The following is a 55,062-nucleotide window of genomic DNA, read 5'->3' as shown; positions in this document are numbered from 1 at the left end:
GGATGCCAAGACCGAGCTGCAGGAAGTCCTGCAGGGGCGCCGGATGAGCCTGCCCGTGTACCGGGTCGTGGGCACCCTGGGCGCCGCGCACAAGCAGACTTTCGACGTCGAATGCGAAGTGGCCGAGCTGGGCCTGGTGGAACGCGGGATCGGCGGATCGCGCCGGGCCGCCGAACAGGCCGCCGCAGCCGCTATGCTGTTGGCGCTGAAGTCCAAACTGAAATGAGCGAGAGCCCCCATCCCGGCCTTCCCCCCGAGGGCGAAGGCGAAACGGCCGTCGGCGCGCAGCGCTGCGGCCTGGTCGCGATCGTGGGCAAGCCCAACGTCGGGAAGTCCACGCTGCTGAACGCGCTGGTCGGCCAGAAGATCAGCATCACGTCGCGCAAGGCCCAGACCACGCGCCACCGCATCACCGGCGTGCGCACGGAAGGGAACGCGCAGTTCGTCTTCGTCGACACGCCGGGCTTCCAGACGCGCCACAGCTCCGCCCTGAACCGCTCCCTGAACAAGGCCGTGACCGGCGTCGTCGGCGACGTGGACGTGGTGCTGTTCGTGGTGGAGGCCGGCAACTTCACGCTGGGCGACGCCAAGGTGCTGGCGCTGCTGAAGCCCGGCATCCCGGCCATCCTGGTCGCCAACAAGCTGGACCTCGTGCACCGCCGCGGCGAGCTGGCGCCGTGGCTGCGGGACATGCAGCAGCGGCATCCCTTCGCCGAGTTCATGCCGATCTCGGCCAAGCAGCCCAAGGACATCGCCCGCCTGCTGGAAGTCTGCGGCAAGTACCTGCCGGAGCAGCCCTGGTGGTACGGCGAGGACGAGCTCACCGACCGCAGCGAGCGCTTCATGGCCGGCGAGATGATCCGCGAGAAGCTGTTCCGGCTGACCGGCGAGGAGCTGCCCTACACCTCCACGGTGGTGGTGGAGAAGTTCGAGGAAGAGCCCAGCCCGAAATTCAAGCGGATGGTGCGCATCGCCGCCACCGTCGTCGTCGAGCGCGACAGCCACAAGGCGATGGTGATCGGCGAGGGCGGCGAGAAGCTCAAGCGCATCGGCACCGAGGCGCGCCAGGAGCTGGAACAGCTGTTCGACGCCAAGGTGTTCCTGCAGCTGTTCGTGAAGGTCCGCTCCGGCTGGGCGGACGACGAGGCCCGCGTCCGCTCCTTCGGCTACGAATGAAGCGCATCGCCGACGAACCGGCGTTCGTCCTGCACCGCTACGACTGGAGCGAGTCCAGCCTGATCCTGGAGCTGCTCACGCGCCACTACGGCCGCATCGCCGTGGTCGCCAAGGGCGCGAAGAAGCCCAGCTCGAACTTCCGTCCCGTGCTGCTGCCGCTGCAGCCGCTGCACGTGGCCTTCGGCGGCGACGCCGAGATCCGCACGCTGAAGGCGGCCGAGTGGGTCGGCGGGCAGGTCATGCCGACCGGCGACGCGCTGCTGTCCGGCTACTACCTCAACGAGCTGCTGCTGCGCCTGCTGGCCCGCGACGACCCGCATCCGGCCCTGTTCGACGTCTATGCGGCGGCGGTGCGCGTGCTGGCGGCGAACGAGCCGGCGATGCTGCAGCCGGCCCTGCGCGCCTTCGAGCTGCTGCTGCTGCGCGAGATCGGCCTGCTGCCGACGCTGGACCTGCAGACGGCCACGCTGGCGCCGCTGGACCCAAGACAGGCCTACGCCCTGCGGCCCGAAGGCGGCCTCCTGGAAGCGCAGGAGGGCGACGGCCGCGGCAGCCTCCCCGGCGCGCAGTGGCAGGCGCTGCAGGCGGCGCTGGACGACCCGGCGCCCTTCAACGCGACGCTGCAGCAGGCCGCGGCCATGGGCGAGCTCAAGCCGCAGCTGCGCGCGCTGCTGCACTACCATTGCGGCGTCGCCACGCTGCGCACGCGCCAATTGATGATCGACCTGCAGGGCCTATGAGCACAGCGCTTTCCGTCAACCTCAACAAGGTCGCGCTGGTGCGCAACACCCGCCACCTGGGCATCCCCAGCGTCACCCGCGCCGCCACCCTGTGCCTGCAGGCGGGGGCGCACGGCGTCACGGTGCATCCCCGCCCGGACGCCCGCCACATCCGCGCCGAGGACGTGCGCGAACTGCACGCGCTGCTGGCCGCCTGGCCGCAGGCGGAGTTCAACATCGAGGGCAACCCCTTCCACAACCTGATGGACTTCGTGCGCGAGCTGCGGCCGCAGCAGTGCACCTTCGTGCCCGACAGCGAAGGCCAGTTCACCAGCGACCACGGCTGGGACCTGCGCGCCGACGCCGAACGTGTCCGCCCGCTGGTCGCCGAGGCCCGCGCCCTGGGCGTGCGCGTGAGCCTCTTCATGGATGCCGACCCGGAGGCCATGCCCCTGGCCCAGGCCGTGGGCGCCGACCGCGTCGAGCTCTACACCGAACCCTATGCGGCGGCCTGGGGCACGCCGCGCCAGGCGGAGGAGCTCCGGCGCTTCGCCGCCGCCGCGCGGGCCGCGCAGGACTGCGGCCTGGGCGTGAACGCCGGCCACGACCTCAACCGCGACAACCTGCCGGACTTCCTGCGCGCCGTCCCCGGCGTGCTGGAGGTGTCGATCGGCCACGCCCTGGTCGCGGACGCGCTGGAGCTGGGCTACGCAGCCACGGTGCGCGCCTACCTGGACGCCATCGCGCGCGGCGCCCGCCCGTGATCTACGGCATCGGCACCGACATCTGCGACGTGCGCCGCATCCGCGCCTCGTTCGAACGCCATGGCGAGCGCTTCGTGCGCAAGATCCTCGGAGACGCCGAGTTCGCGACCTGGCAGGCGCGCAGCGCCCGCTGGCCCGAACGCGGCGTTCGCTTCCTCGCCACGCGCTTCTCGGCCAAGGAAGCCTTCAGCAAGGCGGTCGGGCTGGGCATGCGCATGCCCATGACCTGGCGCGCCTGCGAGGTGGGCAAGCTGGCTTCCGGCAAGCCGGTGATCGTGCTGCACGGCGAGCTGAAGGCCTGGTGCGAGGCGCGCGGGCTGAAGGCGCAGGTGAGCGTCACCGACGAGAGCGACTACGCGGCGAGTTTCGTCGTCATCGAACAGGAAGAGAAGAACCATGAGTGAGCATGCCCCGGTGGTCATCGACGTCGCCGGCCTGGCGCTGGACGACGCGGACCGGCGCCGCCTGGCGCACCCGCTGGTCGGCGGGATGATCCTCTTCGCCCGCAACTGGGACAGCCGCGAGCAGCTCGCGGCCCTGTGCGCAGAGGTCAAGGCGGTCCGGCCCGACCTGCTGATCTCGGTGGACCACGAGGGCGGACGCGTGCAGCGCTTCCGCAGCGACGGCTTCACCCACCTGCCGCCCATGCGCCGCTTCGGCGAGCTGTGGTTCGACGACGGCCGGGCGGGCGAGGGCACGGGCGCGATGCGCGCCATGGAAGCGGCGACGGCCGCCGGCTACGTGCTGGGCGCGGAGCTGCGGGCCTGCGGCGTCGACTTCAGCTTCACGCCGGTGCTGGACCTGGACTTCGGCGCCAGCTCCGTGATCGGCGACCGCTCCTTCGCGCGCGACCCGCGGGTGGCGACGCTGCTGGCGAAGAGCCTGATGCACGGCCTGCTGCAGGCGGGCGTGGCCAACTGCGGCAAGCACTTCCCGGGGCACGGCTACGTGAAGGCGGATTCGCACCTGGAGATCCCGGTGGACGACCGCCCGCTGAAGGCGATCCTGGGCGACGACGCGCTGCCCTACGAGTGGCTGGGCACGACGCTCACCAGCGTGATGCCGGCGCACGTGATCTACAGCAAGGTGGACCGCCGCCCGGCGGGCTTCTCGCCGCGCTGGCTGAACGAGATCCTGCGCGAGCAGCTGCAGTTCCAGGGCGCGATCTTCAGCGACGACCTGAGCATGGCCGGCGCCCGCAAGATCGAAGGCCGGGAGGTCAGCTACACCGAAGCCGCGCTGGTGGCGCTGAACGCCGGCTGCGACATGGTCCTGCTGTGCAACGAATCGGTGAACAGCCCGGGCGGCACGGCGATCGACGAGATGCTGGACGGCCTGTCGGAAGCGCAGTCCCGCGGCGAATGGCACGCGAGCGAAGCGAGCGAGCAGCGCAGGCTGGCGCTGCTGCCCTGCGGACCGTCCATCACCTGGGACGCGCTGATGACGGAGCCGCGCTACATGCGGGCGTTGTCGCTGTTGCCGTAGGAAGCCGGATTACCGGACGCAAAGGTCGCAAAGGTTGCGCAGAAGTCGCAAAAAAATCCTTTAAAGGTTTTCTTTTGCGACCTTTGCGTGCTTTTGCGACTTTTGCGTCCGGCTGTCCGTATTCCTATCCCTCCCGCCGCAGCGCCGGGAACAGGATCACGTCGCGGATGCTCGGGCTGTCCGTCAGCAGCATCATCAGCCGGTCGATGCCGATGCCGCAGCCGCCCGCGGGCGGCATGCCGTATTCGAGGGCGCGGACGAAGTCGTGGTCGAAGAACATCGCTTCGTCGTCGCCCGCGTCCTTCGCGCTCACCTGCGCCTGGAAGCGCGCGGCCTGGTCCTCGGCGTCGTTCAGTTCGGAGAAGCCGTTGGCCATCTCGCGGCCCGTGATGTACAGCTCGAAGCGCTCCGTCACCTCCGGCCGCTGGTCGTTGGCGCGGGCCAGCGGCGAGATCTCGGTCGGGTGCTCCATGATGAAGGTCGGCTGCCACAGCTTCTCCTCCACCTTCTCCTCGAAGTAGAGCACCTGCAGCGAGGCGAGCGAGCGGCCCGACAGGCGATCCTTCTCCTCGGTGAGGCCCAGCTTGCGCAGCTGGCCGATGAGCCAGTCGCGGTTGCCCACGTTCTCGCCGGCCTCGCTGTGGCGCACGATCGCTTCGGGAATGGTCAGCCGCTCGAAGGGCTTCGCGAGGTCCACGGCCTGGCCGCCGTAGGACAGCTGCAGCGTGCCCACCGCCTTCTGCGCCGCGTCGCGCAGCAGCGCCTCGGTGAAGTCCATCAGGTCCTGGTAGTTCCAGTAGGCCGCGTAGAACTCCATCATCGTGAACTCGGGGTTGTGCCTCACCGAGATCCCTTCGTTGCGGAAGTTGCGGTTGATCTCGAACACGCGCTCGAAGCCGCCCACCAGCAGGCGCTTGAGGTACAGCTCCGGCGCGATGCGCAGGTACATCGCCTGGTCCAGCGCGTTGTGGTGCGTGACGAAGGGCTTGGCGTTGGCGCCGCCGGGGATCGGGTGGAGCATGGGCGTCTCCACTTCCAGGAAGCCGTGCTGCACCATGAAGTCGCGGATGCCCGACATCGCCTTGCTCCGGGCGACGAAGCGCTTGCGCGCCTCCTCGTCGGTCATCAGGTCCACGTAGCGCTGGCGGTACTTCACCTCCTGGTCGGCGACGCCGTGGAACTTGTCCGGCATCGGCCGCAGGCTCTTGGTGAGCATGCGGATGCTGGTCGCGTGCAGCGAGAGCTCGCCGGTCCGCGTCTTGAACACCTTGCCCTCGGCGCCGACGATGTCGCCCAGGTCCCAGTGCTTGAAGGCGGCGTAGGCCTCCTCGCCCACGGCGTCGCGCGTCACGTAGACCTGGATGCGGCCGCTCGCGTCCTGCAGCGTGGCGAAGCTGGCCTTGCCCATGACGCGCTTGAGCATCATCCGGCCGGCCACGCGCGCCATCGGCGCCTCGGCTTCCAGCTGTTCGGCCGTCTTGCCGCCGTGCGCATCGTGCAGCTGCTGCGCCTGCGCGCCCGGCTTGAAGTCGTTCGGGAAGGCCGGCCCCCCGCCGTTGCGCTGCGCCTCGCGCAAGGCCTTGAGCTTGTCGCGGCGCTCCGCGATCAGCTGGTTCTCGTCGGTGGGCTGGGGGCTGGGGGTGGAGGACATGGACCGGGCGCGGCTGCGCGGGAGGGCGAAACCCTCCATTGTAGGTTTCGCCGGCGAGCCCGGCCGTACGCCCCCGATAATCCCGCCATGTTCCTCCGGACCGGCGTCCTCTCGCTTTCGCTGCTCCTCGCCAGCCGGTTCCTGGGACTGCTGCGCGAGTCGGCGCTGGCCGCCGCCTTCGGCACCAGCGGCATGGGCGACGTGGCCGTGCTGATGCTGACCTTGCCCGACTGGCTCACGGGCGTGCTGGCCAGCGGCGCGCTCGCCTATGTGCTCCTGCCCGCGTGGGCGAACGAGGAGGCGGCCCGCATCGCCGCGAGCCAGCGCAGCGTCGCCCGACGCCTGCTGGCGGGCGGTGTCGTGATGGCGCTGCTCCTCGCGGTGGCGCACGTGCCCGTCCTGGGCTGGCTGGCGGGCGGACTGCCGCCGGCGCTGCAGGAGCCGGCCGCGACCGGCCTCCTGTGGGCCGCGGCCGCCGTGCCGCCGGCCCTGCTGGCCGCCCTGTGGGTCACGAGGCTGCAGCACGAACGCGATTTCACGGGCCTCTATGCCGCCAACCTGGTCGTCAACGCGGTGCTGATCGCGGCGCTGGTCGTCGCGGCATGGACCGGCGGCGCACCGCATGCCGACGTCGCGGTGCTGGGCACGGGCTTGGTGCTCGCGATGGCGGCGCGGCTCGCCTGGCTGCGCAGGCGGCAGCGGCCGGTGCGGCGCGTTGCTGCCGCGGCCGATACCGTAGCCCTGCCGGGCGCTTCGGTGTGGCTCTGGGCCGCCGCCGCCGCGGGCCTGCCGCTCGCATTGCCCTTCGCCGCGCGATCGCTCGCCTCGCAGGACGCGCCGGGCGCGCTGGCGGCCTTCAACTACGCCTGGAAGCTGGTGGAGTTGCCACTGGTCCTGGCGATCCAGCTCGTGGGCACGCTGGCGCTGGGGCCGATCGCGCGGGCCGTGCGCAGCGGTTCCGCGCCGGAGACGGCGGCGATGTTGCGGCGCGGCTTCGCGCTCGCCTGGACGCTCGCCTGCGCCAGCGCGGCCGGCCTGCTGCTGGCCGCCCCCGCCGTCGCGCAACTGCTGTTCGGCTGGGGCCGCATGCAGGCGGAGGGGCTCGCCGCGATCGCGCAGTGGGGCGGGATCGGCGCCTGGAGCCTGCTGCCGCAAGCGCTCGCCACCATCGCGACGGCGGCGCTGGCCGCGCAGGGGCGGCTGCGCGTCGCGGTGTTCGGCTACGCCGCGGCGCTGGTGATCCTGCTGCTGTCCCGGGCCAGCGACGGCGGCACGCTGATGGCCTGGCTGGACGGACTCTGGACGGCCATCGCCCTGCTGCTGCTGCATGCCCTGCGCCCGGCCGGCCAGGGCTGGCTGCCGTGGCGGGCGCTCGGCGTCGCCGGGGGCGCCGTGCTGGTCCTGCAGGCGCTCACCTGGACCTTCGGCCTGCCGCAGAGCCTGGCCTTGCAGTGGCTTGCCGCTGTGGCAGGCGCGGCCGCCGTCCTGGGCGCCACATGGTGGGCCAGCGGCGACCTGCGCTCCGCACTGGCGCGATAATCATTGCGGGCATGCTCGAGCTGATCCAGATCACCAACGATCCGGCGTTCGCCCAGCGCTGCGATGCGTTGGGCGGCTTCCGCCTGTTCGTCGATCTCGAGCGCCTCGGCAAGGCCGAGCGCCAGGCGGGCCGCGACACCTTCATCAGCGCCCACCGCCTCGAGGACGTCGCCCGCATCCGCGCGGTGCTGCGCAATTCGCGCCTGATGGTGCGCGTCAATCCGCTGCACGAAGGCACGCCCGGCGAAGTCGATGCGGCGCTCGCCGCCGGCGCCGACTGCCTCATGCTGCCCATGTTCACGGGCGCGTCCGACCTCGGCGCCTTCTCCGCGATCGTCGCCGGCCGGGCGCCCATCGTGCCGCTGCTGGAAACCGCCGCGGCGCTGGCCAGCGTGGAGCAATGGGCCGGCACGCCCGGCCTGCAGGAGATCTACGTCGGGCTGAACGACCTGCACCTGTCGCTCGGCTGCCGCTTCATGTTCGAGCCGCTGGCCGATGGCAGCGTGGAACGCGTCGCCGCGGTCGCGCGCCGCCACGGCCTGCCCTTCGGCTTCGGCGGCATCGCGCGGCTCGACGAAGGCCTGCTGCCCGGGCGCGACGTGCTGGCGGAACACCTGCGCCTGGGCTCCGCATCGGTGATCCTGTCGCGCACCTTCCATCGCGACGACGCCATGGATTTCGAGCGTGAGGTCGCGGCGCTGCGCGCGGCCGAAAGCGAACTGGCGGCGCGCTCGCCGCAGCAGGTCCAGGCGGACGCGCAGCGCATCACCGCGCGCATCCGTTCCATCGCCGCGGGGCTGCCCGCGCGGCCATGAAGCGCCTGGTGGACATCGTGCTGGCCGGCCTCGCGCTCCTGCTGCTGAGCCCGGTGCTGCTGGCCACCGCCGTGGCGGTCGCCTGGGACAGCGGCTTCCCCGTGCTGTTCCGGCAGGAGCGCGTCGGCCGCGACGGGCGCAGCTTCGGCATGCTCAAGTTCCGCAGCATGGTGCTCGACGCCGCCACGATCGGCCCGTTCAACACCGCGGCGAACGATCCGCGCATCACGCGCGTCGGCCGCTTCATCCGCCGCACCAGCCTGGACGAACTGCCGCAGCTGGTGAACGTGCTGCGCGGCGACATGAGCCTGGTCGGCCCGCGGCCCGACCTGCCGGTGCAGCGCTCTCTCTACAACGACGCTGACTGGGCCCTGCGCTGCAGCGTGCGCCCCGGCATCACCGGCCTGGCGCAGGTGGAACTGCGCTCCGAAGGCACGGAAGACCAGCGCCGCGAACTGGACCTGCGCTACGTGCGCGAACGCAGCCTCTGGCTGGACCTGCGCATCCTCGCGCGCACCGTCGGCCGCCTCTCCGGCCAGGGCGCGAACTGACATGTGCGGCATCTTCGGCTACTGGGACCGCGAGCGCCGGGCGCTGGCGGACGAGGCGCTGGCGCGCATGGCCCGCAGCCTGGTGCATCGCGGGCCGGACGACGAGGGCATCCGCCACCAGCACGAGCGCGGCGTGGCCGTGGGCAACCGGCGGCTGTCCGTCATCGACCTCGCGCTCGGGCACCAGCCCTTCGTGTCCGACGACGGCCGCATCGCGATCGTGCAGAACGGGGAGATCTTCAACTTCGTCGAGCTCGCCGACGCACTGCGGGCGCAGGGCGTGCGCCTGGACACGCATTCCGACACCGAGGTGCTGCTGCGCCTGTACGAGCGCGAGGGCCTGGACTTCGTGCACCGCCTCAACGGCATGTTCGCCATCGCGATCGACGATGCGCGCGACGATTCGCTCACGCTGGTGCGCGACCGCATCGGCGTCAAGCCCCTGTACGTCGCGGAGCAGGGCGGCCGCACGCTGTTCGGCTCGGAGATCAAGGCGCTGCTGCAGGCGCTGGACGCGCAGCCGGCGGTCGACCTCGAGGCGCTGCACCACTACCTGAGCTTCAACTACATCCCGGCGCCCTGGACCGTGTGGCAGAACATCCGGCACGTGCTGCCCGGCTGCTGGATGAAGTTCACCCGCGCCGGCGCACGCCAGGGCCGCTGGTGGAACCTGGCCGCGCAGCAGCAGCGCGAACAGGACTTCGCCGCCTGGTCCGAGGAGTTCCTCGCCATCCTGGACGATGCGACGCGCATCCGCCTGCGCGCCGACGTGCCCTGGGGCGCCTTCCTGTCCGGGGGCGTGGACTCCAGCAGCGTCGTCGCGCTGATGGCGCGGCACGTGCGGCGGCCGGTGCGCACCTTCTGCATCGGCTTCGCCGACCCGCGCTTCGACGAGTCGGCCTTCGCGGCGCAGGCGGCGCAACGCTTCGGCTGCCAGCACACCAGCGAGGTCGTGGAGCTGAACATGCTGGAACGCTGGCCCCAGGTGCTGCACCACCTGGACCAGCCGCACGGCGACGCCTCCTTCCTGCCGACGCTGCGCGTGAGCGAGCTCGCGGCGCGCCACGTCAAGGTGGTGCTGACCGGCGATGGCGGCGACGAGCTCTTCGCGGGCTACGACAAGTACGCGGCTTACTTCGCCCGTCCGGACGCCTTCACGCAGGACGTGCAAGCCTTCCAGCGCAGCTACTTCGACGCGATCTCGCTGTTCGCGCCGCAGGCGAAGCAGGCCTTGTACCGGCCGGCTGTCGCGCAGCGGCTGGCCGGCCTCGACAGCTTCGAGGCGGCGGCCCGCCCCTGGTTCGCCGAGGCCGCGCACTTCGACCGCGTGAACCAGGCGCTGTACCTCGACATGCAGCTGCTCCTGTGCGGCAACAACCTGGTGAAGCCCGACCGCATGGGCATGGCGGTGTCCATCGAGGCGCGCACACCCTTCCTGGACTGGCGGATGATGGAGTTCGCCTTCCGCGCGCCCGGCGCCACCAAGCTGTCCCCGGAAGGCGACAAGAAGCACTGGTACAAGCGCGCGGTCGCGCCCCTGATCGGCGAGGACCTTGCCTACCGGCGCAAGCAGATGTTCACCGTGCCGGTGGGCGAGTGGTTCCGGCACGAGAGCCATGGCTGGCTGCGGCAGGTGCTGGCCGCGAGCGCCCTCGTGCAGGAGCTGTTCGAGCCCGGCCGGGTGGAAGGCATGCTGCAGCGGCACCGGGACGGCAGCGCCAACTTCACCCGTGAGCTGCGCGCGCTGGCCGCGCTGGCGCTGTGGGATGCGCAGCGATGAAGGTCCTGTTCGTCTGCTACGGCGGCGGCCACGTGGAGATGTGCCTGCCGGTGATGCGCGCGCTGCGCGAACAGGTGCCCGGCGTGGAGGCCCGCATCCTGGCGCTGACCACGGCGGCCGGCGTCGCCCGCCGCGCCGGCGAGCAGCCGCTGGGTTTCCGCGATTTCATCGCCGGCGAGCAGGGCGCGCGCGCGCTGCGCTACGGCGAAGCCTTGCTGGGCGAACAGCGGCATCCCGACGTCGCCCGCGAGGAGTCGCTCGCCTACCTCGGGCTCAACTTCCTCGAATGGGTGGAGACGCTGGGCGAGGACGCTGCCTGGCAGCGCTGGCGCGAGACCGGCCGCCAGGGCTTCCTTCCCGTGCAGCGGCTGCGCCGCATCCTGCAGCAGTTGCGGCCGGACGTCGTCGTGGCCACCAACTCGCCGCGCAGCGAGCAGGCCGCGATCGAGGCCGCGCAGGCGCTGGGCATCCCCACGCTGTCCATGGTGGACCTGTTCGCGCTGCCCGGCGACCCCTACCGCGCGCGCAGCGTGCACGCCGACCGCATCACGGTGCTGTCGGAGGCGACGCGGCGCAACCTGCTGGAGGCCGGCGTCGATCCGCAGCGGATCGTCGTCACCGGCAATCCCGCGTTCGATGCGCTCGCCGGCGCGCAGGCGCAGGCCGAGGCCACGCGCTTCCGCGCCGGGCGCGGCTGGGGCGAGCGGCCCATCGTGCTGTGGGCCGGACACATGGAACCGGACGACGCGGATCCGCGCTGGGCCGGCGCCGCCCTGGGGCAGGCCGTCCAGCAGCGACTGGTGGATTTCACGCTCGCCCGCGAAGAGGCGGCGCTGGCGGTGCGCTACCACCCGAACGAATGGCACCGCTTCACCCCGCCGCCGCCGCATGCGCGGCTGCACTGGAGCCAGCCGGATCGCGAGCCGCTGCTGCCCGTGCTCGCCGCCGCCGACGCCGTGGTCGTGCAGGCGACCACGGTCGGCGCGCAGGCGCACGCCGCCGGCAAGCAGGTGATCGGCCTCGCCTTCTCGCCGCTGGTGCAGCGCTCGGGCATGGACTACGGGCGGCTGGGCATGGGCGTGGCGGCCCCGGACCTGCAGGCGCTCCCGGACCTGCTTTCGCAACAGCTGCGCTCCGCCCGTCGCGAGCGGCCCGCCGCCGGGCCGCAGGGCAGCGCGGCGCAGCGCGTCGCGCATGAAATAGCCGCTCTGGCAGCAAGGAACCGCGCATGAAGGCGCCCCGCATCCTCGGACTCGTCCTCGCCCGCGGCGGCAGCAAGCGCCTGCCCGGGAAGAACCTCCGGCCGCTGGCCGGCAAGCCGCTGGTGGCCTGGAGCATCGAGCAGGCCCGCGCCTGCGGCGCGATCCTGGACGTGGTGGTCTCCACCGACGACGCCGCGATCGCCGAGGTGGCGCGGCAGCACGGCGCCCGCGTGCCCTTCCTGCGGCCCCCCGCGCTCGCGGACGACAGCAGCACCTCGGCCGACGCGGCGCTGCATGCACTGGACTGGCTGCGCACGCAGGAGGCCCGCCACTTCGACGCCGTCGTCCTGCTGGAGCCGACCTCCCCGCTGCGGGCGAGCACGGACCTGCAAGGCGTCGCCGGGCTGCTGGCCCGGCGCTGGGACGAGACGGACGCCATCGTCACCGTCGGCCGCGTGCAGCTGGAGCAGCCGGCCGTGATGAAGCGCATGGACGCCGACGGTCGCCTCGCGCCCTGGTCGGCGCCCGCCGATGGCGAACCGCCGGTGGCCTGGTTCCCCTATGGCGTGGCCTACGCGGTGAAGACCGAGGCGCTGGAGCGCTTCCGCACTTTCTACCCGCCGCGGGTCCTCGGGTACACAATCGAACGCTGGCAGAACTACGAAGTCGACGACCTGTTCGACTTCCTCTGCGTGGAAGCCGTGATGCAACATTTCCAGGGAAGGCTGCCGTGAAGGCGCTGGTGATCGGTTTGGGATCCATGGGCCGGCGCCGCGTGCGCTGCCTGCGCGCCCAGGGCGTGCAGGACGTGAGCGGCTTCGACCCGCGGGCCGACCGGCGCGCGCAGGCGGCGCAGGAGTACGGCATCGCGGTGCCCGAGCAGCTCGCCGCCGAAGAATTGCGCGGCTTCGACGTCGTCGTGATCTCCACGCCGCCGGACCAGCACCACACGGCGATCGCCTGGGCGATAGCCGCCGGCAAGCCCTGCTTCGTGGAAGCGAGCGTGATCCGCGATCCGCTGCCGGCGCTGGCCGCGCGCGCGCAGGCGACAGGCGTGCTGGTCGCGCCCTCGTGCACGCTGCGCTTCCACCCCGCGATCCGCGAGATCACGCACATCGTGCGCTCCGGCCGCTATGGCCGCGCCTGCAACTTCTCCTACCACTGCGGCCAGTACCTGCCGGACTGGCACCCGTGGGAGAAGGTCAGCGATTACTACGTCTCCAACCCGCTCACCGGCGGCGCGCGCGAGATCGTGCCCTTCGAGCTCACCTGGATCGTGGACGCCTTCGGCTGGCCGCGGACGGTGCAGGGCATGAAGCTGCGCACCACCGACGTCGGCGCGCCCATCGACGACACCTACGCGGCGCTGCTGCATTTCGAGGAAGGCGTCGGCAGCCTGGTCGTGGACGTCGTCGCGCGCCAGGCGGTGCGCAAGCTCACCCTCAACTTCGAACGGGCCTCGCTGGCCTGGGACTGGGACAGCGGCGTGATCCGCATCTACGAGGCCGATGGCGGCCGCACGGTGGAGATCGCTCCCCCGCGCAGCGACGCCCACGCCGGCTACCACCAGAACATCGGCGAGGCCATGTACATGGAAGAGATCGCCAGCTTCCTCGCGGCGGCGCAGGGACGCGGACGCTTCCCGCACACGCTGGAAGACGACATCCGCGTGCTGGAACTGCTGGAACGCATCGAGGGCCACGCATGACGAGCTACAGCGAGCGCCTGCACCGCGTCATCCCCGGGGGGGCGCACACCTATTCGCGCGGGGACGACCAGCACCCGGCCAACGCGCCCGAGATCCTGGTGAGCGGCAAGGGCGCCTACGTCACGGCGCCGGACGGCCGCACGCTGCTGGACTACGGCATGGGCCTGCGCGCGGTGACGCTGGGCTACGCGGACGAGCGCATCAACCGGGCCGGGATCCGCGGCATGGAGCTGGGCGTCAACCTCACGCGCGCTTCCGTGCTGGAGCTGGAGGCGGCCGAGCGCATCGTGGACCTGATCCCCGGCGCCGACATGGTGAAGTTCGCCAAGAACGGCTCCAACGTCACGACCGCCGCGGCCAAGGTCGCGCGCGCCTTCACCGGCCGGCCGCTGGTGTGCGTGCCGCGCCAGCATCCCTTCTTCTCCTTCGACGACTGGTTCATCGGCGCCACGGCGCTGCAACGCGGCATCCCGGAGGTGCATCACGCGACCACGCTGCTGTTCGACTACGGCGACATCGCCAGCCTGCAGAAGCTGTTCGCGGAGCATCCGGGCCGGATCGCCGGCGTGATGCTGGAGCCGGCGACCACCGTCGGGCCCTGCGATGAAGCGCCCGGTTACGACCGCCTGCAGCCGCCCACGCCGGCCGTGGCGCAGTGGCCGGGCAACTTCCTGCGGCAGGTGCAGGACCTGTGCCGGCGCGAGGGCGCGCTCTTCATCCTCGACGAGATGATCACCGGCTTCCGCTGGGACCTGCGCGGGGCCGCGCACCTGTTCGGAGTGCAGCCGGACCTGAGCACCTTCGGCAAGGGCATGGCCAACGGCTTCGCCGTCGCCGCGCTGGTGGGACGCCGCGAGGTGATGGAAGTCGGCGCGATCAACAAGCCGGGGCAGGAACGCACCTTCCTGGTCTCCACCACGCACGGCGGCGAGATGGCGAGCCTCGCGGCCTTCCTCGAGACGGTGCGGGTCTACGAGGAGAAGGACGTGGTCCGGCACCTGTGGCAGTACGGCGCGCGGTTGATGACGGGGCTGGAACGGGTCGCGCGCGAAGCCGGCGTCGCGCAGCAGTTCCAGCTGCAGGGCAACGCCATCTCGATGAACTACGCGACCTTCGATGCGCAAGGCCAGCCCAGCCTGCCGCTGCGCACGCTGTTCGCGCAGGAGATGGTGCGCCAGGGCGTGCTGATGCCCTGGGTGGCGCCCAGCTTCGCGCATGGCGAAGGGGAGCTGGAGCGCACGTTCGAAGCGGCGCGCGCCGCGCTCGGCGTGTTCGCGCAGGCGCTCGAATCCGGCGTCGAGCGCTTCCTCGAAGGCCCGGCGATCAAGCCCGTGTTCCGCAAGTTCAACTGACATGGCCGGCCACCCCTTCCGCCTGGACGGCAAGACCATCGCGATGACCGGCGCGGCCGGCATCATCGGGCAGGGCGCCGTCGCTGCCTTCCTGGAGGCGGGGGCGCGCGTCTGCGCGCTCGATCGCAGCGTCGAAGCGCTCGAGGCGCTGGGGCCGGACGGCGAGCGGCTGCTGAAGATCCCCATGGACGTCAGCGACCCGCGGAGCGTGCGCGCCGCGGCCGGCCGCCTGCACGCGCAGTGGGGCAGCGCGGACGTCCTGTTCAACAACGCGGCCACCAAGAGCGACAACTTCTTCGCGCCCTTCGAGGACTTCCCGCTGGAGGACTGGAACGCGGTGCTGGCGGTGAACCTCACCGGCGCGATGCTGTGCGCGCAGGCCTTCGGCGCGCCCATGGCGACGCGCGGCCGCGGCGCGATCGTCAACACGCTTTCCATCTACGGCATCGTCGCGCCCGACCAGCGCATCTACGAAGGCTCCGAGTACGAGGGGCGCGCGATCAACACGCCGGCCATCTACTCGGCCAGCAAGGCGGGGCTCTGGGGCCTGACGCAGTACCTCGCCAGCTACTGGGGCGGGCAGGGCGTGCGCGTGAACGCGATCACGCCGGGCGGCGTGTTCAGCGGCCAGAACGAGACCTTCGTCCGGAACTACGCGCAGCGCGTGCCGCTCGGGCGCATGGCGCGGCGCGAGGACATCGTGAACGGCATGCTGTTCCTGGCCAGCGACGCCGCGAGCTACCTGAACGGCCACAACCTCGTCGTCGACGGCGGCTGGACGGTCTGGTGATGGCGGGCGTGTTCGTCATCGCCGAGGCCGGGGTCAACCACGACGGCGACCTCGCCCGGGCGCTGGCGCTGTGCGACGCGGCCCGCGCGGCCGGCGCCGACGCCGTGAAGTTCCAGACCTTCCGCGCCGAGGACCTGGTGGTGCCCGGCGCGCCGACGGCGGCCTACCAGCAGCGCCAGACCGGCGAGCAGGACCAGTTCGCGATGCTGCGCAAGCTGGAGCTCACGCGCGAGCAGCACGAGCGCATCCGCGACCATTGCGCGGCGATCGGCATCGAGTTCTTTTCCACGCCTTTCTCGCTGGCGGCGGTGGACCTGCTGGTGGAGCTGGGCGTGCGGCGGATGAAGCTGCCCTCGGGCGAGCTGACGCACCGCGCGCTCGTCGAACACGCCTGCGCGACCGGCCTGCCGGTGCTGCTGTCCACGGGCATGGCGACGCTGGACGAAGTCCAGGACGCCTTGCAATGGGCGCGCGCCGTGCGAGGGTCGCTGGACGGCGTGACGGTCCTGCACTGCACCTCCGCCTATCCCGCGCCCGACGCGGCGCTGAACCTGCGCGCGATCGCGACGATGGGCGAGGCGCTGGGCACCCCCATCGGCTATTCGGACCACAGCACCGGGATCGAGGCGGCGCTGGCCGCGGCGAGTCTCGGCGCCACGGTGATCGAGAAGCACCTCACCCTGGACCGCACGCTGCCCGGCCCGGACCACGCGGCCTCGCTGGAGCCGCAGGAGTTCGCCGCCATGGTGCGCGGCATCCGGCGGATCTCCGCCATGCTGGGCGATGGCTTCAAGGCGCCGCGCCCCGAGGAGCGCGACGCGGCGCGGGTCGCCCGGCGCAGCATCGTGGCCGCCGTGGACATCGCCGCCGGGGCGACGCTGCAGCCTTCCATGCTGGCGTGCCGCCGCCCGGCGACCGGCATCGCGCCGCGCGAATGGGAACGCGTGCTGGGCGCCACGGCGCGCACGGCCATCGCCGCCGGCAGCGTGCTGCAGTGGGAGCAGCTCGCGCCGGCGCGGGACTGACAGCATGGCCGCCCGCCGCATCCTCTATCTCAGCGGAACCCGGGCCGACTTCGGGCTGATGCAGTCCACGCTGCAGCGCATCCAGGCCACGCCGGGGCTGCAGGTACAGGTGGTGGCGACGGGAACGCACCTGAGCGCCGAGCATGGCCGCACGGTGGACGAGATCCGCGCGAGCGGACTCGACGTGCTGGCCGAGATTCCCGTCGACGTGCTCACGCGCAGCGGCGCCAGCATGGCGCTGGCGATCGCCGACGTGCTGCGCGGCATCACCACCTTGCTGGAACGGGCGCGGCCCGACGTGCTGCTGCTGCTCGGCGACCGCGGCGAGATGCTGGCCGGCGCGATCGCGGCGCTGCATGTCGGCGTGCCCGTCGTGCACGTGCACGGCGGCGAACGCTCCGGCACCGTGGACGAACCGGTGCGGCACGCGATCAGCAAGCTGGCGAGCTGGCACTGCGTCGCCACCCCTGCGGCGCGCGAGCGCCTGCTGCGCATGGGCGAAGCGGACGAACGCATCTTCGTGACCGGTGCGCCCGGTCTCGACGGCCTGCAGGCGCTGGCCGCCGGGACGCGCGAGGAGGCGCTGGCCGACCTGGGCCTGCCGGCCGGCGCGGACTACGTGCTGGCGCTGTTCCACCCGGTGGTGCAGCAGGCCGGGCAGGCGGCGCAGCAGACCGAGGCGCTGAGGCAGGCGCTGCGCGAGTTGGGCCTGCCCGTCCTCTGGATGGATCCGAACGCGGATGCCGGCGCGCGCGAGATCCTGGCGGCGCTGGACGCGCAGGCGCTGCCGCCCGGCTCGCGCCGCGTCACGCACCTGCCGCGGCCGCAGTTCTGTGCGGCCATGCGCCATTGCGCCGTGATGGCCGGCAACTCGTCCTCGGGGATCATCGAGGCGGCCAGCTTCGGCACGCCGGTGGTCAACGTGGGCAGCCGCCAGCACCTGCGCGAGCACGGGCCCAACGTGGTGGACGTGCCGGCGGAGGCCGGGGCCATCGCCCAGGCGCTGCGCGCGCAGCGCCGCCACGGGCCGTGGCCGTGTGACAATCCCTGGGGCGACGGCCGCGCCGGCGAACGCATCGCGCAACTGCTCGCGCGCCTGCCGCTGGATCGCAGCGTGCTCGAGAAGACCAACAGCTATTGAAGCCGTGCCTGCTTCTTCCTCCCCTTCCAGCCTCTTGATCTTCGGCGCCGGCGGGCATGGGCGCGTCGTCGCGGATGCCGCCATCGCGCAGGGGCGATGGGGGCGGGTGCGGGTGACGGATCGGGATGCGGGGCGGGTGGGGCAGGTGTTGTGGGCGGGGCTCGCCGTCGAGGCGATGGACGAGGCGCTCGCCGGCAGCACCGAAGTGCATGTGGCGATCGGGTCGGCGGTGGCGCGGGAGCGGGAGGCGCGCGGGGTTGCGGTGGGGTTCGACGCTTCGCTTTCTCACCGCCACCCTACGAACCCCGGCGATGGTGATCCCCGTAGGGTGGCGGTGAGCGCAGCGAACCCCACCGCACTCCCGCTCGCCACGGTGGTCCATCCGCATGCGAGCGTGTCGCCGCATGCCGTGGTCGGGGCGGGATGTTTCCTCGCGGCGCAATCGGTCGTCGCGCCGGCGGCGCGACTCGGGGTGTCGGTGATCGTCAACCACGGCGCGGTCGTGGATCACGATGCGCAGGTCGGCGACTTCAGCCACATCGCGCCGCTCGCCGCCCTGGGCGGCAGCGTGCAGGTCGGCCGGCGCGTGCTGGTCGGCGCCGGCGCCAAGCTGCTGCCCGGCGTGCGCGTCGGCGACGACGTGGTGATCGGCGCCGGGGCCGTCGTGCGCGACAACCTCGAGCAGGCGGGCGTCTATGCCGGCGTGCCCGCGCGGAGGGTGCGGTGAACGAGCAGCAGTTCCGCGCGCTGTGCGTGCCCGCCACCTGCACGGTGCGCGAGGCGCTCGACCGGCTGGAGCGCACCGCCAAGGGCGTGCTGCTGCTCCTGGACAGCAACGGCAAGCTGCGGCGCACGCTCACCGACGGCGACCTGCGCCGCGCCGCGCTCGCGCGCATGCCCGACACGGCCTACGTCGCCGCGCTGCCCGGCCAGGCGCCCATCACCATGGGCGAAGAGGAGCCGGTCACCCGCGCGCTGGCGCTGCTGGACCAGCACCTGATCGACGCGCTGCCCGTGGTGGACGGCGAAGGCCGGCCCGTGGACCTGGTGCTGCGGCGCGAGCTGTCGCAGCGCATCTGGCTGTCCTCGCCGCACCTGGGCGAGGAGGAGACTGCCTTCGTCGAGGAGGCCTTCCGCACCAACTGGATCGCGCCGCTGGGCCCGCACGTGGACGGCTTCGAGCGCGAGCTCGCCGCCTATGCCGGCGTCGGCCATGCGGCGGCGCTCAGCTCCGGCACGGCGGCGATCCACCTGGGCCTGCTGCTGCTGGGCGTGAAGCCCGGCGACACCGTGTTCTGCTCCTCGCTCACCTTCGTCGGCAGCTGCAATCCCATCCTGTACTGCGGCGCGCAGCCGGTGTTCGTCGACTCGGAGCCCGGCTCGTGGAACATGTCGCCCGCCGCGCTGGAACGCGCCTTCGACTGGGCGAAGCGGGCCGGGCGGATGCCGCGCTGCGTGGTGATCGTCGACCTGTACGGCCAGAGCGCCGACATGGACGCGCTGCTGCCCCTGTGCGAACGCCACGGCGTGCCGGTGCTGGAGGACGCCGCCGAATCGCTGGGCGCCACCTACAAGGGACGCGCGAGCGGCAGCTTCGGCCGCGTGGGCGTCTACTCCTTCAACGGCAACAAGATCATCACCACTTCGGGCGGCGGCATGCTGGTGTCCGACGACGCGGACCTGGTCGCGCGCGCCCGCAAGCTCTCCACGCAGGCGCGCGAGCCGGCGGCGCACTACGAGCACGTGGAGGTGGGCTTCAACTACCGCATGAGCAACGTGCTGGCCGGCATCGGCCGCGGGCAGCTGCGCGTGCTGGACGAGCGCGTGGCGCGCCGGCGCGCGATCCACGCGCGCTACCGCGAGGCGCTGGCCGGCCTCGCCGAGGTGCAGTGGATGCCGGAGCCGGACGGCATGCGATCCACGCGCTGGCTCACCTGCCTGCTGCTGCAGGGCGCCGACGCGGCGCAGCGGCGCGACCACGTGCTGCGCAGCCTGGCGCGCCACTCGATCGAGGCGCGGCCCGTCTGGAAGCCCATGCACCTGCAGCCGCTCTTCGCGGGCGCGCCGTACTTCCCGCACGCCGAAGGCGAGGACGTGGCCGCCGGCCTGTTCGCGGCGGGCCTGTGCCTGCCTTCCGGCTCCAACCTCTCGGACGAACAGCTCGAACGCGTGATCGAGCACCTGCGGCGCGCCCTCGCGCGCGCGGAGGCGCTGGGTGCGGCTGCCCTCTAGGAGCGCGCTGGCGCTGCTGGCCCTCGACCTCGCCCTGGGCCTCGTGGCCTGGTGGGCGGCGTTCTGGCTGCGCTTCAACCTGGACCTGCCGCCCGAGTTCGCGCAGCTCGCGCGCGCCGCGAGCGGCTGGTGCGTCGTGGGCCTGGGCGCCGGCCTGCTGCTGCTGCGCGTGGACCGCCAGGTGTGGAGCTACATCGGCCTGTCCGAATTCCGCCAGCTCGCCGCCGGCGTGTTCCTGGGCGGCGTGCTCACGGCCGTCGCCGTGCTGATGCTGCGCCTGCCCGAGTTCCCGCGTTCCGTGCTGCTGCTGCAGCCACTGCTCGCGCTGCTGCTGCTGGGCGCGGTGCGCGCGGCCTGGCGCACCTTCGCCGAGAGCCGCCACCAGGGCGGCGGCGGCACGCCGGTGATCATCGTCGGCACGCTGGACGAAGCGGCCGGTGCGCTGCGGGCGCTCAAGGGCTCGCTGCGCTGGCGCGCCGTGGGCATCGTCTCGCCGCTGGCCGCCGAGCGCGGCCGCACGCTCCAGGACGTGCGCGTGCGCGGCATGGCCGACGAACTGCCGCAGGTCTGCGCCGCGGCGCAGGCGCGCACCGCGCTGGTGGCGAGCCCCCCGGGATCGGAGCAGCGCCGCCAGGCCCTGCTGCTCGCCTCCGAAGCGGGCATCTCGCTGCTGACGCTGCCCCGTCCGGACGAATGGCTGCAGCCGGAAAGCACCGGCCCGCGCCGCATCGAGCTGGAAGACCTGCTCGGGCGCGCGCCGGTGGAACTGGACGTGGCGGGGCTCGCCGACCTGTTCTCCGGCCAGGTGGTCGCCATCACGGGCGCGGGTGGCTCGATCGGCTCCGAGCTGTGCCGGCAGGTGGCCCGCTTCGGCGCCGGCCGGCTGGTGTGCATCGACGTCTCGGAGTACGGCATCTACCAGCTGGAGCAGGAGCTGCGGCGCTCGCATCCCCAGATGCAGGCGGTCTACTACACGGCCAACGTGCGGGAACCCGGGCGGCTGCACGCGATCCTGTGCCAGCACAAGCCGGCCGTGGTGTTTCACGCCGCGGCGTACAAGCACGTGCCGCTGATGGAGGAGCTCAACGAGGTCGAGGCCTTGCGCACCAACGTCCTGGGCACTCTGCACGCGGCGCGGGCGGCCGCGGCCTGCGGCGCGCACCGCTTCGTGCTGGTGTCCACCGACAAGGCGGTGAACCCCACCAACGTGATGGGCGCCAGCAAGCGGCTGGCCGAGCTGGTGCTGCAGGCGCTGGCCGCGCGCGAGCCGCGCACGCAGTTCGTGTCGGTGCGCTTCGGCAACGTGCTGGGCTCCAGCGGCTCGGTGGTCCCCCTCTTCACGCAGCAGATCGCGCGCGGCGGCCCGGTCACCGTCACGCATCCGGAGATCGTGCGCTACTTCATGACCATCCCGGAGGCGGCGCAGCTGGTGCTGCAGGCCGGGCTGATGGGGCGCTCGGGGCAGATCTTCGTGCTGGACATGGGCGAGCCGGTGAAGATCGTGGAACTGGCGCGCATGCTGATCCGCCTCTCGGGCAAGACCGAGCAGGAAGTCCCGATCAGCTACACCGGCCTGCGCCCGGGCGAGAAGCTCTACGAGGAACTGCTGGCCGACGACGAGACCACGGAGCCGACGCCGCACGCGAAGCTGCGCATCGCCAAGACGGCGGGACCATTGCCGGATGTCGAGGCGGTGGTGCGGTGGATCGAGGAGGCGGGGGCGCAGCCGCCGTCTGCGGCGCTGCGGGCGTGGTTGAAGGAGCGCGTGCCGGAGTACGTGCCGGGCCGCGTCGGGGCCCCGGTCACGACATGATGCCGGTGCGCGTCAACACGTCGCTCACCAACTCCAGCCGCACCAGCGGATTGTCCAGCTCCATCAGCCGCTGCTTCAGCCCGACGGGCAAGGGAAGCAGTTCGCACCAGCGGTTCGCCACCCAGCCGCAATCGTCCAGCTTCCACGGCGGCAGCAGCGGCATCGGTCCGGGATTGCCGGGCTTCAGCTGCAGCGATTGGATCAGCCGCTGCAGCGCGTCGGCCGCCGGCTTCAGGTCCTCGGGGATGGGCACGGCCAGGTCGGCCGGCAGACGCTCGACGTCGGCGACCCACAGGCCGTGCTTCAGCTGGTCGCTGGACGTGATGCGGAAGCGCTGTGCACCCGTCGCGCGCACCAGCATCAGGCCGGGCTGCGGCTGCTCGAAGTCCTGGATGGCCGCGAGCGTGCCGACCTGCGAGAAGGCTTCCTGCACGCCGGGCCGGCGCACTTCCTGGCCCTGCGTCAGGGACACCACGCCGAACGGGGCGCCGGCCTTGCGGCACTTGCCGATCATGTCGAGATAGCGGACCTCGAAGACGCGCAGCGACAGCAGACCGTCGGGGAACAGCACCGCGCTGAGCGGAAAGAGCGGGAGCGACTGCAGGGTCAGGGTGGCGGGCACGGGCAGGTCCGGTGGCTGCCGCTATCATCCCACGACTTCCGAGGGTCCATGTTCCTCCAGATCGTTTCCTTCCTCCTCGACATCGCCGCCGGCCTGCTCGGCGGTGCATGCCTGTTGCGCTTCTACATGCAGTACCAGCGCATCCCCTTCGGCAACCCGGTCGGGCGCTTCATCTTCGCGCTGACGGACTGGATCGTGCTGCCATTGCGGCGCGTCCTGCCGTCCGTGCGCAAGTGGGACCTGTCCAGCCTGCTGGCGGCCTACCTGTTCGAGCTGGCGCAGTTCGGCATCCTGTGGCTGCTCATCGGCCGCGGCCACCCGGGCCTGGTGCCGGTGCTGGCGCTGTTCGGGCTGGTGCGGCTGGTGATCTCGGGCGCGATCGGTCTGGTGATCGTCTACGCGATCCTGTCCTGGGTGCAGGCCGACTCGCCCATCGTCGACGTGATCGACCGCCTCACGGCCCCGCTGCTGCGCCCCTTCCGCCGCATCATCCCGCTGGTGGGCGGCTTCGACCTGTCGCCCCTGGCGCTGCTGGTCGTGCTGCAGGTCGCCGCGATCGTCGTGGCGAACCTGCAGGATGCGGTGATCCGGTAAGGCTGGGGGAGGCTCAAAAGAAGAACGCAGAGGACGCAGAAACTACGCAGAGAACGCAGAGAAGACCATCAAAGGTTTTCCTCTGCGTTCTCTGCGTAACCTTTGCGTCCTCTGCGTTCTAACCGTCTGCTATTCCACCGCGTCGGCGGACTGACGTGTCAGCATCGCCAGGACGTTCGCGACGGTCTTGCGGAGTTCGCGGCGGTCGCAGATGAAGTCGACGGCGCCTTTTTCCTGCAGGAACTCCGCGCGCTGGAAGCCTTCGGGCAGCTTCACGCGCACCGTGGACTCGATCACGCGCGGGCCGGCGAAGCCGATCAGGGCCTTGGGTTCGGCGATCACGACGTCGCCGACGAACGCGAAGCCGGCGCTGACGCCGCCCATGGTCGGGTCGGTCAGCACGCTGATGTAGGGCAGGCCCTTCTTGGCCAGGCGCGTCAGCGCGGCATTCGTCTTGGCCATCTGCATCAGCGACAGCAGGCCTTCCTGCATGCGGGCGCCGCCGGTGGCGGTGAAGCACAGGAAGGGCACCTTCTGCTCGATCGCGGTCTCGACGCCGCGCACGAAGCGCTCGCCGACCACGCTGCCCATGGAGCCGCCCATGAAGTCGAACTCGAAGCAGGCCGCCACCAGGTTGATGCTGTGCACGGAGCCGCCCATCACCACCAGCGCGTCGGTCTCGCCGGTGTTCTCCAGCGCTTCCTTCAGGCGCTGCGGGTACTTGCGGCTGTCCTGGAACTTGAGCGGATCCACCGGGATGACTTCCTGGCCGATCTCGTAGCGGCCCTCGGCGTCGAGGAAGGCGTTCAGCCGCGCGCGGGCCCCGATGCGGTGGTGGTGGCCGCAGGTCGGGCAGACGTTCTGGTTCTGCTCCAGGTCGGTCTTGTACAGCACCGTCTCGCAGCTGGGACACTTGATCCACAGGCCTTCCGGCACGCTGCGCCGCTCGTTGGGATCCGTGGGCTGGATCTTCGGGGGCAGCAGTTTTTCCAACCAGCTCATGCAGGGCTCCTCAGGGGTTGTTCGAGTCTAGCGCGGTCCGGATCTCGCGCAGGAAGGCGGACAGCGCGGGCAGCACGCGATCGCGCGGCTGGTCTTCCACGACCTGGATGACCTTGGAGCCGATCACGACGGCGTCGGCGACGCGGCCGATGACGCGGGCCGTGACCGCATCGCGGATGCCGAAGCCCACGCCCACCGGGATCTTCACGTGCCTGCGGATGCGCGGCAGCGCTTCCTCCACGGCGGAGGTGTCCAGGTTGCCGGCGCCCGTCACGCCCTTGAGCGAGACGTAGTAGACGTAGCCGCTCGCCACGCGCGCGACCTGCTGGATGCGCTCGTCGGTGCTGGTGGGCGCCAGCAGGAAGATCAGGTCCACGCCGCTGGCTTTCAGCTGGGCGGCGAAGGCTTCGCATTCCTCCGGCGGGTAGTCGACGATCAGCAGGCCGTCGACGCCGGCCGCGGCCGCGTCGCGCGCCAGGCTGCCTTCGCCGTGCGCGAGCTCGTAGCGCTCCACCGGGTTGGCATAGCCCATCAGCACGACGGGCGTTTCCTGGTCGCGTTGGCGGAACGTCTTCACCATCGCCAGCACCTGCGCCAGGCCGATGCCGAAGCCCAGCGCGACTTCGCCGGCCTTCTGCACGACCGGGCCGTCTGCCATCGGGTCGGAGAAGGGCACGCCCAGTTCGATGACGTCGCTGCCCGCTTCCACCATCGCGTGCATCAGCTCGGGCGTGATGTCGGGGAAGGGGAAGCCGGCGGTGATGTAGGGGATGAGCGCCTTGCGCTTGTCGCGCGCGAGCCGCTCGAAAGTGGCCTGGATGCGGCTCATCGCTTGGGCCCTCCCTTGAGGGAGAGGCCGCGCATGGAGGGCCGGTCGTAGAACTCCACGCCCGCGAGGTCGGCGACGGTGCCGATGTCCTTGTCGCCGCGGCCGGACAGGTTCACGAGGATGGCCTGTTCCGGCTTCATCGTCTTCGCCAGCTTCATCGCGTAGGCGACGGCATGGCTGGACTCCAGCGCCGGGATGATGCCTTCGGTGCGGCACAGGTAGTGGAAGGCTTCCAGCGCTTCCTGGTCGGTGACGCCCACGTATTCCGCCCGGCCGGTGTCCTTGAGCCAGGCGTGCTCGGGGCCGACGCCGGGATAGTCCAGGCCGGCGCTGACGCTGTGCGTCTCGATGATCTGGCCGTTCGGGTCCTGCAGGATGTAGGTGCGGTTGCCGTGCAGCACGCCGGGCGCGCCGCGCTGCAGCGAGGCCGAGTGCTTGCCGCTGTCCAGGCCTTCGCCCGCCGCTTCCACGCCGATCAGGCGCGTGTTCTCGTAGGGGATGTAAGGGTGAAAGATGCCCATGGCGTTGCTGCCGCCGCCCACGCAGGCGATCACCGCGTCGGGCTGGCGGCCGGCCAGTTCCGGCATCTGCGCGATCGACTCGGTGCCGATCACGCTCTGGAAGTCGCGCACCATCATCGGGTAGGGGTGCGGGCCCGCCACCGTGCCGATGATGTAGAAGGTGTTCTCGACGTTGGTGACCCAGTCGCGCATGGCCTCGTTCAGCGCGTCCTTGAGCGTCTTGCTGCCGGACTCCACCGGCACCACGCGGGCGCCCAGCAGGTTCATGCGGTAGACGTTGGGGCTCTGCCGGGCGACGTCGTTGCTGCCCATGTAGACCACGCACTCGAGCCCGTAGCGGGCGCAGATGGTGGCCGTGGCCACGCCGTGCTGGCCGGCCCCGGTCTCGGCGATCACGCGCGGCTTGCCCATGCGCTTCGCGAGCATGGCCTGGCCGATCACGTTGTTGATCTTGTGCGCGCCGGTGTGGTTGAGGTCCTCGCGCTTCAGGTAGATCTGCGCGCCGCCCTGTTCGCGGCTCATGCGCTCGGCGTGGTAGATGGGCGAGGGCCGGCCGACGTAGTGCTTCAGCTCGTACTCGAACTCGCGCCTGAACTCGGGGTCGTCCTGGTACTTCGCGTAGGCCTCGCGCAGTTCGGCGATGGCGTGGGTCAGCGTCTCGCTGACGAAGCTGCCGCCGTAGCGGCCGAAATGGCCGCTGGCGTCAGGCTGCTGGTAAGGGGACATGGGGTGACCTTGCAAGGCGTTCGTCCGCGGCCCGCACGGCGGCGACGAACTGATGGATCTTCCCGGCGTCCTTGATGCCCTTGCTGGACTCGACGCCGGAGCTCACGTCAACGGCCAGCGTCGCGAAACGCGGCCGCACCTGCGCGATGCCCTCGCCCACGTTTGCAGGCGTGAGCCCACCAGACAAGACGGCGTGACAGCTGGCGCTTGGAGGCAGGCGTGACCATGGGAAGGTGCGTCCGGCGCCGCCGAAGCCCTCGACGTGGGCGTCGAGCAGCAGGGCCTGCGCCTCGTGGAACTCTGCGGCGAATTTTAGCAAGTCGAAGGCCGCGGCCGGGTCGGTCGGGATGCGGGCGGCGCGCATCCAGGGCCGGCCGGCCGCCGCCTCGCGGCACTGCTGGGGCGTCTCGTCGCCGTGGAACTGCAGCATGGCGGCGGGCACGTGGGCGCAGGCCGCGCGCACGCTCGCGACGGGCTCGTTCACGAACAGCAGCACCGGGGTGACGAAGGGGGGCAGGCGCCGGGCCAGTTCACCGGCGCGCTCGGCGCTCACGTAGCGCGGGCTCTTCGGGTACAGCACCAGTCCGATCGCGTCGGCGCCGGCGGCCACGGCGGCATCCACGTCCTGCTCGCGCGTCAGGCCGCAGATCTTGATGCGGGTGCGCAAGTCGGCTTTCATGGCAGCCAATCATACGCAGCCGCCTGGCTCGGCAGCCCCCAGCGGGCTTCGTACACGGGCCCCAGGAAATACAGGCCGTCGGGCGAGAAAGTCGGCGCGGCGGCGTCGCGGCTGCGCGCCTCCAGCACCTCCCGCATCCAGTCCGGGCCGTGCAGGCCTTGGCCGACGGCGACCAGGCAACCCATGAGGTTGCGGATCATGTGGTGCAGGAAGGCGTTGCCCTGGAATTCGAAGCGCCAGTAAGGGCCCCGGCGCGTGATGGTGATGGGCGCCAGCGTCTTCACCGGCGTGGGCGACTGGCAGGAGGAGGCGCGGAAGGACGTGAAGTCGTGTTCGCCCACCAGGTGCGCCGCGGCGGCGCGCATCGCGTCGGCATCCAGCGGCCGGAACACCCAGCCGACGCGGCCGGCCTCGACGCTCGGGCGCACGGGCGACTCGAGCAGCACGTAGGCGTAGCGGCGGGCTTTCGCGCTGTTGCGGGCGTGGAAGGCGTCGGGCACGGGGCGCGCCCATTGCACGGCGATGTCGGGCGGCAGGAAGGTGTTGGTGCCGCGCACCCAGGAGAAGTCCTCGCGCGTGAGGTCGGTGTCGAAGTGGACCACCTGCATGAGGCCGTGCACGCCGGCATCGGTGCGGCCGGCGCAGACGGTGGAGAGGGGCACGGTGGCGAATTGCCGCAGGGCCGCTTCGAGGTGGTCCTGCACGGTGCGGCCCGAGGGCTGGCTCTGCCAGCCGTCGTAGGCCTGTCCGTTGTAGCTGATGCCGAGGGCGAGTCTCACGACCGCCGCCGGATCAACCGATCTCGGCGAGCAGCTTCTGCGCGCGCGACTTGAGGTCGCCGGAGGCTTCGGCCAGCACTTCCTCGGCGAGGCTGCGCGCGCCGTCGGCGTCGCCGATGGCGTTGAATTCCTCGGCCAGCGCCAGCTTGGTGGCCAGCGGGTTGTCGCCGGCGTCGCCCATGGCGGGCAGGGAAGCCGGTGCATCGAGACTGAGCGACGACCCCAGGTCCATCGCCGGCGGCTTGGCCGCGGCGGGCGCGGGTGCAGCAGCGGAAGGCGCGGGCGCGGCGTCGTTGCCCGGCAGGTCCAGCGAGAGGCCGCCGAGGTCGAACTCCAGCATGTCGTTCTTCGCGGCGGGCGCCGGAGCCGGAGCGGCCTTGGGAGCGGGCGCCGGCGCGACGGGTTCGAATTCCAGCGCGTTCGAGTCCAGGCTCAGCGAAGGCGCTTCGCTGTGCGCGGGCTGCGGCGCGGCGGCCGGCGGGCTGCTGAAGTCCATCTCCAGCGGTGGCGGCTCCATGGGCGCGGGGGCGGTTGCCACCGGGGCCGGGGCCGGGGCCGGGGCCGGGCGTGCGGGCGGCGGCGGGGCCACGGCGGCCGGCGGCTGCAGCGTGTCCTGGTCGTCACCGAGCGAGAAGTCCAGGTCCAGGTCGAGGTCGCCGGGCGCCGCAGCGGGCGCCGGTGCGGCCACGGAGGCACGCGCGGGCGCGGCCGCCGCCGCAACGGGGGCGGCGCCCGGCTGGCCGCCAGGGCGGTACATCGGGTTGGCGGGATCCAGTTCGCGGCCGAGGTCGCAGATGTGGTCCCACTCCGGGCCGGAGCCCTGGGTCAGGCTGTGGGCCTCGGCGGCCACGGCCTCGAAGGCCTTGACGTCGCGGCGCTTCGCGTAGATCTCCAGCAGCTTGGCGTGGATCGCCACGCGCTGCGGGTTGATGCGCAGCGCCTCCTTGAGGATCTCCTCGGCCTGCAGGTCGCGGCCGTAGGCCAGGTACACGTCGGCCTCGGCCACCGGGTCCACGTCGCCCGCCGCATCGAGCTGGCTGGGCGAATAGACCATCGACGACCCCGTCGGGTTGTTCGATTCGGCGGTGTCGATGCGCTGGCCGCCGCTGGCGCCGAAGAAGGAGTCGGGCTGCAGGCGGCTTTCCAGGAAGGAGCTGTCGACGGCGGCCGTCTTGCGCTTCTGGCGCACCTTGTAGAAGCCCAGGCCCAGGAGCACGGCCAGCAGGCCGACGCCCAGTGCGGGGATCAGCGGGTTCTCCAGCACTTCGTCCAGGAAGCTCGGCTCGGGCGGCGGCGGCGCGGCGGGACGCTTCACCGGGGGCTTGGCCGCGGCGGCGGCCGTGCTGGCGGCGGGACGCGGGGCCGAAGCCGGAGCGGCAGCGGAACTGGCGGTCACCGCGGGCGCGGCCGCCGGCGCCGGCACGGCGGCCGGTGCGGGCGCAGGTGCAGGCGCGGCAGCCGTCGCGGGGGCGGCCGAAGCCGGCGCGGCGGGCTTGGCGGCCGTCGCGGCGGCGGGAGCGGGAGCAGAGGCGGGCTTCGCGGCGGCGACGACGGCCGGCGCCGCAGCCGGCGCCGAGGCAGGCTTGGCCGCCGTTGCGGCGGCCGGGGCGGACGCGGGCTTCGCCGCGGCCGCCGGAGCCGCGCTCACGCCGGGCGGCGCCGTGATGCCGGGGGCCGGACGCGCCGTGCCCGCAGCGCCCGGGGTGCTGCCCTGCAGGCGGTTCAGGTCCGCGATGTTCTTGTTCAACTCGGCGACGCGCGCTTCCGCGTCGCGGGCCGCGCGCTCGCGCGCGATCTGGTCGGCGCGGGCGGTCTTGCCCTGCACCGCGCCCTTGGACAGCGTCAGGCGGTCCGGCGTGGCGGTCGCGCCCTTCTTGTCTTCCACCTGGGCCTGCACGCGGCCCGAGGCCTGGCGGCTGGCGCTGGGCGTCGCCGCGGCCGGCACGGCCTGGGCCAGGCGCCGGCGGTATTCGTTGAAGTCGCGGCTCTGCGCGACGATCATCTGGCGCGCCTCGTCCGGCGCGATGCCGCTCGCGTCGTCGCCGCTGGGCATCTCCAGCACGGCGCCGGCCTTCAGGCGGTTGACGTTGTTGTCGACGAAGGCGTCGGGGTTGGCCCGCAGCATCGCGATCAGCATCTGGTCCAGCGACACGCTGGCGGGCTTGTTGGCGGCGGCGATGCGCCCGGCGGTGTCGCCGGACTGCACGGTCACGCGCTTGGCGGGTTCGCTCGCCGGCGCGGCTGCGGGTGCGGGCGTGGACGGCGCGCGGACCGCGGTCGCGGGCGCAGGCGCAGGCGCCGCGGAGGGCGCGGGCGCTTCCACCGGAGCCGGTCGTGCCGCGGCCTCGGGGGCGGGTGCCGGAGCCGGCGCGGTGCGTTCGGCCGGGGCGGGGGCAGGCGCCGGCGCGGGAGCGACCTGCGCCGTCAGCGGCGCGGCCGGCTGCCGCAGCGCCGGCGGGTCGAACAGCATCGTGAACTCGCGCTGCACGCGGCCGGAGGACCAGTTGGTCTCCAGGATCACGTCGACGAAGGGCTCGTTGACCGCGCGGTCGCTCGCGAGGTTCAGGAAGTAGCTGCCGTCCGGGCGGCGCTGCAGGGTGATGGCGACGTTGGCGAGGGCCTGGCTGTACTCGAGGCCCTGGGCGCGGAAGGTGGCGGGCGTGGCGATCACGGCGCGCAGCGAGGCGATCTCCTCGGGCGTGATCTGGGGAACGTCGATCTGCGCGCGCAGCGGCTCGCCGAGCGCGGACTGCACGGTCACCCGTCCCAGCGCGAGGGCCAGGGCGTCGGGAGAGGCAAAGCCGAAGGTGACTGCTGCCGCCAGTGCCAGCGTAGACAGCCGAAGCTTCGGCAGGCTCCTCGTTGTCGGCATCCCCACTGCTCGGTCGGGAGGCAGTCTTTTTCTCTTCATGCGGCCCATTGCCTTCGAGGCTGAATTCGAAAAAGGACCATAACAGCAACGTCTTAGGCTGACAAGCTGAGACACCGCTTAACGTCCGTGGAACGCTTGCGCGCTGCTTCACGCGCGCAAGCGATGTTGTCGCCTCACAACGCGCCCCCGCGCGGGCGGGGGCGGCCGGTCAGGCCTCGAGCAGGATGCGCAGCATGCGGCGCAGCGGCTCCGCCGCGCCCCACAGCAGCTGGTCGCCGATGGTGAAGGCGCCGACGTACTCGGGACCCATCGCGAGCTTGCGGATGCGGCCCACCGGGATCTGCAGCGTGCCCGTCACGGCCACCGGCGTGAGCTGCTGCATCGTGGCCTCGCGCGTGTTGGGCACGACCTTCGCCCAGGCGTTGTCGGCGGCGATCATCGCCTCAATGTCCGCCACCGGCACGTCCTTCTTCAGCTTGAAGGTGAGCGCCTGGCTGTGGCAGCGCATCGCGCCGACGCGCACGCAGAAGCCGTCGACCGGCACCGCCTGCGTGCCGAAGCCTTCGCCCTGGCCCAGGATCTTGTTGGTCTCGGCGCCGGCCTTCCACTCCTCGCGCGAGACGCCGCCCCCGAGGTCCTTGTCGATCCAGGGGATCAGCGAGCCGCCCAGGGGCACGCCGAAGTTGGCCGTCTCTTCGCCGGTGAGCGCCTGCTGGCGCGCGAGCACCTTGCGGTCGATCTCGAGGATGGCCGACTTCGGGTCGTCCAGCAGCGCGCGCACTTCGGCGTTGAGCGTGCCGAACTGCGTGAGCAGCTCGCGCATGTGCTGGGCGCCGCCGCCCGAGGCGGCCTGGTAGGTCATGCTGGTCATCCACTCGACCAGGCCGGCCTTGTACAGCGCGCCCACGCCCATCAGCATGCAGCTGACGGTGCAGTTGCCGCCGATCCAGTTGCGCCCGCCCTTGGCGAGCGCGTTCCTGATCACGGGCAGGTTGACCGGGTCGAGGATGATGACCGCGTCGTCCTTCATGCGCAGCGTGGACGCCGCGTCGATCCAGTGGCCGTTCCAGCCGGCCGCGCGCAGCTTGGGGAAGACCTCGGTCGTGTAGTCGCCGCCCTGGCAGGTGATCACGATGTCGCACTTCTTCAGCGCGTCGAGGTCGTGGGCGTCCTTCAGCGTCTTCTCGTTCTTCGCCTGCGCGGGCGCCTTGCCGCCGGCATTGGACGTGGAGAAGAAGACCGGCTCGATGAGGCCGAAGTCGCCTTCGGCCTGCATGCGGTCCATGAGGACCGAGCCGACCATGCCGCGCCAGCCGACGAGGCCGACCAGCGGTTGTTGTCCGTTCGAGAGTTTCATCGCTGCGCGCCTTTCAGTGTCCTGGTGATCCGTTTTCCCCCGGCTCGTCCGGCCGGGGTACAGGCGCGCGACGAACCGGAGCTTGCTAGCCCTTGGTAATCGTCTTCTTGGTGATCGCGGCCACGACGGCGTCGCCCATCGCGCGGGTGCCGACCTTCGTGGTGCCTTCGGACCAGATGTCCGCCGTCCGCAGGCCCTGCGACAGCACGTCCTTCACCGCGGACTCGATCCGGTCGGCGGCGGCGGGCTGGTTGAGGGAGAAGCGGAGCATCATGGCGGCAGACAGGATTGTAGCCAAAGGATTGGCAACCCCCTTGCCGGCGATGTCGGGCGCGCTGCCGTGGGACGGCTCGTACAGGCCCTGGTTGGAGGCGTTCAGGCTGGCCGAGGGCAGCATGCCGATCGAGCCGGTCAGCATGGCCGCCTCGTCCGACAGGATGTCGCCGAACATGTTGCCGGTGACCACCACGTCGAAGGACTTGGGCTGCTTCACCAGCTGCATGGCCGCGTTGTCCACGTACATGTGGTCCAGCTTCACGTCCGGGTACTGCTGGCCCACCTCGGTGACCACGTCCTTCCAGAACTGGAAGGTCTCCAGCACGTTGGCCTTGTCGACGCTCGTCACCTTCTTGTTGCGCTTGCGCGCGGCCTGGAAGGCGACGTGGGCGATGCGCTCGATCTCCGGGCGCGTGTAGCGCATGGTGTCGAAGGCTTCCTCGGCGCCGGGGAAGTGGCCGTCCGGGGCCGTGCGGCGGCCGCGCGGCTGGCCGAAGTAGATGTCGCCGGTCAGCTCGCGGATGATCAGGATGTCCAGGCCCGCGACCAGCTCCGGCTTGAGGCTGGAAGCGTGCGTGAGCTGCTCGTAGCAGATGGCCGGGCGGAAGTTGGCGAACAGGCCCAGGTTCCTGCGCAGGCCCAGGATGGCCTGCTCGGGGCGGAACTGGCGCTCCAGCTTGTCGTACTTCCAGTCGCCGACGGCGCCGAACAGCACGGCGTCGGCTTCCTTCGCCAGCTTCAGCGTGGCTTCCGGCAGCGGGTGGCCATGCCTGTCATAGGCGGTGCCGCCGACGTCGGCGAATTCCAGCTCGAACTTCAGGTCCAGGACCTTCAGGACCTTGACGGCCTCTTCGACGATCTCGGTGCCGATGCCGTCACCAGGGAGGACTGCGATTTTCATTCGTGTCTTTCAAATGCGGGAGCGGACAGCCGGACGCAAAGGTCGCAAAAAGGGACAGCCAAGATCGCAAAAATGAATTGGATTTCCTTTTGCGACTTTCGCGCAACCTTTGCGACCTTTGCGTCCGGAAGTTCAGGTCTTCAGAGCGTGTGCGCCAGCCAGGGCTTGGTCGCGAGGCGTTCGGCTTCGTAGGACTTGATCTTTTCGGACTGGCGCAGGGTCAGGCCGATGTCGTCGAAGCCGTTGAGCAGGCAGTACTTGCGGAAGCCCTGTACCTCGAACGGGATCTCCTCGCCCTGGGGTTTGACGATCACCTGGCGCGGCAGGTCCACGGTCAGCTCGTAGCCGGGGAAGGCCAGCACCTCGTCGAACAGCTTCGCCACGGTGGCTTCCGGCAGCACGATGGGCAGCAGGCCGTTCTTGAAGCAGTTGTTGAAGAAGATGTCGGCGAAGCTCGGGGCGATCAGCGCGCGGAAGCCGTACTGCTGGATGGCCCAGGGCGCGTGCTCGCGCGAGGAGCCGCAGCCGAAGTTCTTGCGCGCGAGCAGCACCGAGGCGCCCTTGTAGCGCGGCTGGTTCAGCACGAAGTCCGGGTTGGGCTTGCGGCTCGCGGGGTCCTGCCCCGGCTCGCCGTGGTCCAGGTAGCGCCACTCGTCGAACAGGTTCTGGCCGAAGCCGGTCTTGCGGATGGACTTGAGGAACTGCTTGGGGATGATCGCGTCGGTGTCGACGTTCTCGCGGTCGATCGGCGCGACCAGTCCTTTGTGGACGACGAACTTTTCCATCTCTATCGCTTCGCTTTCTGTTCGATCTTCTCGCCCGCCTTCTGCACGTCCTGGCCGAAGCCGCGCATGGTGTTGCAGCCCGCGAGCACGTAGGCGGCGGCGAGCAGGGTGATGACGATCCTGGTCATGGGGACTCCTCGGTTCACGCGAACTGCCGGACGTCGACGAAATGGCCATGGACGGCGGCAGCGGCAGCCATGGCCGGACTCACGAGGTGCGTGCGGCCGCCGGCGCCCTGGCGGCCTTCGAAGTTGCGGTTGCTGGTGGAGGCGCAGCGCTCGCCCGGCTCCAGCCGGTCGGCGTTCATCGCCAGGCACATGGAGCAGCCCGGCTCGCGCCACTCGAAGCCGGCGGCGCGGAACACCTTGTCCAGGCCCTCGCGCTCGGCCTGCTCCTTGACCACGCCGGAGCCCGGCACGACCAGCGCCGCCTTCACGTTGGGCGCGACCTTGCGGCCCAGCTTGCGGATGACCGCGGCGGCCTCGCGCATGTCCTCGATGCGGCTGTTGGTGCAGGAGCCGATGAACACCTTGTCCACGTAGATGTCGTTCATCGGCTTGCCCGGCTGCAGGCCCATGTAGGTCAGCGCGCGCTCGATCGCGTTGCGCTTGTTGCCGTCCTTCTCCTGGTCGGGATCGGGCACGCGGCCGTCGATCGACGTCACCATCTCGGGCGAGGTGCCCCAGGTCACCTGCGGCACGACCTGGCTGGCATCCAGCTTGACCACCGTGTCGAACTTCGCGTCGGGGTCCGAGTGCAGGGTGCGCCAGTAGGCGACGGCCTGGTCCCATTCCACGCCCTTGGGCGCGAGGGGGCGGCCCTTGATGTATTCGAAGGTCTTCTCGTCCGGGGCGACCATGCCGGCGCGCGCGCCGGCCTCGATCGCCATGTTGCAGACGGTCATGCGGCCTTCCATGGACAGGCCGCGGATGGCGGAGCCGGCGAACTCGATCGTGTAGCCCGTGCCGCCGGCGGTGCCGATCCTGCCGATGATGGCCAGCACGATGTCCTTGGCGGTCACGCCGGGGGCGAGCTTGCCGTCCACCTGCACCAGCATGTTCTTCGCCTTCTTCGCCAGCAGCGTCTGCGTGGCCAGCACGTGCTCCACCTCGGAGGTGCCGATGCCGTGCGCCAGCGCGCCGAAGGCGCCGTGCGTGGAGGTGTGCGAGTCGCCGCAGACCACCGTCATGCCCGGCAGCGTCGCGCCCGACTCCGGGCCGATCACGTGCACGATGCCCTGGCGCTTCGACAGGAAGGGGAAGTAGGCGGCGGCGCCGAACTCGCCGATGTTCCTGTCGAGCGTCGTCACCTGCTCCTTGGAGATCGGGTCGGTGATGCCGTCGTAGCCGCGCTCCCAGCCGGTGGTGGGCGTGTTGTGGTCGGCGGTGGCCACGACCGAGCTGATGCGCCACACCTTGCGGCCGGCCTCGCGCAGCCCCTCGAAGGCCTGCGGGCTGGTGACCTCGTGCACCAGGTGCCGGTCGATGTAGAGGATGGCGGTGCCGTCTTCCTCGGTGTGGACGACGTGCTCGTCCCAGATCTTGTCGTAGAGGGTGCGTCCCATGGGGCTTCCTTTGCGTGAAATTCTATGCGGCGAGCGCTTGCTGGCCTTCCGCGCGGGCGCGGAGGTGGTCCACCAGCAGGCGGGCGGTGAGCGGCAGCGTGGAGAAGTCGCGGGCGACCAGGCCGATGTCGCGCAGCGCCCAGGCGTCGGTGAGGCGCACGCACTCGAGGTCCCCCACGCCGTGCATCAGGTTGAAGGCGCGGCGCGGCATGATGCCCACGCCCAGGCCGTTGTGGATCATGCGGCACATCGCGTCGAGGCCCGTGACGTGGATGCGCAGGCGGATCGCGCGGCCGGCGGCCGCCGCGGCCTCGCGCATCGCGAGGTGGATCGAGCTGTTGGCGTGCAGGCCCACGTGGTCGAAGTCCAGGGTCTCCTCGAAGGCGACGGCCTCGCGGCGCGCGAGCGCGTGGCCGCGCGGCACGATCAGCACCAGTTCGTCGTGGCGGTAGGGCAGGCTCTGCAGCTCCTGGCTGCCGGCGGCGGCGAGGCTGCAGATGCCCAGGTCGGCCGCGCCCTCGTGCACGGCCCGCACGACCTCGCTGCTCAGGTGCTCCTCCAGGTCGATCTTCACCTGCGGATGTTCCTGGCTGAAGCTGCCGAGGTCTTCCGGCAGGAACTGCACGATGGCGGAGATGTTGGCGTGGATGCGCACGTGGCCGCGCACGCCGTCGGCGTACTCGGACAGCTCCGCCTGCATCTTCTCCAGGCTGAACAAAACGGAGCGCGCGTGGTGCAGCAGGCTTTCGCCGGCCGGCGTGAGCTTCACGCCTCGGGTGTGGCGGTACAGCAGCGGCGTCTCGAGGGTCGCCTCCAGGTCCGACAGGCGCTTGCTCACGGCCGACGCGGCGATGAACTCGCGCTCGGCCGCGCGGCCGATCGAGCCGAGCTCGCACACGGCCACGAACAGCTGCAGCGAGGTGAGGTCGATCCGGCGGGCGAAGGAACGTTCGGTCGGGCGCATGGGGCTCTGGGCATCGCGCATGGCGATGGCGATCCTGGATTTTCCCTGAGATATCCCATTCCTGCCATCGCGATCGGCGATGACGGTCTTGCCGCGCGGGGGATTTGCCTAGAATCGGCGCCCTTTCCAGGGAGGCCCATGCAGCCCAGCCGCAGCGTCTTCAAGGCCTACGACATCCGCGGCACCGTGCCCGCGACGGTGGACGAGCCACTGGCCGAGGCGCTCGGGCGCGCTTTCGGCACCCTGGCGCGCGGCGAGGGCGAGCGCAGCGTGGCGGTCGGCCGCGACGGGCGCCTCAGCAGTCCGGCGCTCGCCGCCGCGCTGGTCCGCGGGCTCGCCGCCACCGGTGTCGAGGTGCTGGACCTCGGCCTGGTCACCACGCCCATGACCTGGTACGCGACGCACACCGTGTGCCGCAGCGCCATCCAGGTCACCGCCAGCCACAACCCACGCGACGACAACGGCTTCAAGCTGGTGCTGGCGGGCCGCACCGTCCATGGCGAGGAACTGCAGGCTTTGCGGCGCCGGATCGAGGACGAGGCCTGGACGCTGGAGCCGGGCGCCGGCGCCGTGCGGCCGCTCGCCATCGCGGCCGCCTACGCGCAGCGCATCACGGGCGACGTCCGCCTGGCCCGCCCCATGAAGATCGCGCTGGATTGCGGCAACGGCGTCGGCGGCGCCTACGCGCCGGCGATCTTCCGCGCGCTGGGCTGCGAACTGGTGGAGCTGTACAGCGAGGTCGACGGCGCCTTTCCGCACCACCACCCCGACCCCGGCAAGCCCGAGAACCTGCGCGACCTGGTCGCGGCGGTGCGCGACACCGGGGCCGAAGTGGGCCTCGCGCTCGACGGCGACGGCGACCGCCTGGGCGTGGTCACGCGCTCGGGCAACGTGATCTGGCCGGACCGGCAGATGATCCTGTTCGCGCAGGACGTGCTCGCGCGGGTGCCCGGCGCGCCCATCGTGTTCGACGTCAAGAGCACGCAGCGGCTCGCGCCGGCGATCGCGGCGGCCGGCGGCCGGCCCGTGATGGACCGCAGCGGCTACGTGCTGCTGAAGGCGCGCATGCAGGAGCTCGGCGCGCCCCTGGCCGGCGAGATGAGCGGCCACCTGTTCTTCGGCGAGCGCTGGTACGGCTTCGACGACGGCACCTACGCCGGCGCGCGCCTGCTGGAAATCCTGTCGCGCCACGCGGACGCGAGCGCCGTGCTCGACGCGCTGCCCACCAGCTGCTCCACGCCGGAGCTGCACGTGCGCTGCGCCGAAGGCGAGGCGCACCGCCTTGCGGCGGCGCTGGCGCAGCGGGCGCGCTTTCCCGAGGCGCGCGTGTGCACGATCGACGGCCTGCGCGTCGACTGGGACGACGGCTTCGGGCTGGTGCGCGCGTCGAACACGACGCCGGTGCTGACGCTGCGCTTCGAGGGCGACACGCCGCAGGCGCTGCGGCGGATCGAGGGGGAGATGCTGGCGCTGGTGCGGGAAGTGAAGCCGGACGCGGAGGTGGCGGGGCAGGCCTGAGGCGGGCGGTGGGGTTCGCTTGCGCTCACCGCCACCCTACGACCTTGTCGGGTAGACCGCGCGCGGTCCGTCCGGGCCCGGCGGCAGCTCCACGCGCTTGCACAGGAACACTTCCTCTTCCGGGTGCGCGAGAATCTGGAAGCCGCTGCTGCGCAGCATCGCCGCGCTGCAGGCGGCGTTGGGGATCCACCAGTTGGTCTCGTCGTGCGAGTACTTCTTCTCCACGAAGTGCAGGCGCGGGTAGCCGGGCCGCTCGAAGACCTCGGTCTCCCAGAAGTCGTAATCGCCCTGCAGCGGCTCCACGCCCGGGCTGCCGCGCTGCAGCGACTGGTAGACGACCAGGTCCTTCGCGACGTGGGCGTGGATCAGGTCCAGCGCCAGCAGCGGATGCCGCAGGTGGTAGACCAGGCCCATGAACAGCACGAGGTCGAAGCGTTCGCCCAGCGCGCCGACGTCGTACACCGACATCTTGCGGAAGTCGATGTCGTCGTGGCCCAGCACTTCCGCGGCGAAGCGCGCCTGGTCCAGGTAGTAGTCGTCGAAGTCGATCGCGACCACGCGGCTCGCGCCGCGCCGCTTCATCTCGAAGGAGTAGAAGCCCGCGTTGCAGCCGATGTCCAGCACCGACTTGCCCGTGAGGTCCTCCGGCAGCACGTGCGAGAAGCGCTTCCACTTGTTCATGGGGAAGTCGCCGAGGAAGTGCGCCGGCGCCGTGCGCACGCCGAACAGGTCCAGGTTCTGGAACCAGTTGCCGAGCGCGCGCACGCCGTCCTCGATCTCGGCGCGGGTGAAGCTGCGGCGCTCGCCGGCGGCCCGCGGCAGCGCGCGGGCACGCGCCGGGTGCTGCGCCGCGTCGCCTTCCTCCCCGCGGCCCGGCGACCAGGGCGAGGACGCCGGCGCGGCGCTTGCCGGGTCCACGCCCATCGGCGTGCCCTCGTTGCTGCAGATCTGCGTGAGCCGCGGGCCGGCCGCTTCCTCCTTGCGCACGCGGCTGCCCAGCAGGTTCAGCGCCTCGCGGTAGCCGTGCACGGTGCCGACGTCGACGTAGGCCTCGCCGCGGCGCACGCCGACGGCCCGGCCGCCCTTCTGGATGTACGCGTTGACCAGTGTCCCGATGTATTCGTCGCGGCGGCCGCGCTCGCGCCACAGCGCGTCCAGCTCGTGCAGCACGTGGCCCGGCATGCGGAAGGCGCCCCAGATCCAGTTGGAGCGCGCGTCCGGGTGCTTCACCTGGATTTCCTGCACGTTGCCGGCGTCGTCGGTCACCACGGCATCGAAGGCCTCGGGCCGCTCCACCGGGAACAGCAGGAAGGACAGCACGTCGTCGGGCAGGGCGGCGAAGCCGTCGTCGGGGAACCAGATCGTGTCGGGCAGGCCCACCAGCACGCTCTCGTCGGGGCGGATCAGCGAGCAGGCGCGGAAGACGGCGTCGCACAGGCCGCCCGCCTTGGGTTGCACGACGTAGCAGAGGTCGGCCGAGCGGGCGCTGGAGCCGTAGTACTGCACGATGTCCGACTTGCCCGGCGCCACCACGAAGCAGATGCGCGTGGCACCGGCCTTGAGCATGCGCTCGACCAGGAACTCGCTGACGGCGCGCGGCCGTTCCACGTCGCCCACCATGCTGCTGCCCACCGGCAGCAGCTCCTTGGAAAAGCCCAGGGGCTGGATGCGCGTGGCCATGCCGGCCGCTGGAATGATGCCCCACATGCGTCGGTTCTCCCTGTCGTGTGTGCTATTTCGCCGGGGCCAGCTGGGGCGCCCGCGCGGCCTCCAGCAGGCTTTCGAGCTGCAGCGCGCGCTGCGCCGAGGTGTGTTGCGCGAGGACGCGTTCGCGGCCGGCGGCGGCGATGCGGTCGCGTTCGGCGTCGCCCATCTCCAGCGCCGCGAGCACGTCGGCGGCGCTGCGCGCCACCAGCAGTTCGCTCCCCGGCGCCATGAAGCTGTCGAGGCCGGGCCACCAGTCGCTGATCAAGGCCGCGCCGCAGGCGGCCGCCTCGAACAGCCGGCCCGAGGGGCACCAGCCGTTCTCCGCCATCGCCCGGCGCGTGACGCTGAGCGTCCAGCGCGAGGAGCTGAAGAAGGCCGGGTGCTGCGGCGGCGGCATGTGCCGCAGGAAGTGGATGTTGGCCGTCCACGGGAAGTCCGCCGGGTACTGCGCGCCGCCGAGGACGAAGCGCAGGTCCGGGCGCCGGCGCGCCGGTTCCAGGAACAGGTCCTCCACCGCGGCCTGCCGGTCGGCCGCATAGGTGCCCAGGTAGGAGAGGGCGCAGCGGTAGTCGTCCACCGGCGCGACCGCATGGTGCACGTCGGGGTCGACGTGGCCGTAGAGCGTGGCGACCTCGCGCGCGCCGAGCAGCGTGCGCAGCTCGCTGAGCGACGCGCCGCCGGTGTAGCTGAGGACGAGGTCGAAGTCGCGCAGGCCGCGGGGGCCCAGGTAAGCCACCTCGCGGCCGGCTCGCACGTGCTCCAGCGTGACGGGCGTGTCCATGTCGTAGAACACCTTCACGGCCCGCGTCGGCGCGTCCAGCAGCAGCGCGGTCGCCGCGACGCCGTCCGGGCAGTAGGAGGTGACGATCGCCGCGTCGGCATCGCGCAGGGCGCGCCGTGCCCGCGGCAGGTTGGCGGCCCAGTCGGAGTACAGCACCAGCTCGCCGCCCGGCAGTTCGTGCAGGTCGCGGTTGTCCGCGTAATACGGGACGTCGCGCTCGAAGAAGGTGACGTGGTGGCCGCGCCGCGCCAGCGCCCGCCACAGGCCGCGCCACAGTGTCGCGTGGCCGTTGCCCCAGGAGGAGCTGACCGTCAGGCCGAAGATCGCCAGGCGCATGGGAGGGCCAATATAGCGCCGGGCCGCCGGGCGCGGGGCCGCCCGCGCGCCATCGGCGTTAAGCTCGCGCGCCATGGCTCCCCGCCTGCGCTTCCTCGTCCGTGCGTCCGCCTTGCTGGCGCTCGCCTTCGCCTCCGCGGGCGGCGCGCAGGAGCGCCGCAACGCCTTCGGCGACCCGTTCCTGCAGGTGACCTCGGCGCTGCCCGGCTGTCCGGCGCCGCGGCCGCCGGGCTTCACGGAAGAGGAGGTGCGCAAGGAAGCGCACGTGCGCGCGCAGCACGGCACCAGCTGCTACCGCGTCGGGCGCTGCCGGCTGCCCAACTCCTACCTCTACGACAAGGAGATCATCCCGCGCGTGCAGCAGTACATCCGCATGGACGGCCGCTTCGACGACACGTCCGTGTGGGTGCTGGGCGAGCGGCGCATCGTCACGCTGATGGGTTGCGTGAAGACGAAGGAGCAGGCCGAGCAGATGGAGAAGTCGGTGCAGCTGGTGGACGACGTCATGGGCGTCGTGAACTACCTGATGGTGGGGACGCGGGGGACGCCGAAGTACGAGCGGGCGAAATGAAAAAGGCCCGCCGAGGCAGGCCCTGGATTGCGGCTCGAGGCCGCAATGACAAGTTTCAGCGCTTGTCGATCGGCTGCACGTCGCGCTTGGTGGCGCCGGTGTACAGCTGGCGGGGACGGCCGATCTTGTACTCGGGGTCGCTGATCATCTCGTTGAGCTGCGCGATCCAGCCGACCGTGCGGGCCAGGGCGAAGATCGCCGTGAACAGGCTCACCGGGATGCCGATGGCGCGCTGCACGATGCCCGAGTAGAAGTCGACGTTCGGGTAGAGCTTGCGGGAGACGAAGTACTCGTCCTCGAGCGCCACCTTCTCCAGCGCCATCGCCAGCTTGAACAGCGGGTCGTTGCCCAGGCCGAGGGTGTCGAGCACCTCGTGGCAGGTCTCGCGCATCAGCTTGGCGCGCGGGTCGTAGTTCTTGTACACGCGGTGGCCGAAGCCCATCAGCTTGATGCCGCTGTTCTTGTCCTTGACCTTGGCGACGAACTCGCCGATCTTGGCCACGCCGCCCATCTTCTGGATGTCTTCCAGCATGTTCAGCGCCGCCTCGTTGGCGCCGCCGTGCGCGGGGCCCCACAGGCAGGCCACGCCGGCCGCGATCGCCGCGAACGGGTTGGTGCCGGAGGAGCCGCACAGGCGCACCGTGGAGGTGGAGGCGTTCTGCTCGTGGTCGGCGTGCAGGATGAAGATGCGGTCCATGGCCCGCACCAGCACGTCGTTGGGCTCGTAGTCGTCGCAGGGCGTGGCGAACATCATGCGCATGAAGTTCGACGTATAGCTCAGCGAATTGCGCGGGTACATGTAGGGCTGGCCCATGCTGTACTTGTACGCCATGGCCACCAGCGTCGGCATCTTCGCGATCAGGCGGATCGCCGAGATCTCGCGGTGCTCGGGATTGTTGATGTCGATGCTGTCGTGGTAGAAGGCCGACAGCGCGCCGACCAGGCCCGTCATCACGGCCATCGGGTGCGCGTCGCGGCGGAAGCCGCGCAGGAAGAACTGCATCTGCTCGTTGACCATCGTGTGGTTGGTCACGCGGGCGACGAAGTTCTCCTTCTGCGCGGCGTTGGGCAGCTCGCCGTACAGCAGCAGGTAGCAGGTCTCGAGGTAGTCGCAGCTGGTGGCCAGCTGCTCGATCGGGTAGCCGCGGTACAGCAGCTCGCCCTTGTCGCCATCGATGTAGGTGATGGTCGACTGGCACGAAGCCGTGGACATGAAGCCCGGGTCGTACGTGAACATGCCGGTCTGCGCATACAGCTTGCGGATGTCGATCACGTCCGGGCCGATGGAGCCGTGGTAGACCGGCATCTCGACGCTGGGGCTGCCGTTGCTGAACGACAGCGTGGCCTTGGTGTCAGCGAGTTTCATGGGTTTTCCTGTCACGGTTTCAATGCATCTCCGGGGCGGGCCGCAGCATCCCCAGCACTTCTCTCACGTCCGGCCGGTCCAGCGGGCCTTCCGGTTCCCTGCGCCGCAGCAGCAGGTCCAGCAGGTCGTTGTCGGCCAGGTCCATCAGCGCTCCCAGCGCTTCGGCCTGGCGCACCGTCAGGCTGTAGGCGTGGCGGTCGAAGAACCGCTCGATCAGCAGGTCGTTCTCCAGCAGGCCGCGCCGGCAGCGCCAGCGCAGCTTGCTCATTCCCCGCTCGTCCAGCAGCGCTTCGGCCATTCTCGCTCCAATCGGTCAGACCGAACGGCGGACCATCAATTCCTTGATCTTGCCGATCGCCATCGCCGGGTTCAGCCCCTTGGGGCAGACGTCGGTGCAGTTCATGATGGTGCGGCAGCGGAACAGGCGGTACGGGTCTTCCAGGTTGTCCAGGCGCTCGCTGGTCGCCTGGTCGCGGCTGTCGGCCAGGAAGCGGTAGGCCTGCAGCAGGCCGGCCGGGCCCACGAACTTGTCGGGGTTCCACCAGAAGCTGGGGCAGGCCGTCGAGCAGCTCGCGCACAGGATGCACTCGTACAGCCCGTTGAGCTCGTCGCGCTCCTCGGGCGACTGCAGGCGCTCCTTCTCCGGCGGGATCTCGTCGTTGACGAGGTAGGGCTTGACGGAGTGGTACTGCTTGAAGAACTGCGTCATGTCCACGATCAGGTCGCGCACGACCGGCAGCCCGGGCAGGGGCTTCAGCACGATCGGGTCCTTCAGCGTGCGCAGGTTGGTCAGGCAGGCCAGCCCGTTCTTGCCGTTGATGTTCATCGCGTCGGAGCCGCACACGCCTTCGCGGCAGGAGCGGCGGAAGGCGATGGTCGGGTCCTGCGCCTTGAGCTTGATCAGGGCGTCGAGCAGCATCCGCTCGTTGCCTTCCAGCTCGATCTCCACCGTCTGCATGGAGGGACGGTCGTCCTTGTCCGGGTCGTAGCGGTAGATGTGGAATGTGCGCTTTTGCATGGGTTGTCCGTGTCCTCGAATCTAGGCTCTGCGGCGGTGCGCAGAACTACTTAATCAGAAGGTCCGCACCTTGGGCGGCACGCTCTCCACCGTCAGCGGCTTCATCTTCACCGGCTTGTAGGCCAGGCGGTTGCCCTCGCGGTACCACAGCGAGTGCTTCAGCCAGTTGGCGTCGTCGCGGCCGAGCGGCGCGTTCGGGTCGTCGGCGGGGTGCTCGTAGTCCATCACGGTGTGGGCGCCGCGGCATTCCTTGCGGGCGGCGGCCGAGACGATGGTGGCCTGCGCGGCCTCGATCAGGTTCTCCACTTCCAGCGCTTCCACGCGGGCCGTGTTGAAGACCATCGACTTGTCCTTCAGGCCGATCGCCTCCACGCGCTCGCGCAGCGCGGCGACCTGCTTCACGCCCTCGTCCAGCAGGGCCTGCGTGCGGAACACGCCGGCGTGCGTCTGCATGGAGGCGCGCAGGTCGTTGGCCACGGCCTGCGAGTATTCGCCGCCCGTGCTGTTCTCGAGCCGGTTCAGGCGTTCCAGCGTGCGCTCGGCCGCGTCGGCCGGCAGCGGCTTGTGCGCCTTCGTGGAGCTCGCGAACTCGACGATGTGGTTGCCCGCCGCCTTGCCGAACACCAGCAGGTCCAGCAGCGAGTTGGTGCCCAGGCGGTTGGCGCCGTGCACGCTGACGCAGGAGCATTCGCCCACGGCGTACAGGCCGTTCACCACGGCGTTGTCGTCGCCGCCGCGCTGCACCACGACCTGGCCGTGGATGTTGGTCGGGATGCCGCCCATCTGGTAGTGGATGGTGGGCACGACCGGGATCGGCTCGCGGGTGATGTCGACGTTGGCGAAGTTCACGCCGATCTCGTACACCGAGGGCAGGCGCTTGTGGATGGTCTCGGCGCCCAGGTGGTCGAGCTTCAGCAGCACGTAGTCCTTGTTGGGCCCGCAGCCGCGGCCTTCCTTGATCTCCTGGTCCATCGAGCGGGAGACGAAGTCGCGCGGCGCCAGGTCCTTCAGCGTGGGCGCGTAGCGCTCCATGAAGCGTTCGCCGTTGCTGTTCAACAGGATGGCGCCCTCGCCGCGGCAGCCCTCGGTCAGCAGCACGCCCGCGCCGGCCACGCCGGTCGGGTGGAACTGCCAGAACTCCATGTCCTCGAGCGGGATGCCGGCGCGCGCCGCCATGCCCAGGCCGTCGCCGGTGTTGATGTAGGCGTTGGTGGAGGCCGCGAAGATGCGGCCGGCGCCGCCGGTGGCCAGCAGCACGGTCTTGGCGTGCAGCACGTGCAGGTCGCCCGTTTCCATCTCCAGCGCGGTCACGCCGACCACGTCGCCCTCGGCGTCGCGGATCAGGTCCAGCGCCATCCACTCCACGAAGAAGCTGGTGCGGGCCTTCACGTTCTGCTGGTACAGCGTGTGCAGCATGGCGTGGCCCGTGCGGTCGGCGGCGGCGCAGGCGCGCTGCACCGGCTTCTCGCCGTAGTTGGCCGTGTGGCCGCCGAAGGGGCGCTGGTAGATCGTGCCGTCCGGGTTGCGGTCGAACGGCATGCCGAAGTGCTCGAGCTCGTACACGACGCGGGGCGCCTCGCGGCACATGTACTCGATCGCGTCCTGGTCGCCGAGCCAGTCGCCGCCCTTGACGGTGTCGTAGAAGTGGTAGTGCCAGTTGTCCTCGGACATGTTGCCCAGCGAGGCGCCGATGCCGCCCTGCGCCGCCACCGTGTGCGAGCGGGTGGGGAACACCTTGGACAGCACGGCCACGTTCAGGCCGGCGAGCGACAGCTGCAGGGCGGCGCGCATGCCGGAACCGCCGGCGCCGACGATGACGACGTCGAACTTGCGCGTCGTGATGTTGTTGCTTGTGTATGCCATATCGTTCACACCCTCCAGAGGACCTGGATGGCCCAGCCGGCGCAGCCCACCAGCCACACGATCGCGAAGATCTGCAGCACCAGGCGCAGGCCCACCGGCTTGATGTAGTCCATCAGCACGTCGCGCATGCCCACCCACGCGTGGTAGGCGAGGCCGACGATGGTCGCGAAGGCCAGCATCTTCATCCACTGCGGGTGGAAGATGCCCGCCCAGCGGTCGTAGTCCAGCGGGCCGCGCGAGAAGATCACCTGCGCCAGCACCACCAGGGTGAAGAGGGCCATGAGGACGGCCGTGACGCGCTGGGCGAGCCAGTCGCGCGTGCCGTAGTGCGCACCGACGGTGGTGCGGCGGGATCCGTAGTTCACTGCCATGTTCTTGTTCTCCTCGATCAGTACAGGCCGAACAGCTTCGCGCCCAGGATGACCGTCAGCACGACGGCCGCCCACAGCGTGAACATGGCCGAGGCCCGGCCGCGCGGCAGCGTGACGGCGTGGTGGCTCACGTCCATCCACACGTGGCGCACGCCGGCGATGAAGTGGTGCAGGTAGGCCCAGATCAGCGCGAGCAGCACCAGCTTCAGCACGATGCCGCTGGCGCCGGTGGCGAGCGCGTCGCGCAGGCGCGCCGACGAGATCTCGGAGGACACCGACAGGTCGAACACCCACAGGATCAGCGGCAGCAGCAGGAACATCAGGATGCCGCTGATGCGGTGCAGGATCGACACCTGCCCGGGTGCGGGCAATCGGTAGCGGGTGAGGTCCTTGAATGCGTTGATGTTCCGGAATTCCGGCCGCTTCTTGCTGGCGAGCTCTGTCATGCGGTGGTTTCTTTCGATGCGGATGCGGGGAGTGGGCTCAGGGTCAACCCTAAATTCTAGGCCAATGCAACAAGCTGATACGAAGGCATTCGCTTCGGCGCCGCGCTGCGGCTTCAGCTCAACTCGTTGCGGTAGTGGTGCGTGTCGGTGCGGTAGAGGCCGCGCCGCAATTCCATCGGCACGTCGTTGTAGGTGAAGGAAAGGCGCTCCACGGACAGCAGCGGGGCGCCCGCGGGCAGGCCGAGCGCGGCGGCCTGCTGCGCATCGGCGGCGACCGCGCGGATCTTCTCCTCGGCGCGCACCATGCGCACGCCGAACTCGAGCTCGAACAGCGCGTAGGTCGCGCCCTGGTGCGTGCCGAGCTGCTCCGCCGTCAGGCCGCGGAAGGTGGTGCCGGGCAGCCACATCTCCTCGAGGATCGTCGGCACGCCGGCGAAGGAGAGCACGCGCCGCACCTGCACGACGGCGTCGCCGGTGCGCAGCGCGAGCGCGCGCGCCACCTCGGCCGAGGCGCGCACGCGGCGGCAGTCGACGATGTTGCGCTGGGCCGGGCCCTCGTCGCCGCTGTCGGGGACGAGGCGGAGGAACCGGTAGCGCACCTGCTGCTCGGCATGGGTGGCGACGAAGGTGCCCTTGCCCTGGCGGCGCACGACGAGGTTCTCGGCCGCGAGTTCGTCGATCGCCTTGCGCACCGTGCCCTGGCTCACGCGGAAGCGCGCGGCGAGGTCCATCTCGCTGGGGATCGCCTCGCCGGGCTTCCACTCGCCCGCCTGCAGGCTTTGCAGGATCAGCGCCTTGATCTGCTGGTACAGCGGGCTGAAGGCCGGCGTGCCCGCGAGGGCGTCGGCGGCCGGGCTGTCGTTGGAAGGGTGGGGGATCGCCATCGGAACGCCCCCAATCATATCTTATATAAGACATAAGACAAATTGACCCTGCGGGTTTCCCCGGCTACACTTGCGGGCTGTCCCCCGCCGGCCGGCGCGGGCTGCGAATCCCCTCCGCGCCCCATGCCGAAGCCCGCATCCGCATTCCACTTCCTTCGGAGATTCCCATGAGCAAGAAGCCCGTCCGCGTTGCCGTCACCGGCGCCGCCGGCCAGATCGGTTACGCCCTGCTGTTCCGCATCGCCTCCGGCGAGATGCTGGGCAAGGACCAGCCCGTGATCCTGCAGCTGCTGGAGATCCCCGACGAGAAGGCCCAGAAGGCGCTCAAGGGCGTGATGATGGAGCTGGAGGACTGCGCCTTCCCGCTGCTGGCCGGCATGGAAGCGCACGGCGACCCGATGACCGCCTTCAAGGACGTGGACTACGCCCTGCTGGTCGGCGCCCGCCCGCGCGGCCCCGGCATGGAGCGCAAGGACCTGCTGTCGGCCAACGCCCAGATCTTCACCGCCCAGGGCAAGGCCCTGGACAAGGTGGCCTCGCGCAACGTCAAGGTGCTGGTGGTCGGCAACCCGGCCAACACCAACGCCTACATCGCGATGAAGAGCGCACCCAGCCTGCCGCGCAAGAACTTCACGGCCATGCTCCGCCTGGACCACAACCGCGCGCTGTCGCAGATCGCCGCCAAGACCGGCACCCAGGTCGCCGACATCGAGAAGCTGACGGTGTGGGGCAACCACTCGCCCACCATGTACGCCGACTACCGCTTCGCCACCGTCAACGGCAAGTCCGTCAAGGACCTGATCGACGACCAGGAGTGGAACAAGAACGTGTTCCTGCCGACGGTGGGCAAGCGCGGCGCCGCCATCATCGAGGCGCGCGGCCTGTCGTCCGCCGCTTCCGCGGCCAACGCCGCCATCGACCACATGCGCGACTGGGCCCTGGGCTCCAACGGCAAGTGGGTCACGATGGGCATCCCGTCGGACGGCCAGTACGGCATCCCCAAGGACATCATCTTCGGCTTCCCGGTCACCACCGAGAACGGCGAGTACAAGCTGGTCGAGGGCCTTCCCATCGACGCGTTCTCGCAGGAGCGCATAGCCCTGACGCTCAACGAGCTGAAGGAAGAGCAGGCCGGCGTCGCGCACCTGCTGTAAGGGCATGAGCCACCCGCGGGACATCCTCCTCGGCGCCCAGGCGCGCACCGGCATGCTGCCGGTGTGCGACCACTACAGCGGCGTGGAGGCGCGCATGCGCAAGAGCCTGGCCCTCCAGCAGGAGATGGCGCAGGAGTTCGGCGCGACCGTGTTCGATGTCACGCTGGACTGCGAGGACGGCGCCCCGGTGGGCGGGGAGGCGGATCACGCCGCGCTCGTCACCGAGCTGGCGCTCGCGGCGCACCCCGCCGCGCGCGTCGCCGTGCGCGTGCACCCGGTGGACCATCCGGCCTTCGAGGCAGACGTCGCGACCATCGCCGGCCAGGCCGGCCACCGCCTGGTGCACGTCATGCTGCCCAAGGTGGAATCGGTCGCGGACGTCGAGCGCGCCAGCCGCGCGCTGGACGCCGCGGGCGCGAAGGACCTGCCGCTGCAGGGCCTCATCGAGTCGCCGGCCGCCGTGCACCGGGCCTTCGACATCGCCGCGCACCCGCGCATGCAGTCCCTCAGCTTCGGGCTGATGGACTTCGTCTCGGCCCATGGCGGCGCCATCCCCTCGCAGGGCATGAGCCTGCAGGGGCAGTTCACGCACCCGCTGGTGGTGCGCGCCAAGCTGGAAATTTCCTCCGCCTGCCATGCCCATGGCAAGGTCCCCTCGCACGGGGTGGTGACGGAGTTCCGGGACCAGGCGGCTTTCCGGGCCGCGGCGTCGCGCGCAGCCAACGAGTTCGGTTACACACGCATGTGGAGCATCCACCCCGACCAGATCAGGTCCATCGTGGAAGTGTTTGCTCCGCACGCCAACGAAATTCACAAGGCGACACAAATCCTTCGCGCCGCGGAGCGCGCGAGCTGGGCGCCGATCAGCTTCGACGGCAAACTCGAGGACAGGGCGAGCTACCGCTACTACTGGCAGGTGCTGGAGAGGGCACATGGGACCGGAAGGCAGCTCCCCGAAGAGGCGCGCGAATGGTTCGCGCGCCAGTGAGGTCCGAGAGGAGAGACGTCATGAGGAAGCTGTTTGCCGCCGTTGTGATCGCTTCGCTGTCCGCCGCCCCCGCGTTCGCGCAGGGGCCGACCGCGAAGACTGCCGCCGCGAAGAAGTCGGTGTCGGTGAAGAAGTCGCCGGCGCCGACGCGCCGCCAGGCCATCGAGGAGGCGACGCCGACCTCCGAGCCCGACCCGAGCATCAAGCTGTCGGAAGCGCAGCTGGCGATCGCCAGGACCGTGTTCACCGGCGAGATCCAGTGCGAGCTGGGCCAGAAGGTGACCATCAGGCCGATGAAGCGCGAAGGCTTCTTCTTCGTCTCGCGCGGCATCAACAAGTTCGTGATGCACCCCGAGGAAAGCCGCACCGGCGCCATCCGCCTGGAAGACCCGGCGCGCGGCGCCCTGTGGCTGCAGCTGGCCAACAAGTCCATGCTGATGAGCCAGAAGGAAGGCAAGCGCCTTGCCGACGAATGCCAGAGCCCCGAGCAGGTGGCCTATGCGAAAAGCATGAAGCCCGTGAACCTGCTGGAGGGCGGCAAATGACAGACCATTGAACGGAGAACCCATGTTGCAAGCCTACGTCGAACACGTTGCCGAACGCGCCGCGCTCGGCATCCCCCCGCTGCCGCTGTCCGCGAAGCAGACCGCCGAAGTGATCGAGCTGATCAAGGCGGCCCCGGCCAAGGAAGAAGCCTTCCTGCTGGACCTGCTCGCGAACCGCGTGCCGCCCGGCGTGGACGATGCGGCCAAGGTGAAGGCGAGCTTCCTTTCGGCCGTTGCACATGGGGACTTCCCCGTTCCCGCGATTTCCCGCGCCCGCGCCACCGAGCTGCTGGGCACGATGGTCGGCGGCTACAACGTCAAGCCGCTGATCGACCTGCTGGACGACAAGGAAGTCGCGCAGGTGGCCGCCGACGGCCTGAAGAAGACGCTGCTGATGTTCGACTACTTCCACGACGTCGCCGCCAAGGCCAAGGCCGGCAACGCGTACGCGAAGGAAGTGGTGCAGTCCTGGGCCGACGCCGAGTGGTTCACCAGCCGCCCGGAAGTGCCGCAGCAGATCACCGTCACCGTCTTCAAGGTGCCCGGCGAGACCAACACCGACGACCTGTCGCCGGCCCCCGACGCCTGGTCGCGCCCCGACATCCCGCTGCACACCCTGGCCATGCTGAAGAACAGCCGCCCGGGCGCCGCCTTCCAGCCGGAGGAAGAGGGCAAGCGCGGCCCCATGAAGTTCATCGAGGAGCTCAAGGCCAAGGGCCACCAGGTCGCCTACGTCGGCGACGTCGTGGGCACCGGCTCCTCGCGCAAGTCCGCCACCAACAGCGTGATCTGGGCCACCGGCCAGGACATCCCCTACGTGCCGAACAAGCGCTTCGGCGGCGTGACGCTGGGCGGCAAGATCGCCCCGATCTTCTTCAACACGCAGGAAGACTCCGGCGCCCTGCCGATCGAGGTGGACGTCTCGAAGCTCGAGATGGGCGACGTGATCGACATCTATCCCTACGAGGGCACGATCGAGAAGGACGGCAAGGTCGTCGAGCGCTTCCAGCTGAAGTCCGACGTGCTGCTGGACGAGGTGCGCGCCGGCGGCCGCATCAACCTGATCATCGGCCGCTCGCTCACGGCCAAGGCGCGCGAGTTCCTGGGCCTGTCGGCCTCCACCGCCTTCCGCCTGCCCAAGCCGCCGGTGGATTCCGGAAAGGGCTACACGCTGGCGCAGAAGATGGTGGGCCGCGCCTGCGGCCTGCCGGAAGGCAAGGGCATCCGTCCCGGCACCTACTGCGAGCCGCGCATGACCACCGTCGGCAGCCAGGACACCACCGGCCCGATGACGCGGGACGAACTGAAGGACCTCGCCTGCCTCGGCTTCAGCGCCGACATGGTGATGCAGTCCTTCTGCCACACGGCCGCCTACCCCAAGCCCGTGGACGTGAAGACCCACCGCGAGCTGCCCGCCTTCATCAGCAACCGCGGCGGCGTCGCGCTGCGCCCCGGTGACGGCGTGATCCACAGCTGGCTGAACCGCCTGCTGCTGCCCGACACCGTGGGCACCGGCGGCGACAGCCACACGCGCTTCCCGATCGGCATCAGCTTCCCGGCCGGCTCCGGCCTGGTCGCCTTCGCGGCCGCCACCGGCGTCATGCCGCTGGACATGCCCGAGTCGGTGCTGGTGCGCTTCAAGGGCAAGATGCAGCCCGGGATCACGCTGCGCGACCTCGTGCACGCCATTCCCTATTTCGCGATCCAGCAGGGCCTGCTGACGGTGGCCAAGCAGGGCAAGAAGAACATCTTCTCCGGCCGCATCCTCGAGATCGAGGGCCTGCCGGACCTGAAGGTGGAACAGGCCTTCGAGCTGACCGACGCGTCGGCCGAGCGTTCCGCCGCCGGCTGCACGGTGAAGCTGAACAAGGAGCCGATCACCGAGTACCTGCAGTCCAACGTGGTCCTGATGAAGAACATGATCGCGCAGGGCTACCAGGACAAGCGCTCGCTGGAGCGCCGCATCCAGGCGGTGGAAGCGTGGCTCGCCAAGCCGGACCTGCTGGCGGCCGACAAGGACGCCGAGTACGCGGCCGTGATCGAGATCGACATGGACACGATCACCGAGCCGCTGCTGTGCTGCCCGAACGACCCGGACGACGTGAAGCCGCTGTCGGCCGTGCAGAACACGAAGATCGACGAGGCCTTCATCGGCTCGTGCATGACCAACATCGGCCACTTCCGCGCGGCCTCGACGCTGCTGGAAGGCAAGCGCGACATCCCGGTGAAGCTGTGGGTGGCGCCGCCGACCAAGATGGACGCCGAGCAGCTGACGAAGGAAGGCCACTACGCCAACTTCGGCGGCGCTGGCGCGCGCACCGAGATGCCCGGCTGCTCGCTGTGCATGGGCAACCAGGCGCAGGTGAAGGAAGGCGCGACGGTGGTGTCGACCTCCACGCGCAACTTCCCGAACCGCCTGGGCAAGAACACCAACGTGTTCCTGGCCTCGGCGGAACTCGCCGCGATCGCCTCCAAGCTGGGTCGCATCCCCACGGTCGCCGAGTACCACGCCGACATGGGCGTGATCAACGGCCAGGGCGACAAGGTCTACCGGTACATGAACTTCGACCAGATCGAGGAGTACGCGGAGACGGCGAAGGAAGTGAGCGTCTGAGCTTCACGGCTCCATGAAGAAGCGGCCCGCGAGGGCCGCTTCTTCGTTGGGGCCGCGCTCAGTTGCGGTCGGCCTTCGCGCGCTTGTGCGCGGTGGCGTGGCCGCCGGGACCCGCGCCCATCGTGCTGGACTGCGTGCCGCTGGTGGCGGGCCCGCTGCCCATCGTGCTCGATCCGCCCGGGGCTTCGCTGCCCAAGCTGGATCCGAGCAGGTTCGAGGAGGCGCCGAGCGTCGTCGTGCCGGGGCTCGCTCCGCGCTCGACCACCGCCGGCGCGGGAACGACCGCCACGGGCGGCGCGACGGAGGCGCCGCGTTCGACCACCGCGGGCGCGGGAACCACCGCCACGGGGGCGCCGCGTTCGACCACCGCGGGTGCCGGGACGACCGCGACGGGCGGAGCGATGCCGGGGCCGGCGACCGGTCCGGTCACGCCCGGAGCCGCGACGCTCGCGCCACCGACGGTGGCGCCGCCACCCACGGTCGCACCGCCGCCGACCGTGCCGACGTCGCCCACGTCACCGACGGCGCCCACCGTGCCACCGCCTCCGACCGTGCCGCCCGCGCCGATGCCGTTGTCACCGGGGTTGCCGCAGCAGGCGTTGCCGACGGTCGTCGCGTTCGGGCCGTTGCCCTGGTTGCCGAGGCCGGTGTTGCCGACGCCGTTGCCGTTGTTGCCGGTGCCCACGTTGGCTCCGCCATTGCCACCGGCATTGCCGGCCGGCGCGCCGCCGGGGCCGCCGCCGTTCGCGCTGCCCACGCCGACGCCGCCTCCGGCGCCCACGCCCACGCCGCCACCGACGCCCGCGCCGACGCCGCCGCCATCACCGCCGGCACCGACACCGCCACCGACGCCTGCGCCGCCCGCAGCTCCGCCGCCAGCGCCGGCACCAGCGCCACCGGCACCGCCGCCGACGCCCGCACCGCCACCACCGCCGACGCCTGCACCGCCACCGGCGCCTGCGCCGCCGCCGGCACCACCGCCGACACCGGCGCCGCCGCCGGCACCGCCGCCGACACCGGCACCGCCGCCGGCACCACCGCCAACACCGGCACCGCCGCCGACACCGGCACCGCCGCCGGCACCGCCGCCGACACCAGCACCGCCGCCAGCACCACCGCCGACGCCTGCGCCGCCGCCAGCACCACCGCCGACGCCTGCGCCGCCGCCGGCGCCCGCACCGGCACCGGCACCTGCCCCAGCACCGCCGCCCGCGCCACCACCGGCGCCTTGCGCCACGGCCAGGCCGAGGGCACTCACCAGGGCTGTCGCCAGCAGCGACATCCTGATCTTTCCGACTTTCGATGTCATTCCAAGACTCCTGAAACTGAACGTGAAGTCACGCCATGTTGCGGATGCGTCGCCTGGTAACCCGTCGGTGCCGCTCCCGCCGGCTTGTGCGTTCCCGCTGATGCGCGAGGCCAGCCAAACGATGACAAGGGTCGCGCGGCTCAGGCGCACGCACGCTGGCTCTTCAGCTATCGATAGGAGAGCGCCCCCCGGCGCGGGCGGCGAGCCGTTAGCATCGCGCACAGCCGAAACCCGAGGTCACGCATGTTCCGTTCCTTCTTCCTGTCCCGCCGCTGGCTGCCCTGGTCGCTGCTCGGCACCGCCCTGATCCTGCTGGCCACGTGGTACCGCGTGCAACTGGATGTGCAGATCAACGAATGGTTCGGCACCTTCTACGACCTGGTCCAGAACGCCCTGAGCAAGCCCGGCAGCATCACCCTGGCGCAGTACTGGCAGCAGCTCTCCACCTTCCTGTCGATCGCGATGATCTACATCACCGTGGCGGTGGTGCTGGACTTCTTCATCAAGCACTACATCTTCCGCTGGCGCCAGGCGATGAACGACTACTACATGAAGCACTGGCAGAAGCTGCGGCTGGTGGAGGGCGCGGCGCAGCGGGTGCAGGAGGACACGATGCGATTCGCCCGCATCATGGAAGGCCTGGGCGTCGAGCTGATGCGCAGCCTGATGACGCTCGCCGCGTTCCTGCCGATCCTGTGGGTGCTTTCGGACAAGGTGACGCAGATCCCCATCCTGGGGGCGATCCCGCATTCGCTGGTCTGGGTCTCCATCGGCTGGGCCTTCTTCGGGACCGTGCTGCTGGCGTTCACCGGGATCCTGCTGCCGGGGCTGGAGTTCCAGAACCAGCGGGTGGAGGCGGCCTACCGCAAGGAGCTGGTGTACGGCGAGGACGATCCCTCGCGGGCCGCGCCGCCGGTGGCGGCCACGCTGTTCCAGCACGTGCGCTTCAACTACTTCCGGCTGTTCTTCCACTACCTGTACTTCGACGTGGTGAAGTGGTCCTACCTGCAGGTGAGCGTGCTGGTGCCGCTGATCGCCATCGGGCCCACGGTCGCCGCGGGCGTGATCACGCTGGGCGTGATGCAGCAGATCTCGCGCGCGTTCGACAAGGTGACGGAGTCGTTCCAGTACCTGGTGCTCAGCTGGAGCACGATCGTCGAACTGATCTCGGTCTACAAGCGCCTGCGCGCCTTCGAAAGCCGCATCCACGACCCGGACGTCGCGCCGCCGGATGACGGGTTGGTGCCGTTGAATCCGTGATGGGGAGCTGGGGGGGGGGGGGGGGGGGGGGGGGGGGGGGGGGAGGGGGGGAGGGGGGGGGGGGGGGGGGGGGGGGGGAGGGGGAGAAGAGAAAAGCGGGAGAAAAAGACATAACAA

At 70.7% G+C, this 55,062-nt stretch carries 52 protein-coding genes (1 of these 52 only partly in view); 28 read left to right on the top strand and 24 right to left on the bottom strand.

The window, feature by feature from the left end; all coding sequences use genetic code 11:
• The 6 genes in view from rnc to nagZ are tightly spaced (each overlapping or abutting the next) and all read left to right on the top strand, a layout consistent with a single transcriptional unit that may run on beyond the window.
• Positions 1–226, top strand: the end of a protein-coding gene (rnc, locus tag ACY0MJ_RS19340) for a ribonuclease III (RefSeq protein WP_462640174.1). 458 nt of this gene lie to the left of the window's left edge; the window shows 226 of its 684 coding nt (coding positions 459–684); its start codon lies off the left edge, out of view; its stop codon occupies positions 224–226.
• The gene (gene era / locus ACY0MJ_RS19335) at positions 223–1,176 is read left to right on the top strand and encodes a GTPase Era (RefSeq protein ID WP_462640173.1); all 954 of its coding nucleotides are present in this window, start codon (positions 223–225) and stop codon (positions 1,174–1,176) included. The genes rnc and era overlap by 4 nt, the downstream gene beginning before the upstream one ends.
• A complete protein-coding gene (gene recO / locus ACY0MJ_RS19330; RefSeq protein WP_462640172.1) occupies positions 1,173–1,916 on the top strand; it encodes a DNA repair protein RecO in 744 nt (247 codons plus the stop codon). The genes era and recO overlap by 4 nt, the downstream gene beginning before the upstream one ends.
• Positions 1,913–2,659, top strand: coding sequence for a pyridoxine 5'-phosphate synthase (locus ACY0MJ_RS19325; RefSeq protein ID WP_462640171.1), 747 nt, complete (start codon positions 1,913–1,915; stop codon positions 2,657–2,659). Before recO ends, ACY0MJ_RS19325 begins: the two co-directional genes overlap by 4 nt.
• On the top strand, positions 2,656–3,063 hold the full coding sequence (gene acpS, locus ACY0MJ_RS19320) for a holo-ACP synthase (protein WP_462640170.1): 408 nt from the start codon (positions 2,656–2,658) through the stop codon (positions 3,061–3,063). Before ACY0MJ_RS19325 ends, acpS begins: the two co-directional genes overlap by 4 nt.
• A complete protein-coding gene (gene nagZ, locus ACY0MJ_RS19315) occupies positions 3,056–4,144 on the top strand; it encodes a beta-N-acetylhexosaminidase (RefSeq protein ID WP_462640169.1) in 1,089 nt (362 codons plus the stop codon). Before acpS ends, nagZ begins: the two co-directional genes overlap by 8 nt.
• Before the next feature lie 124 nt (positions 4,145–4,268).
• Here nagZ and lysS read toward each other — a convergent pair whose 3' ends face one another.
• Complete coding sequence (lysS, locus tag ACY0MJ_RS19310) at positions 4,269–5,795, bottom strand: lysine--tRNA ligase (protein ID WP_462640168.1); 1,527 nt, start codon at positions 5,793–5,795, stop codon at positions 4,269–4,271.
• A gap of 87 nt (positions 5,796–5,882) precedes the next feature.
• On the opposite strand from lysS, the gene ACY0MJ_RS19305 reads away from it, so the two are divergent.
• Genes ACY0MJ_RS19305 through ACY0MJ_RS19240 form a run of 14 tightly spaced genes read left to right on the top strand, consistent with a single transcriptional unit; the run spans position 5,883 to position 21,743 of the window.
• Positions 5,883–7,334 (top strand): lipid II flippase MurJ, encoded by a 1,452-nt coding sequence (locus ACY0MJ_RS19305; protein ID WP_462640167.1) that lies wholly within the window; start codon positions 5,883–5,885, stop codon positions 7,332–7,334.
• 11 nt (positions 7,335–7,345) lie between these two features.
• Positions 7,346–8,149, top strand: coding sequence for an aldolase/citrate lyase family protein (locus tag ACY0MJ_RS19300; RefSeq protein ID WP_462640166.1), 804 nt, complete (start codon positions 7,346–7,348; stop codon positions 8,147–8,149).
• Complete coding sequence (locus ACY0MJ_RS19295; RefSeq protein WP_462640165.1) at positions 8,146–8,700, top strand: sugar transferase; 555 nt, start codon at positions 8,146–8,148, stop codon at positions 8,698–8,700. The genes ACY0MJ_RS19300 and ACY0MJ_RS19295 overlap by 4 nt, the downstream gene beginning before the upstream one ends.
• 1 nt (position 8,701) lies before the next feature.
• Entirely contained in the window at positions 8,702–10,480 is a 1,779-nt protein-coding gene (asnB, locus tag ACY0MJ_RS19290; RefSeq protein WP_462640164.1) for an asparagine synthase (glutamine-hydrolyzing), read from the top strand.
• Positions 10,477–11,712: a glycosyltransferase gene (locus ACY0MJ_RS19285; RefSeq protein ID WP_462640163.1), complete on the top strand. Its 1,236-nt coding sequence runs from the start codon at positions 10,477–10,479 to the stop codon at positions 11,710–11,712. The genes asnB and ACY0MJ_RS19285 overlap by 4 nt, the downstream gene beginning before the upstream one ends.
• Positions 11,709–12,416 carry an acylneuraminate cytidylyltransferase family protein gene (locus ACY0MJ_RS19280; protein WP_462640162.1) on the top strand — a complete coding sequence of 236 codons (708 nt, stop codon included), beginning with the start codon at positions 11,709–11,711 and terminating at the stop codon, positions 12,414–12,416. The genes ACY0MJ_RS19285 and ACY0MJ_RS19280 overlap by 4 nt, the downstream gene beginning before the upstream one ends.
• Entirely contained in the window at positions 12,413–13,390 is a 978-nt protein-coding gene (locus ACY0MJ_RS19275) for a Gfo/Idh/MocA family protein (RefSeq protein ID WP_462640161.1), read from the top strand. Before ACY0MJ_RS19280 ends, ACY0MJ_RS19275 begins: the two co-directional genes overlap by 4 nt.
• Positions 13,387–14,742, top strand: a complete 1,356-nt coding sequence (locus ACY0MJ_RS19270) for a glutamate-1-semialdehyde 2,1-aminomutase (protein ID WP_462640160.1) — start codon at positions 13,387–13,389, stop codon at positions 14,740–14,742. Before ACY0MJ_RS19275 ends, ACY0MJ_RS19270 begins: the two co-directional genes overlap by 4 nt.
• Before the next feature lies 1 nt (position 14,743).
• Positions 14,744–15,532: an SDR family oxidoreductase gene (locus ACY0MJ_RS19265; RefSeq protein ID WP_462640159.1), complete on the top strand. Its 789-nt coding sequence runs from the start codon at positions 14,744–14,746 to the stop codon at positions 15,530–15,532.
• On the top strand, positions 15,532–16,557 hold the full coding sequence (gene neuB / locus ACY0MJ_RS19260) for an N-acetylneuraminate synthase (protein ID WP_462640158.1): 1,026 nt from the start codon (positions 15,532–15,534) through the stop codon (positions 16,555–16,557). Before ACY0MJ_RS19265 ends, neuB begins: the two co-directional genes overlap by 1 nt.
• Positions 16,558–16,561: 4 nt before the next feature.
• Entirely contained in the window at positions 16,562–17,698 is a 1,137-nt protein-coding gene (gene neuC / locus ACY0MJ_RS19255) for a UDP-N-acetylglucosamine 2-epimerase (protein WP_462640157.1), read from the top strand.
• Positions 17,699–17,702: 4 nt separating this feature from the next.
• Positions 17,703–18,425 carry a PglD-related sugar-binding protein gene (locus ACY0MJ_RS19250; protein ID WP_462640156.1) on the top strand — a complete coding sequence of 241 codons (723 nt, stop codon included), beginning with the start codon at positions 17,703–17,705 and terminating at the stop codon, positions 18,423–18,425.
• Positions 18,422–19,930 (top strand): DegT/DnrJ/EryC1/StrS family aminotransferase, encoded by a 1,509-nt coding sequence (locus ACY0MJ_RS19245; RefSeq protein ID WP_462640155.1) that lies wholly within the window; start codon positions 18,422–18,424, stop codon positions 19,928–19,930. Before ACY0MJ_RS19250 ends, ACY0MJ_RS19245 begins: the two co-directional genes overlap by 4 nt.
• Entirely contained in the window at positions 19,914–21,743 is a 1,830-nt protein-coding gene (locus ACY0MJ_RS19240) for a polysaccharide biosynthesis protein (protein ID WP_462640154.1), read from the top strand. The genes ACY0MJ_RS19245 and ACY0MJ_RS19240 overlap by 17 nt, the downstream gene beginning before the upstream one ends.
• Here ACY0MJ_RS19240 and ACY0MJ_RS19235 read toward each other — a convergent pair.
• The gene (locus ACY0MJ_RS19235; RefSeq protein WP_462640153.1) at positions 21,733–22,365 is read right to left on the bottom strand and encodes an LON peptidase substrate-binding domain-containing protein; all 633 of its coding nucleotides are present in this window, start codon (positions 22,363–22,365) and stop codon (positions 21,733–21,735) included. The two genes, ACY0MJ_RS19240 and ACY0MJ_RS19235, sit on opposite strands and share 11 nt — an antisense overlap.
• Before the next feature lie 48 nt (positions 22,366–22,413).
• Here ACY0MJ_RS19235 and ACY0MJ_RS19230 point away from each other — a divergent pair, with 48 nt between their 5' ends.
• Positions 22,414–22,959, top strand: a complete 546-nt coding sequence (locus tag ACY0MJ_RS19230) for a YggT family protein (RefSeq protein WP_462640152.1) — start codon at positions 22,414–22,416, stop codon at positions 22,957–22,959.
• 129 nt (positions 22,960–23,088) lie between these two features.
• Here the strand turns inward: ACY0MJ_RS19230 and accD are convergent, their stop codons facing one another.
• The 12 genes from accD to ACY0MJ_RS19170 form a co-directional block, all read right to left on the bottom strand.
• Entirely contained in the window at positions 23,089–23,961 is an 873-nt protein-coding gene (accD, locus tag ACY0MJ_RS19225) for an acetyl-CoA carboxylase, carboxyltransferase subunit beta (protein ID WP_462640151.1), read from the bottom strand.
• A gap of 10 nt (positions 23,962–23,971) precedes the next feature.
• Complete coding sequence (trpA, locus tag ACY0MJ_RS19220) at positions 23,972–24,790, bottom strand: tryptophan synthase subunit alpha (RefSeq protein ID WP_462640150.1); 819 nt, start codon at positions 24,788–24,790, stop codon at positions 23,972–23,974.
• The gene (gene trpB / locus ACY0MJ_RS19215; protein ID WP_462640149.1) at positions 24,787–26,037 is read right to left on the bottom strand and encodes a tryptophan synthase subunit beta; all 1,251 of its coding nucleotides are present in this window, start codon (positions 26,035–26,037) and stop codon (positions 24,787–24,789) included. Before trpB ends, trpA begins: the two co-directional genes overlap by 4 nt.
• Positions 26,015–26,716, bottom strand: a complete 702-nt coding sequence (locus ACY0MJ_RS19210) for a phosphoribosylanthranilate isomerase (RefSeq protein WP_462640148.1) — start codon at positions 26,714–26,716, stop codon at positions 26,015–26,017. The genes trpB and ACY0MJ_RS19210 overlap by 23 nt, the downstream gene beginning before the upstream one ends.
• Positions 26,713–27,495, bottom strand: a complete 783-nt coding sequence (truA, locus tag ACY0MJ_RS19205; RefSeq protein ID WP_462640147.1) for a tRNA pseudouridine(38-40) synthase TruA — start codon at positions 27,493–27,495, stop codon at positions 26,713–26,715. The genes ACY0MJ_RS19210 and truA overlap by 4 nt, the downstream gene beginning before the upstream one ends.
• A 13-nt stretch (positions 27,496–27,508) precedes the next feature.
• Entirely contained in the window at positions 27,509–30,367 is a 2,859-nt protein-coding gene (locus ACY0MJ_RS19200; RefSeq protein WP_462640146.1) for a FimV/HubP family polar landmark protein, read from the bottom strand.
• A 208-nt stretch (positions 30,368–30,575) separates the two neighbouring features.
• On the bottom strand, positions 30,576–31,724 hold the full coding sequence (gene asd, locus ACY0MJ_RS19195) for an aspartate-semialdehyde dehydrogenase (protein WP_462640145.1): 1,149 nt from the start codon (positions 31,722–31,724) through the stop codon (positions 30,576–30,578).
• An 85-nt stretch (positions 31,725–31,809) separates the two neighbouring features.
• Positions 31,810–32,901, bottom strand: coding sequence for a 3-isopropylmalate dehydrogenase (gene leuB / locus ACY0MJ_RS19190; RefSeq protein WP_462640144.1), 1,092 nt, complete (start codon positions 32,899–32,901; stop codon positions 31,810–31,812).
• Between the two features lie 140 nt (positions 32,902–33,041).
• The gene (gene leuD / locus ACY0MJ_RS19185) at positions 33,042–33,686 is read right to left on the bottom strand and encodes a 3-isopropylmalate dehydratase small subunit (protein ID WP_462640143.1); all 645 of its coding nucleotides are present in this window, start codon (positions 33,684–33,686) and stop codon (positions 33,042–33,044) included.
• Between the two features lie 2 nt (positions 33,687–33,688).
• The gene (locus ACY0MJ_RS19180) at positions 33,689–33,814 is read right to left on the bottom strand and encodes an entericidin A/B family lipoprotein (protein WP_462640142.1); all 126 of its coding nucleotides are present in this window, start codon (positions 33,812–33,814) and stop codon (positions 33,689–33,691) included.
• Between the two features lie 14 nt (positions 33,815–33,828).
• A complete protein-coding gene (leuC, locus tag ACY0MJ_RS19175) occupies positions 33,829–35,250 on the bottom strand; it encodes a 3-isopropylmalate dehydratase large subunit (RefSeq protein ID WP_462640141.1) in 1,422 nt (473 codons plus the stop codon).
• 22 nt (positions 35,251–35,272) lie between these two features.
• Positions 35,273–36,214: a LysR family transcriptional regulator gene (locus ACY0MJ_RS19170; RefSeq protein WP_462640190.1), complete on the bottom strand. Its 942-nt coding sequence runs from the start codon at positions 36,212–36,214 to the stop codon at positions 35,273–35,275.
• Positions 36,215–36,352: 138 nt separating this feature from the next.
• Here ACY0MJ_RS19170 and ACY0MJ_RS19165 point away from each other — a divergent pair, with 138 nt between their 5' ends.
• Positions 36,353–37,732 carry a phosphomannomutase/phosphoglucomutase gene (locus ACY0MJ_RS19165; RefSeq protein WP_462640140.1) on the top strand — a complete coding sequence of 460 codons (1,380 nt, stop codon included), beginning with the start codon at positions 36,353–36,355 and terminating at the stop codon, positions 37,730–37,732.
• A gap of 36 nt (positions 37,733–37,768) precedes the next feature.
• Here the strand turns inward: ACY0MJ_RS19165 and ACY0MJ_RS19160 are convergent, their stop codons facing one another.
• On the bottom strand, positions 37,769–39,412 hold the full coding sequence (locus ACY0MJ_RS19160; RefSeq protein ID WP_462640139.1) for a TIGR04290 family methyltransferase: 1,644 nt from the start codon (positions 39,410–39,412) through the stop codon (positions 37,769–37,771).
• A gap of 52 nt (positions 39,413–39,464) precedes the next feature.
• Positions 39,465–40,556 carry a CgeB family protein gene (locus ACY0MJ_RS19155; RefSeq protein WP_462640138.1) on the bottom strand — a complete coding sequence of 364 codons (1,092 nt, stop codon included), beginning with the start codon at positions 40,554–40,556 and terminating at the stop codon, positions 39,465–39,467.
• A gap of 73 nt (positions 40,557–40,629) precedes the next feature.
• Between ACY0MJ_RS19155 and ACY0MJ_RS19150 the strand changes: the two genes are divergently transcribed.
• Complete coding sequence (locus ACY0MJ_RS19150; protein WP_462640137.1) at positions 40,630–41,127, top strand: BON domain-containing protein; 498 nt, start codon at positions 40,630–40,632, stop codon at positions 41,125–41,127.
• 55 nt (positions 41,128–41,182) lie between these two features.
• On the opposite strand, the gene gltA is transcribed toward ACY0MJ_RS19150, so the two are convergent.
• From gltA to ACY0MJ_RS19115, 7 genes are all read right to left on the bottom strand, one after another.
• A complete protein-coding gene (gene gltA, locus ACY0MJ_RS19145) occupies positions 41,183–42,493 on the bottom strand; it encodes a citrate synthase (protein WP_462640136.1) in 1,311 nt (436 codons plus the stop codon).
• 19 nt (positions 42,494–42,512) lie between these two features.
• Entirely contained in the window at positions 42,513–42,791 is a 279-nt protein-coding gene (locus ACY0MJ_RS19140) for an FAD assembly factor SdhE (RefSeq protein ID WP_462640135.1), read from the bottom strand.
• A gap of 15 nt (positions 42,792–42,806) precedes the next feature.
• A complete protein-coding gene (locus ACY0MJ_RS19135) occupies positions 42,807–43,511 on the bottom strand; it encodes a succinate dehydrogenase iron-sulfur subunit (protein WP_462640134.1) in 705 nt (234 codons plus the stop codon).
• A 54-nt stretch (positions 43,512–43,565) separates the two neighbouring features.
• On the bottom strand, positions 43,566–45,374 hold the full coding sequence (gene sdhA / locus ACY0MJ_RS19130) for a succinate dehydrogenase flavoprotein subunit (RefSeq protein ID WP_462640133.1): 1,809 nt from the start codon (positions 45,372–45,374) through the stop codon (positions 43,566–43,568).
• A gap of 5 nt (positions 45,375–45,379) precedes the next feature.
• Positions 45,380–45,745 carry a succinate dehydrogenase, hydrophobic membrane anchor protein gene (sdhD, locus tag ACY0MJ_RS19125; protein ID WP_462640132.1) on the bottom strand — a complete coding sequence of 122 codons (366 nt, stop codon included), beginning with the start codon at positions 45,743–45,745 and terminating at the stop codon, positions 45,380–45,382.
• Between the two features lie 17 nt (positions 45,746–45,762).
• Complete coding sequence (gene sdhC / locus ACY0MJ_RS19120; protein WP_462640131.1) at positions 45,763–46,191, bottom strand: succinate dehydrogenase, cytochrome b556 subunit; 429 nt, start codon at positions 46,189–46,191, stop codon at positions 45,763–45,765.
• A 113-nt stretch (positions 46,192–46,304) separates the two neighbouring features.
• Positions 46,305–47,075 (bottom strand): GntR family transcriptional regulator, encoded by a 771-nt coding sequence (locus ACY0MJ_RS19115; protein WP_462640130.1) that lies wholly within the window; start codon positions 47,073–47,075, stop codon positions 46,305–46,307.
• Between the two features lie 167 nt (positions 47,076–47,242).
• Between ACY0MJ_RS19115 and ACY0MJ_RS19110 the strand changes: the two genes are divergently transcribed.
• The 4 genes from ACY0MJ_RS19110 to acnB are packed head-to-tail and all read left to right on the top strand — an operon-like array spanning position 47,243 to position 52,376.
• Positions 47,243–48,229 carry a malate dehydrogenase gene (locus ACY0MJ_RS19110; protein WP_462640129.1) on the top strand — a complete coding sequence of 329 codons (987 nt, stop codon included), beginning with the start codon at positions 47,243–47,245 and terminating at the stop codon, positions 48,227–48,229.
• 4 nt (positions 48,230–48,233) lie between these two features.
• On the top strand, positions 48,234–49,217 hold the full coding sequence (locus ACY0MJ_RS19105) for an HpcH/HpaI aldolase/citrate lyase family protein (RefSeq protein ID WP_462640128.1): 984 nt from the start codon (positions 48,234–48,236) through the stop codon (positions 49,215–49,217).
• Positions 49,218–49,237: 20 nt separating this feature from the next.
• The gene (locus tag ACY0MJ_RS19100) at positions 49,238–49,762 is read left to right on the top strand and encodes a hypothetical protein (protein WP_462640127.1); all 525 of its coding nucleotides are present in this window, start codon (positions 49,238–49,240) and stop codon (positions 49,760–49,762) included.
• Between the two features lie 22 nt (positions 49,763–49,784).
• Positions 49,785–52,376, top strand: coding sequence for a bifunctional aconitate hydratase 2/2-methylisocitrate dehydratase (gene acnB / locus ACY0MJ_RS19095; protein WP_462640126.1), 2,592 nt, complete (start codon positions 49,785–49,787; stop codon positions 52,374–52,376).
• Positions 52,377–52,434: 58 nt separating this feature from the next.
• On the opposite strand, the gene ACY0MJ_RS19090 is transcribed toward acnB, so the two are convergent.
• Positions 52,435–53,685, bottom strand: a complete 1,251-nt coding sequence (locus ACY0MJ_RS19090; RefSeq protein WP_462640125.1) for a hypothetical protein — start codon at positions 53,683–53,685, stop codon at positions 52,435–52,437.
• Between the two features lie 243 nt (positions 53,686–53,928).
• Between ACY0MJ_RS19090 and sbmA the strand changes: the two genes are divergently transcribed.
• Positions 53,929–54,945 (top strand): peptide antibiotic transporter SbmA, encoded by a 1,017-nt coding sequence (gene sbmA / locus ACY0MJ_RS19085; RefSeq protein ID WP_462640124.1) that lies wholly within the window; start codon positions 53,929–53,931, stop codon positions 54,943–54,945.
• Positions 54,946–55,062: the final 117 nt, after the last annotated feature.

The sequence above is a fragment of the Ramlibacter sp. bp-362 genome (assembly GCF_054956735.1).
Note: the sequence above shows the minus strand (reverse complement) of the source record. Positions and strands in the feature narration are given on the sequence as shown.

Excerpts from the sequence above, each read along its gene's own strand:
- ACY0MJ_RS19180 (WP_462640142.1), bottom strand. The coding sequence starts at position 33,814 with ATGACCAGGATCGTCATCACCCTGCTCGCCGCCGCCTACGTGCTCGCG.
- ACY0MJ_RS19285 (WP_462640163.1), top strand. The coding sequence starts at position 10,477 with ATGAAGGTCCTGTTCGTCTGCTACGGCGGCGGCCACGTGGAGATGTGC.
- ACY0MJ_RS19160 (WP_462640139.1), bottom strand. The coding sequence starts at position 39,412 with ATGGCCACGCGCATCCAGCCCCTGGGCTTTTCCAAGGAGCTGCTGCCG.
- sbmA (WP_462640124.1), top strand. The coding sequence starts at position 53,929 with ATGTTCCGTTCCTTCTTCCTGTCCCGCCGCTGGCTGCCCTGGTCGCTG.
- ACY0MJ_RS19105 (WP_462640128.1), top strand. The coding sequence starts at position 48,234 with ATGAGCCACCCGCGGGACATCCTCCTCGGCGCCCAGGCGCGCACCGGC.
- ACY0MJ_RS19140 (WP_462640135.1), bottom strand. The coding sequence starts at position 42,791 with ATGGCCGAAGCGCTGCTGGACGAGCGGGGAATGAGCAAGCTGCGCTGG.
- recO (WP_462640172.1), top strand. The coding sequence starts at position 1,173 with ATGAAGCGCATCGCCGACGAACCGGCGTTCGTCCTGCACCGCTACGAC.
- era (WP_462640173.1), top strand. The coding sequence starts at position 223 with ATGAGCGAGAGCCCCCATCCCGGCCTTCCCCCCGAGGGCGAAGGCGAA.
- ACY0MJ_RS19135 (WP_462640134.1), bottom strand. The coding sequence starts at position 43,511 with ATGCAAAAGCGCACATTCCACATCTACCGCTACGACCCGGACAAGGAC.
- lysS (WP_462640168.1), bottom strand. The coding sequence starts at position 5,795 with ATGTCCTCCACCCCCAGCCCCCAGCCCACCGACGAGAACCAGCTGATC.
- asnB (WP_462640164.1), top strand. The coding sequence starts at position 8,702 with ATGTGCGGCATCTTCGGCTACTGGGACCGCGAGCGCCGGGCGCTGGCG.
- ACY0MJ_RS19155 (WP_462640138.1), bottom strand. The coding sequence starts at position 40,556 with ATGCGCCTGGCGATCTTCGGCCTGACGGTCAGCTCCTCCTGGGGCAAC.
- trpB (WP_462640149.1), bottom strand. The coding sequence starts at position 26,037 with ATGTCCCCTTACCAGCAGCCTGACGCCAGCGGCCATTTCGGCCGCTAC.
- ACY0MJ_RS19110 (WP_462640129.1), top strand. The coding sequence starts at position 47,243 with ATGAGCAAGAAGCCCGTCCGCGTTGCCGTCACCGGCGCCGCCGGCCAG.
- ACY0MJ_RS19200 (WP_462640146.1), bottom strand. The coding sequence starts at position 30,367 with ATGCCGACAACGAGGAGCCTGCCGAAGCTTCGGCTGTCTACGCTGGCA.
- accD (WP_462640151.1), bottom strand. The coding sequence starts at position 23,961 with ATGAGCTGGTTGGAAAAACTGCTGCCCCCGAAGATCCAGCCCACGGAT.
- ACY0MJ_RS19210 (WP_462640148.1), bottom strand. The coding sequence starts at position 26,716 with ATGAAAGCCGACTTGCGCACCCGCATCAAGATCTGCGGCCTGACGCGC.
- neuC (WP_462640157.1), top strand. The coding sequence starts at position 16,562 with ATGGCCGCCCGCCGCATCCTCTATCTCAGCGGAACCCGGGCCGACTTC.
- asd (WP_462640145.1), bottom strand. The coding sequence starts at position 31,724 with ATGAAACTCTCGAACGGACAACAACCGCTGGTCGGCCTCGTCGGCTGG.
- ACY0MJ_RS19300 (WP_462640166.1), top strand. The coding sequence starts at position 7,346 with ATGCTCGAGCTGATCCAGATCACCAACGATCCGGCGTTCGCCCAGCGC.
- ACY0MJ_RS19295 (WP_462640165.1), top strand. The coding sequence starts at position 8,146 with ATGAAGCGCCTGGTGGACATCGTGCTGGCCGGCCTCGCGCTCCTGCTG.
- leuD (WP_462640143.1), bottom strand. The coding sequence starts at position 33,686 with ATGGAAAAGTTCGTCGTCCACAAAGGACTGGTCGCGCCGATCGACCGC.
- leuC (WP_462640141.1), bottom strand. The coding sequence starts at position 35,250 with ATGGGACGCACCCTCTACGACAAGATCTGGGACGAGCACGTCGTCCAC.
- ACY0MJ_RS19230 (WP_462640152.1), top strand. The coding sequence starts at position 22,414 with ATGTTCCTCCAGATCGTTTCCTTCCTCCTCGACATCGCCGCCGGCCTG.
- sdhA (WP_462640133.1), bottom strand. The coding sequence starts at position 45,374 with ATGGCATACACAAGCAACAACATCACGACGCGCAAGTTCGACGTCGTC.
- sdhC (WP_462640131.1), bottom strand. The coding sequence starts at position 46,191 with ATGACAGAGCTCGCCAGCAAGAAGCGGCCGGAATTCCGGAACATCAAC.
- ACY0MJ_RS19305 (WP_462640167.1), top strand. The coding sequence starts at position 5,883 with ATGTTCCTCCGGACCGGCGTCCTCTCGCTTTCGCTGCTCCTCGCCAGC.
- neuB (WP_462640158.1), top strand. The coding sequence starts at position 15,532 with ATGGCGGGCGTGTTCGTCATCGCCGAGGCCGGGGTCAACCACGACGGC.
- ACY0MJ_RS19280 (WP_462640162.1), top strand. The coding sequence starts at position 11,709 with ATGAAGGCGCCCCGCATCCTCGGACTCGTCCTCGCCCGCGGCGGCAGC.
- leuB (WP_462640144.1), bottom strand. The coding sequence starts at position 32,901 with ATGAAAATCGCAGTCCTCCCTGGTGACGGCATCGGCACCGAGATCGTC.
- ACY0MJ_RS19100 (WP_462640127.1), top strand. The coding sequence starts at position 49,238 with ATGAGGAAGCTGTTTGCCGCCGTTGTGATCGCTTCGCTGTCCGCCGCC.
- trpA (WP_462640150.1), bottom strand. The coding sequence starts at position 24,790 with ATGAGCCGCATCCAGGCCACTTTCGAGCGGCTCGCGCGCGACAAGCGC.
- ACY0MJ_RS19150 (WP_462640137.1), top strand. The coding sequence starts at position 40,630 with ATGGCTCCCCGCCTGCGCTTCCTCGTCCGTGCGTCCGCCTTGCTGGCG.
- ACY0MJ_RS19265 (WP_462640159.1), top strand. The coding sequence starts at position 14,744 with ATGGCCGGCCACCCCTTCCGCCTGGACGGCAAGACCATCGCGATGACC.
- ACY0MJ_RS19170 (WP_462640190.1), bottom strand. The coding sequence starts at position 36,214 with ATGCGCCCGACCGAACGTTCCTTCGCCCGCCGGATCGACCTCACCTCG.
- ACY0MJ_RS19325 (WP_462640171.1), top strand. The coding sequence starts at position 1,913 with ATGAGCACAGCGCTTTCCGTCAACCTCAACAAGGTCGCGCTGGTGCGC.
- sdhD (WP_462640132.1), bottom strand. The coding sequence starts at position 45,745 with ATGGCAGTGAACTACGGATCCCGCCGCACCACCGTCGGTGCGCACTAC.
- ACY0MJ_RS19270 (WP_462640160.1), top strand. The coding sequence starts at position 13,387 with ATGACGAGCTACAGCGAGCGCCTGCACCGCGTCATCCCCGGGGGGGCG.
- gltA (WP_462640136.1), bottom strand. The coding sequence starts at position 42,493 with ATGAAACTCGCTGACACCAAGGCCACGCTGTCGTTCAGCAACGGCAGC.
- nagZ (WP_462640169.1), top strand. The coding sequence starts at position 3,056 with ATGAGTGAGCATGCCCCGGTGGTCATCGACGTCGCCGGCCTGGCGCTG.
- ACY0MJ_RS19115 (WP_462640130.1), bottom strand. The coding sequence starts at position 47,075 with ATGGCGATCCCCCACCCTTCCAACGACAGCCCGGCCGCCGACGCCCTC.
- ACY0MJ_RS19165 (WP_462640140.1), top strand. The coding sequence starts at position 36,353 with ATGCAGCCCAGCCGCAGCGTCTTCAAGGCCTACGACATCCGCGGCACC.
- ACY0MJ_RS19090 (WP_462640125.1), bottom strand. The coding sequence starts at position 53,685 with ATGACATCGAAAGTCGGAAAGATCAGGATGTCGCTGCTGGCGACAGCC.
- acnB (WP_462640126.1), top strand. The coding sequence starts at position 49,785 with ATGTTGCAAGCCTACGTCGAACACGTTGCCGAACGCGCCGCGCTCGGC.